The sequence below is a fragment of the Kitasatospora sp. NPDC051914 genome (genome assembly GCF_040680995.1).
Lineage (GTDB): Bacteria > Actinomycetota > Actinomycetes > Streptomycetales > Streptomycetaceae > Kitasatospora.
This window is the reverse complement of record NZ_JBFAXX010000059.1, coordinates 1-52661: the sequence shown is the minus strand read 5'-3', so window position 1 is coordinate 52661 and position 52661 is coordinate 1. Positions and strand designations below refer to the sequence as shown.

Here is a 52661-nt window from a genome sequence, read left to right as displayed (position 1 = left end):
GGGGCCGCACCCCCTGGTGCGGCCCCACCGGGCCGAGCCACCACCGCACGATCGGAAACCCCAACGCCATGGCCCACACCCCTCGTCCGAAGGCCCGGCTGCTCGGCGCGGCCGCCCTGGCCCTGTCCGGCGCCCTCGCGCTCACCGCCTGCTCCTCCTCCGCCGGCAACGGCACCGGCGCGGCGACGGTCCGCAAGGAGAGCAGCGGCTCCGCCTACCAGGGCAGTGTGCTGAGCAAGCACTTCGACAAGCCCGACCTGGTGCTGACCGACACCTCCGGCCGACCGTTCGACCTGCGCAAGCAGACCGCCGGCCGGTCCGTGGTGCTGTTCTTCGGCTACACCAGCTGCCCCGACGTCTGCCCCACCACGATGGGCGACATCGGAGTGGCGATGTCGAAGCTGTCCGCGGAGGAGCAGAAGAAGATCGACGTCGTGTTCGTGTCCACCGACCCCGAGCGGGACACGCCGAAGGTGCTGCGCACCTGGCTGGACTCGATGGGCAGCGGCTTCATCGGCCTCACCGGCGACCTCGCCAAGGTGAAGGCCGCCGCCCGGACGGTGGGCGTCGCGGTGCAGGACCCGGTGGTCAACGCGGACGGCACCGTCACCTCCGCGCACGGCGCCCAGGTGCTGGCCTTCATGCCCTCCGACGACAAGGCGCACGTGCTGTGGATGGGCAGCAGCACCGTCCAGACCTACACCCACGACCTGGCGCTGCTCGCCCAGGGGGTGCCGGCATGAGCCGCGCCTTCCGCCGCTCGGCGCTGATCGGCGCGGGTCTCGCCACCGTGCTGACCGCCGGGACGATACTCGTGGCGTGCGGGACGGGGACCGACGGCGGGCGCGCCGAGCTCAGCATCAGGGACGGCTACGTCCCGCTGCCCGCCCTGCCCGGCGGCATGGGCGCCGGTTACCTCACCGTGCACAACGACGGCGGGACGGCCGACCGGCTGGTCGCGGTGACCAGCCCGGACGCCGGGTCCGTCACCATGCACACCTCCGGCGAGTCGTCGATGACCGCGGTCGACGGCTTCCAGGTGCCGGCGCACGGCGAGCTGGAACTGGCCCGTGGCGGCCACCACCTCATGATCATGGGATGGCAGAAGCAGCCCGCCGTGGGCGACGAACTCGAACTGGACCTCACCTTCGCCAAGAGCGGCACCATCACCGTCACCGTGCCGGTGAAGCCGCTCACCTACCGGCCCGGGAGCTGACGCACATGCTGAGGAGAGTCGCGGCACTGCTGGCCGTGCTGGCGGCGGCCGCCGCGGTGCTGCTGGGCAGCGCCGGCACCGCCGCCGCGCACGCCACGCTGGTCTCCACCGACCCCGCGCAGGGCTCGGTCGCCGCCACCGCGCCCGCCGCCGTCACGCTCACCTTCAGCGAGGGGGTCTCGCTCACCGCCGACTCGGTGCGGGTCCTCGACCCGGCCGGGAAGCAGGTGGACAACGGCGACGCGAGCCACGTCGACGGCAAGGACGCCAGCGCCCGGGTGACGCTGCGCCCCGGCATCGGCAACGGCACCTACACCGTGGCCTGGCGGGCGGTCTCCGAGGACTCCCACCCGGTCGGCGGGGCGTTCACCTTCTCGATCGGCGCTCCGTCCGACACCAGCGTCTCCGCCTCCTCGGTACAGGGCGCCGAGCCGGACGCGGTGGTCGCCGCCGCGTACGGCACCGCCCGCACCGTCGCTTACGCGGCGTTCGCGCTGCTGGTGGGCTCCGTCGCGTTCGTGCTGATCTGCTGGCCGCGCGGTGCCGCCGCGCACCCCGTGCAGCGCCTGATGATGACCGGCTGGATCGCCCTGCTGGTGTCGACCGTCGCGGTGCTGCTGCTGCGCGGCCCGTACGAGCGCGGCACCGGGATCTCGCAGGCCTTCGACCTCTCACTGGTGCGGGCCACCCTGGACGAGCGGATCGGCACGGCGCTCGCCGCCCGGCTGCTGCTGCTCGCTGCCGGCGGCGTCTTCCTGTCGCTGCTGGTCGGCCAGCTCGGGCAGGAACGCGGCACGGAGCCTGCGGCCGACGCCGAGGACGACGCTCCGGAGGAGGGCGGCTCCGCGGTGGCCGGCACGCCGGACGGCGAGGAGGCCGAGCTGCGCGCCCTGGAACGGCGGGCGGCCGAGCGGCCGTTGCGCGACGCCCGGCTGGGCCTGGGGGTGGCCGGCGCGGTGCTCGCCGTCGCACTGAGCGCGACCTGGGTCGGGGCGGACCACTCCTCCGTCGGCATCCAGGTGCCGCTGGCGCTGCCCATGGCGGCCCTGCACCTGCTGGCGATGGCGCTCTGGCTGGGCGGCCTGGCCACCCTGCTGGTGGGGCTGCGGCACGGGGTGCCGACCGCGGCGGTCGAGCTGTTCTCCAAGCTGGCGCTGGCCGCCGTGACCGTGCTGACGGTGACCGGTGTCTACCAGTCCTGGCGCGGTCTCGGCAGCTGGAGCGCCCTGGTCGACACCGAGTACGGGCGGCTGCTGCTGATCAAGACCGGGTTGGTGGCGGCGATGGTCGGCCTGGCCTGGATCTCCCGCGCCTGGGTCGCCCGGCTGCGGACGGCCGGCGCCGAGGAGCCCGCGGCGGAGTCGGTGGCCGACGAGGCGGTGCAGGCCCCCGTGGGGACGAAGAAGAACGCGGCCGGGGGCGGTGCCGACCCGGCACGGCAGGCCCAGCTGGCCCGCCAGCAGGCCGCCCGCGACCGGGCGGCCGAGCGGCGCGTCCGCGACGGGGGCCCGGCCAGGTCCGGGCTGCGGCGGACGGTGCTGGTGGAGTCCGCGGTCGCGGTCGCCGTACTGGTGGTGACCACCATGCTGACCAACTCGCCGCCCGGCCGGGTGGCCGAGGCGGTCGCCGCGACCTCGCAGTCCCCGGCGGCGCCCGGGGCGTCCACCGTGCCCGGCCGGACGGTGGAACTGAAGCTGCCGTACGACACCGGCGGCCGCACGCCGGGCGCCAAGGGCACCGCGACGGTGACCGTCAACCCGGTCGCCACCGGCCCGAACGAGGTGCAGCTGAAGCTGGACGACTCCTCGGGCAAGCCGGTCGAGGTGCCGGAGGTGCAGCTCGCCTTCACCCTGCCCGACCGCGACCTCGGCCCGCTGCCGGTGACGCTGGCCGCACAGGGCACCGGGCGCTGGACGGGGACCGCGCAGCTGCCGCTGGCCGGGAACTGGGTGGTGTCCGTGACGGTGCGGTCCTCGGACATCGACCAGGTGACGGCGACCGAGCAGCTGAAGGTCGGCTGAGCGCGTCCCCGGGCCGTGGCGGACGGCCGGAAGTGCCGGAGGGCACTCGGTGACATGCCCGGCCGGGGCGGCGACCAGTGGGCGGAACGGTGTCCGGACGGGCGCCGCGAGTGACTATGGTGGCAGGCCGAGTCCTGCTCAGCACCACCCTTGCGTTACGGAGGCGGCATGTCGGCGACCCGCTACACCTATCTCGGGCCGGAGGGCACGTTCACCGAGGCCGCGCTGCGCACGCTGCCCGAGGCGGCGACCCGCGAGCTCGTGCCGCTCGCCTCCGTCCCGGCGGCGCTGGACGCGGTGCGGGCGGGCGAGGCCGCCGGCGCGTTCGTACCGGTGGAGAACTCGGTGGAGGGCGCCGTCACGGCGACCAGCGACGAGCTGGCCTCCGGCGCACCGCTGATGATCTACCGCGAGGTGCTGCTGCCGATCACCTTCGCGCTGCTGGTGCGGCCGGGCACCTCGCTCGCCGACATCAAGACCGTCACCAGCCACCCGGTGGCGCAGCCGCAGGTGCGGCGCTGGCTCGCGACGAACCTGCCGGACGCCCAGTGGGAGTCGGCGGCGTCCAACGCGGACGGCGCCCGGCTGGTCCAGGAGGGCCGCTTCGACGGCGCGTTCGCCGGGGAGTTCGCGGCCGCGCTGTACGGGCTGGAGCCGCTGGTGAGCGACATCCACGACGCGGCGAACGCGACCACCCGCTTCCTGCTGGTGGGGCGGCCGGGCCGGGTGTCCTCGCCGACCGGCCTGGACAAGACCTCGATGGTGGTGTGGCTGCCGGACGACCACCCGGGTGCGCTGCTGGAGCTGCTGCAGGAGTTCGCGGTGCGCGGCATCAACCTGATGCGGATCGAGTCCCGGCCCACCGGTGAGGGCATGGGCAATTACTGCTTCCTCATCGACTGCGAGGGGCACCTGAGCGAGCGGCGGGTGAGCGAGGCGCTGATGGGCCTCAAGCGGATCTGCCCGCAGGTGCGTTTCCTGGGCTCGTACCCGCGGGCCGACAAGGGTTCGCAGCGGCCGGTGCGGCCGGGCACCTCGGACGCGGACTTCTCGGAGGCGGCGGACTGGCTGTCCCGCTGCCTGGACGGCCGCGGGGAGCTCTGACCGTTTCCGGTCGGTCGGTCGGCCGGCCGACCGGGCGGCCGTTCATCCACAGGCGGGGCGCTTCGTCCACAGGCTGTGCGGGGCTGTGGTTATCCACAGGATCGGGGTCGAGTCGACAAAACGGTATAGCCATAGCCTGAACTGGTCAGATCATCACACTTGGCCTCAGAGACGACTCATCGGACCAGAGTCACCCTTCAGGCAGCAAATCACCCGTTCGAGCGAGCAAAATGCCTCACCCGAGAAGGCTCATCGAGGTTTCAAACCCCAATTCCTCTGCGAATCGAGGCGCGCGCCCCTGCTTTCGCTTCGTCCACAGGGCCGGGGCGGGGCCTGTGGACAAACTCACGCCGAGCGGGTTTCCCACAGGGGTTATCCACAGGATCGAGGGAGTTATCCCCAGGGCGTCCGCCGCTCTCCACAGCCTCCGGCGCGCCCCCGCAGCGGCAGAACCCTGCCGGGACCGCAGAATCCCGGACAGGAATGGACATAGTGGGCGGGATTGCGATCGGCTCCGAAAGCAGTGAATCACACGCGCGGGTTCCGGCGGGGCAACCGCCGCGGGCGCTGCGCCGACCCGCGCGAAACCCGCGGAAACCGGTTCCGGTCCGGGGCCCGCTCACCGGTAGGCTTGGCCCGTGATTGACCTTCGCCTGCTCCGTGAGGACCCCGACCGAGTGCGCGCCTCGCAGCGCGTCCGTGGTGAGGACGTCGACATCGTCGACGCCCTCCTCTCCGCCGACGAGCGGCGCCGGTCCTCGGGCAGCCGCTTCGACGAGCTCCGCAACGAGCAGAAGACCCTCGGCAAGCAGGTCGCCAAGGCCCAGGGCGAGGAGAAGGCCGCGCTGCTCCAGCGCACCAAGGACCTCGCCGCCGAGGTGAAGGCCGCCGACGCGGAGCAGAACGAGGCCAAGGAGGAGGCCGACCGCCTGCTCCGCTCGCTCGCCAACCTCATCGACCCGGCCGCGCCGGTCGGCGGCGAGGAGGACTTCGTCACGCTGGAGGAGGTCGGCACCCCGCGCGACTTCGCCGCCGAGGGCTTCGAGCCCCGCGACCACGTCGAGCTCGGCCAGATCCTGGGCGCGATCGACACCGAGCGCGGCGCCAAGGTCGCCGGCGCCCGCTCCTACTACCTGACCGGCGTCGGCGCGCTGCTGGAGCTCGCCCTGGTCAACATGGCGATGGCGCAGGCCACCGCGGCCGGCTTCACCGCCATGATCACCCCTGCCCTGGTCCGCCCGGCCGCCATGGACGGCACCGGCTTCCTCGGCCAGGCCGCCGAGAACGTGTACTACCTCCCCGAGGAGGAGCGCTACCTCGTCGGCACCAGCGAGGTCCCGCTCGCGGCGTACCACATGGACGAGATCCTGGACGCCGACCAGCTGCCGCTGCGCTACGCCGGTTTCTCCTCCTGCTTCCGCCGCGAGGCCGGCACCTACGGCAAGGACACCCGCGGCATCATCCGCGTGCACCAGTTCGAGAAGGTGGAGATGTTCGTCTTCACCACGCCGGAGGAGGCCGAGGCGGAGCACCGCCGCCTGCTCCAGTGGGAGAAGGACTTCCTCAACGCGCTGGAGCTGCCCTACCGGGTGATCGACGTCGCCTCCGGCGACCTCGGCGCCTCCGCCGCCCGCAAGTTCGACATCGAGGCGTGGATCCCCACCCAGGGCAAGTACCGCGAGGTCACCTCGACCTCCAACACCACCGAGTACCAGTCGCGCCGGCTCGCCATCCGGGTCCGCGAGGAGGGCAAGGTGCGCCCGCTGGCCACGCTGAACGGCACGCTCGTCGCCGTCCCGCGCACCATCGTGGCGATCCTGGAGAACCACCAGCAGGCCGACGGCTCGGTGGTCGTCCCCGAGGCGCTCCGCCCGTTCCTCGGCGGCCGTGCGGTGATCGAGCCCGTCGCCAAGTGAGTACCGCCCCCGGTGGCGGCCTGCCGTACCGGCTGGTCGCCACCGACCTCGACGGCACCCTGCTCACCTCCGCCGAGACGGTGACCGAGCGGACGCGCACCGCCCTCGCCGGGGCGGTCGCGGCCGGGGCGCAGCACATCATCGTGACCGGCCGCTCGGCGGCCTGGGCCCGCCCGGTGTTCGACCAGATCGGCTACGCCGGCATAGCGGTCTGCGGCCAGGGCGCCCAGGTGTACGACGCCGGTGCGCACCGCCTGCTGACCTCGCTCACCCTGGACCGGCGGGTGGCCGCGCTGGCGCTGGCCAAGATCGAGGCGGAGACCGGCACGCTCGCGGTGGCCGCCAACCAGGACGGGCTGGACGGCCAGGTGCTGGCCGGGCCCGGCTTCCGGCTGCAGATCGGCACCGAGCTGCCGGTCGTACGGGTGGCCGCGGACGAGCTGCTGACCGGCCCGCTCGCCAAGCTCTACATCCAGCACCCCACCCTCTCCGACGACGAGCTGGCCGACGCCGCCCTGCGGGTGGCCGGAGACCTGGTCGGCGTGGTGATGGCCGGGCCGGGTGTGGTCGAGCTGCTGCCGCCCGGGCTGTCCAAGGCGACCGGGCTCGCGGTGGCGGCGCTGCGCCTCGGGGTGAAGCGCACCGAGACGATCGCCTTCGGCGACATGCCGAACGACCTGCCGATGTTCGCCTGGGCCGCGTACGGCGTGGCGATGGCGGGCGCGCACGAGCAGCTGCGCGCGGTGGCCGACGAGGTGACGGCCGGCAACGACGAGGACGGCGTGGCCCTGGTGCTGGAGCGGGTCTTCCGCCTGGGCTGAGCGCCCCTTCGGCCGACGGCACCCGGCGGCCGACGCACCGGGCGGCGGTCGGGCCGGAACCGTCCGACCCGGCCGCCGCCGGCGGTCAGCCGTACGAGACGTTGGAGCAGGGGTCGTCGTCCGCGGAGCGGGCCTCGTTGGCGACGCTGGACGGCAGGGCGGTGGGCACCGCACCGGCCGAGCCGGCCGCGGCGCCGGAGGCGTAGTCCATGCCGAGGACCAGGCTGATGCCGGCCTTGGTGGAGGACTGCAGGGTGGCGCCGGGGAAGAGCTGGGCGACCAGCTGGGCGTTGGCCTTCTCGCCGGGGCCGTACTGGACGAGCGTGGTCTCGTGGTTCTGCGCCGCCGCATTGCCCCGGCTGGTGACGGTGAAGCCGGAGCCGGTGAGGGTGGCGGCCGCCTTGGTGGTGAGGCCGCTGGTCAGGGTGCCGTTGTAGACGCCGAGCCTGATGCCCGCGCCGTTGACCGCGACCGGGGTCGGGCTGGGGCTCGGGGCCGCGGAGGCACTCGCACCGGCGCCCGCGCTGGCGTCCTGGCCGTCCAGGGTGCGGTCGGCCTTGAGGGCCTGCCACAGGGTGTCGACGTCGGGGTGGACGAGGTCGATCCGCGAGCCGGAGAACTTCCAGGGCGTGGTCAGGAACTTGATGTTGTGGAGGTCGATGTCCTTCATCTGCGTGGCGAAGGAGATCAGCTTGGTCGGCGAGTTCAGCCCGGGGTCGACGATCATCGACTTGGTGGCGGCGTCGGCGAGCGGCAGCAGCGTGGTCGGGTCCATGCCCTTGCTCTTGACGCTCTTGATGAGCGAGGCCATGAAGGCCTGCTGACGCTTCATCCGGCCCACGTCGGAGCCGTCGCCGATGCCGTGCCGCAGCCGGACGTAGTCGAGCGCGGCCTTGCCCTGGACCTTCTGCTCGCCCTTGGGGTAGAGCTGCTTGCCCTTCTTGCCGAGGTTGGGGTTGAGGTCCCCCTCGTAGATGGCGTTCGGGAGGCAGACGTTGACGCCGCCGACCGCCGCGGTCATCGCGGAGAAGCCCTCGAAGTTGATCACCATGGTGTGGTCGACGCGTATGTTCGTGAGCGCCTCGACCGTGTTCTGGGTGCAGGCGGGGTTGCCCTCCTCGGTGTTGCCGGTCGAGAAGGCGCTGTTGAACATGACGTCGGACTTCTTCTTCGTCCAGCTGCCGTCCGGCAGCTTGCACGGAGGGATGTCGACCAGGGCGTCGCGGGGGAAGGAGACGCCGACGGCGTGCTTGTGGTCGGCGTAGACGTGCAGCAGGATCGTGGTGTCCGAGCGCGCGCCGCCGTCCTCGCCGCCGCCGAGGCTCTTGTTGTCGCCGCTGCGCGAGTCGGAGCCGATCAGCAGGACGTTGATCGGGGTGTGGCCGTTGGCGTCGGGGGTGGCGGCGTCCGGGCGGTTCTTGCTCAGGCCGTCGCCGTCGAACGCCTTGATGTTGCCGCTGAACTTCAGGTAGAGCGCGCCGCCCGCGGCGGTGACCAGGGCGAGCGTGGTCACCGCGACCCAGACCACGGCCTTCTTCCGCCCGCGGGGTTTCTTCCGGGCGCGTCTGGCCTCGGCCCGGCTGCCGGGCCCGCCGTCGTCACCGCCGCGGCCCTGCTGGGCGCGGCGGGCCTCGGCTCGCCCGCCCTGGCGGGGTACCGGGCGCTCCGACTCGTCGCCGCGGCGCGGGCGCGGGGGCTCGTCGCCGCGGCGCGGGCGCGGGGCGGCGGGGCGGCGCTGGGGCGCGGAGAAGTACGCGTCGTCGCGCTGCGGGGCGTCGCGGCGGTAGCCGTCCTGGTAGGAGGCATCGTCGTGCCACCAGCCGGCGTCATGTTCCGACGCCCCCGCCCTCTGGCCTGACATTCGTACACCTTCCACCGGCGCAGCCAAACACACGACCGCAGCAGGGCACCGTGGTGGGGTACTGCCGCGTGAGCTTCTGCGGAGCATATAAAGGCATCAATGAAGAGTCACGGCCCGGGCCGCCGATTGCACAATCGGACAAGCCCGGTGTGCGGCTCTCGAAGGAGATGCGACGAACTCGGGAGTAGCCGATTCTAGGTCGGTTGCCGGTGCAGTCCAGTTGTAGGATGACTGGGCAAGCCGACCTCTGCGCTCGGAAGGGAGCCGCCATGCCCGGTCGTACCGACGGTCTGCACGCCGCCGGCCGCCGTTCCCTGGTGGACGAGACCATCGAGCAGCTGCGCGAGCAGCTCGGCGCGGGTGCCTGGGCGGTCGGCGAGCGCATCCCCACCGAGCACGAGCTCGCCGAGCGGCTGCAGGTCGGCCGGAACACCGTGCGCGAGGCCATCCGGGTGCTGGTGCACGCCGGCATGCTGGTCTCCCGGCAGGGCGAGGGCACCTTCGTCCGCTCCACCAGCGACCCGGCCGCGGTGCTGCGCGGCGTGCAGCGCTCCGGCGTCCGCGACGTCCTGGAGGTGCGGGCCGCGCTGGAGGCCGAGGCGGCCCGGCTGGCCGCCGTCCGGCACACCCCGGAGGACATCGCCCGGATGCGGGCCGCGCTCGCCCGCGAGGCCGAGGTGATGGCCGCCCACCCGGAGCGGGCCGGCCGCGAGGCCACCGTCGAGCACGACCTCGAGTTCCACACCGCGGTGGTGGACGCCGCGCACAACCCGGCCCTGGCCGAGCTCTACCGCTACTTCGGCGCCTCGGTGCGCGAGGCGATGCGGACCGCGTTCGGTGACCACGAGATGCCCGAGATCTCCCTGGAGACCCACCGGGCGCTGGTCGACGCGGTGGAGAGCGGGGACCCGGACCGTGCCGAGGCGGCCTGTCGCGCACTGCTGGCGGGGCCGACGGCCGCCGTCGAGCAGCTGATCGCCGCCATCGCGGCCCGGAAGTGACGACGGGCCCGCCCCCGTCCCCCTTCCTGACGCCCCGACGCACCGAACCCGAGAGAGCCCACGCAACCATGGCGGTCACCCGTACTCCGCAGCCCGTCGCCACCCAGGTGGTCCGTACCCGCACCGCCCTCGCGCACCCCGCACTGATGCTCGTCGGCATCCTGCTCGTCGCGCTCAACATGCGGGCCTGCCTGGCGGCGATCTCCCCCATGGTCGGCGAGATCCAGCGGACGCTCGGGCTGTCGGCCACCGCGAGCGGCCTGATCACCACCGTGCCGGTGCTGTTCCAGGGCGTCGGGGCGCCGCTCACCCCGCGGCTGACCCGCCGCTTCGGCGCCGAGCGGGTGGTGCTCGGCGCGGTGCTCACCCTCGGCGCGGGCGTGCTGCTGAGGGTGCTACCCTCGGCGGCCGCGCTGTACGCCGGGTGCGTGGTGATCGGCGTGGCGATCGCCGTCCTGAACGTCTCCATGCCGGGCCTGGTCAAGCGGGAGTTCCCGCACCGGGCGGCCGCGATGACCGGCGTCTACTCCACCACCATGCTGGTCGGCGCCACCCTGGCGGCCGGGGTGTCCGTCCCGCTGGAGCACGCGCTGGGCGGCGGCTGGCGGGCCTCGCTGGGCGCCTGGTCGGTGCTGGCCGTGGTCGCGGCCGTCGCATGGCTGCCGCAGCTGCTGAACTCCCGCCGCCCGCAGGCCCCTGCCGTGCCGGCGCCGGCCGCCGCGGCCGCGAAGGGCGCGGGCCCCTGGCGCTCGGCGACGGCCTGGCAGATCAGCGCCTTCATGGGGATCTCGTCGCTGCTGGTGTACAGCCTGGTCGCCTGGATGCCCACCGTGCTCGCCGACCACGGCATGGACCGCGGCGAGGCCGGCCTGGTCTTCGCCTTCTCCAACCTGGTGCAGGTGGCCGGGGCGTTCCTGGTGCCGCTGATCGCCGGCCGGATGACCCGGCAGCGGGCCCTCGCCGTGACGATGGCCGGGCTGAACGCGGCCGGGATCGCGGTGCTGCTGCTCGCCCCGGTCTCCGGCGCCTGGGGGGCGGCGGCCGTCCTCGGGGTGGCCCAGGGCGGCTCGCTGGGGCTGGCGCTGGCCTTCATCGTCCTGCGCACCGACAGTGCGGCCGGCGCGGCCGGGCTGAGCGGGATGTCCCAGGCGGTCGGCTACCTGGTGGCCGCGGCCGGGCCGGTCGGCGCGGGTGCGCTGCGCCAGCTGACCGGCGGCTGGACGGTGCCGCTCGCCCTGCTGCTGGTGCTGGCCGCGGCAGCCGGTGCGGCGGGCTGGGGAGCGGGCCGGAACACCACCGTCCGCTGACGGGGCACCGAGGAGACGACGGCCGCGGGGCGGGAGGTACGGTGCCGTACCCCCCGCCCCGCGGCGGTCCCGAGCCCCCTCGGGCGGCTACTCCTCGCCGGCCAGGGTGAGGCCGCCGAGCCGGACGGCGGCCAGCACCGTCGCTGCGACGGCGACCAGTGCGAGCATCGGAGCGGCCACCTCCAGGGCGACGTCCGCGGCGATCGCGCCCTCGACGGCCAGCGGCTTGGCCACCGCCAGGCCCCACTGCTGGACGCTCAGCGTGCGGGCGCCGGGCACGAAGTTGCCGACCAGGCTCTCCCAGACCAGCGCGTAGCCGAGGCCGGCCACCACCGCATGCTTGGTGACCACGCCGAGCAGCAGGAAGAGCGCGCTGTACGCGGCGCCGGAGACCAGGGCGCCCACGGTGTACGCGACGGCCACGCCGTCCCGGGTGCCGCACAGCAGCAGGCCGGCGACCAGGATCGGCAGGGCCGAGAGCAGCCAGGTCGCGAAGACCGCGACCGCCAGCTTGGTGGTGACGATCGAGTGCCGCGGCAGCGGCTTGGACAGCAGGTAGACGATCGAGCCGTCCTCGATCTCGGTGGCGATCACGCCCGTGCCGACGACCAGCGAGAGGATCGGCAGCAGGGTGCCGAGGCCGAGCCGGCCGACGACGGTGGCGGCGAGGTCCTCCGGGGTGTCGGCGGTCAGCCGGGCGATCACGGCGACGAGCAGCAGCAGGGCGGGGACGACCAGCAGCAGGATGCCGCGGCGGCGCCCCAGCAGGCCGCGCGCGGTCAGCCTGGCGACGGTCACGTTCACGGTTCGGCCTTCCTTCGGGCGTGGTTCGGGGGTGGTCAGGAGTGGTCGGGAGTGGTCGGGAGTCGGCTCAGGAAGCGACGAGGTAGGAGAAGACGCTCTCCAGCGACTCGTCGGCCGGGGACACGGTGTACAGGCGGATGCCGGCGTCCCGGGCGACCCGGGGGAGCAGGGTGGTGAAGCCCTGGAAGTCGACCGCCTGGATGCGCAGGGCGCGCTCCTGCCCGTCGAACTCGATGCCGGTGGTGGAGCCGTCCGCGATCAGGGCGGCGGCCAGCCGGCGGTCGTCGCTGGAGCGGACGAGGTAGCGGTGCGGGCGGTTGGTCATCAGCCGCCGGATCTTGCGGAAGTCGCCGGAGGCGGCGTGCCGCCCGGCCACCACGACCTCGATGTGCCGGGCGAGCTGCTCGACCTCCTCCAGGATGTGCGAGGAGAACAGCACGGTGCGGCCCTCGGCGCCGAAGCGGCGCAGCAGCTCCATCAGCTGGAGCCGCTGGCGCGGGTCCATGCCGTTGAACGGCTCGTCGAGCAGCAGCACGGCCGGGTCGTGGACGAGCGCGGAGGCCATCTTGACCCGCTGCTTCATGCCCTTGGAGTAGGTGCCGGTCTTGCGGTCCTGGGCGTACTCCATCTCGACCAGGGCGAGGGCGCGGCGGGCGGCCGCGGCCGGGTCGGCGAGGCCGTGCAGCTCGGCGTTGGCGAGGACGAACTCCCAGCTGGTCAGGTAGTCGTACATCGACTCGCGCTCGGGGACGAGCCCGATCGCCCGGTACGCCTCCTGATTGCGCCAGATCGGCACGCCGTCCAGCGCGACCTCGCCGGCGGACGGCGGCAGGAAGCCGCTCATCATGTGGATGAGGGTGGACTTGCCGGCGCCGTTCGGGCCGAGCAGGCCGGTGACGCCGGGCCCGATCTGCATCGAGACGTCGTTGACGGCGACGACGTTGCCGAACCAGCGGGAGACCCGGTCGATGGTGATGACTGCCATGGCGAGCTCTCAGATCTTCCGGTAGCGGCGGTCGGTGAACCAGTAGCAGGCGACGGTGAGCAGCACGATCTCCGCGCCGAAGAGCACGGCGGCACCGGCGCCGGGGGCGTGCACCACGCGCGAGTTGGCGACCAGGCCGAAGACCTGGTTGGTGAAGCCCTGGACGAGCCAGCTCGGGGAGAGCATCGCGGCCCAGTTGGCCTTCTCCGGGACGTCGGCGTAGTCGCCGCCGCCCAGCGCGTAGACGATCAGGGCGATGCCGCTGCTGACCACCATCACGCCCATGATCGAGGCGACGCCGAAGCCGCGGCGCGGGGTGCAGGCGGCGATCAGCAGGCCGATCGAGGAACCCACCACCGCGTACAGCAGTGCGGCGGCCAGGCCGAAGAACAGGTGGCCGGTGTGGTGGCCGAAGTCCTGGCGGCCGAGCAGCGAGCCGAGGTACAGCACCAGCAGCGGCGCCGCCATGACGATCATCATCGCGCTGATCATCGCGGCGAACTTCGCCCGCACGTAGTCGGCGCGGGTGATCGGGCGGGAGAAGTACAGCGGGACGGTGTTGTGGCGGAGGTCCCTGGAGAGCAGCACCGGCGCCTGGGCGGCCAGGAAGATCCAGGTCAGCATGCCGGTGGCGTCGAGGAACTCGGTGTAGTCCAGGATCGGCTTCTCGATCTTCATGACGATCTGGACGGCCGCCACGACGACGGCGATCATCAGCGGAATCGCCAGGACGATCATGGGCAGCACCTTGGAGCGCCCGGAGCGGCCGAGCCCGAAGGCGGCGCGCAGGCTCTGCTCGAACAGCGAGCGGGTGGCGTAGCCGCGGCCGAGCCGGGGCCCCTCGTACCGGCGGTAGCCGATGTTGTGGATCACGCCGCCGTCGGCGGCGGTGCGGGCGTCAGGAGACGGCTGCATCTGCGGGACCTCCCGTCCGCTCGGTGCCGTGCGCGGGCCGGGTGAAGATCTCGGCGACCCGGTGCCGGCGCTGTTCCAGGCGCACCAGACCGAGCCCGAGACCGGCCACGGTGTCGCGGACGGTGTCGTAGGTGCTCTCGTCCTTGATCTCGACGAGCAGGATGCGGGAGCCGTCGGTGCCGACGGTCAGCCCGGCGGCGGCCAGCCGCTCGCGGACGGCGGCGTCCGGGTCGGCGATCTCGTCCTGCGGGTGGTCGGTGACCTCGACCGCGAGGAGCTGGGTGGCCTCGGTGAAGGAGGCGGTGGAGGAGGAGCGCAGCAGCCGGCCGCCGTCGATGACGACCAGGTGGTCGCAGGTGCGCTCCAGCTCGCCGAGCAGGTGGGTGGTGACCAGCACGGAGATGCCGAAGTCGGTGTACACCCGGCGGATCAGGCCCAGCATGTCGTCGCGGCCGACCGGGTCGAGGCCGTTGGTCGGCTCGTCGAGCAGCACCAGCTGCGGGTCGTGGACGAGTGCCTGGGCGAGCTTGACCCGCTGCTTCATGCCGGTCGAGTAGCCGCCCATCGGGCGGTACCGCTCCTCGTAGAGGCCGACGTGGCGCAGGATGTCGGCGGTGCGTTCGCGGGCCGCGGCGGCCGGCAGGCCGGACATCCGCGCCATGTGCACCACGAACTCCGTCGCGGAGACGTCGGGCGGCAGGCAGTCGTGCTCGGGCATGTAGCCGACGCGCTCGCGGATCGCGGCGCCCTCGGTGGCGATGTCCAGGCCGAGCACGCGGCCGGTGCCTGAGGTCGCCGGGGAGAGCCCGAGCAGGATCTTGATGAGGGTGGACTTGCCCGCACCGTTGGCGCCCACCAGGCCGACCACCCCGGGCTGCACCTCTACGGTCAGCTGGTCGAGGGCGGTGACCCGCGGGAACCTCTTGGTGAGGCCGTCCGTTGCGATGACAGTGGACACGTCCCTCAACGTAGTGGTGCCGCGCCCGCACGGGAATGAGCTGGGATGACGAGCCCGCCCTGATCCTTCGGGATGACGCGGAGGGGGCGTCCCCTAGGGGTCGCCCCCTCCGCACGACCGGGGCCCGGACGGCGCCGGGGCGGTTCGTCAGCGCAGCATCTGCGACTGCAGCAGCGCGACCTGACGGTAGGCCTGGACGGCGACCCCGTCCGGGTTGGTCATCACGATGCCGGCGACCACGTCGCCCTGCTGCAGGTACGCCGCCCGGGCGGTCGGCCCGTTCTTCGCCTTCTGGTCGCCCGCCTGCGTGGTGAGCATCGACGTGGGGAGCGACGGGTCGACCTCGACGTCGGCGCTGTGCAGCGCGGGGACGCCCTTCGGCTCGGACCAGCCGATCTCGCCGAACAGCCCGTGCGCCTCGTTCTGCGAGCCGAACCGGAACAGCCAGATGTCGGTGCGGGTGCCGTCGGCCGCCGTCCAGGTCCGGCGGGTGGCGGCACGGCAGGCGTACTCGGCCATTGCCGCGTCGAGCCTGGCCCGGGCGCCGTCGCCCGCGGCGTAGTCGGTGCACGCCAGCCACGGCACACCGGCCGCGGCTGCGCTCGCACCGCTCGGCGCGGCGCCGGCCGCGGCGGGGCTCGCGGCCTTGCCCGTCGCCGTCGGCTGTTCGAGCACGGCTCCCCGGGGCGGCGGCAGCAGCAGCCCGCGCAGGTCGGCGTAGTGCCGACCTGCGGCGGCCACCTGCCCCGGGTCGGGCTTGCCCGAGGGCAGCTGGGGGAGCGTCAGCGGCGGGAAGGCGTACCGGCCGTCCCCGGGGGTGGCCAGGCCGGGGATGTCGGTGCGGTCCGGCGCGGTGACGGCCAGCGCCGCGGCCGTACCGGACAGCAGCAGGACCAGTGCGACCGCGCCCCAACGCAGCAGGGCGGCGCGGGTGCGGCGGCGGTCGGAGGCGGCGGCCTCCAGCAGCTCCGGGGCAGGGCTCCAGGCGTCGCCGGCCACCGCGGGCGGCCCCGGCTGCTCGGGCCCGGGCTGCGGCGGCACGGCGGCGGCCGGGGGCGCTGCGAGGACCTCCGGCGCCGCGGTGGGAGCGGCCGGGGGTGCCGCCGGGGGCACGTGGCCGGTGGTGTCGGTCATGCGGACGCTCCGGGGATGGCCAGCCGGTCGAGCTGCTGGGCGAAGAGGGGGACGATCCGGTCCTTCGGCAGCGGGGCGATGCCCTCGACGTGGAGCACCACCCGCAGGTCGCCGAGCGCGGCCGAGCACTCCAGCTCGTCGATCTCCGCGCCCGGGGCGAGGTCCGGCAGGTAGCAATGCGCCTCGGGGTGGCCGGGGATCGGCGGTCCGACCCGGAACAGGCCGGAGTCCGACCCCAGCGCGGCGACCCAGGCGTCGTGCGCCTTGACCGCGGCCTGGTGGTACTGCAGCAGCCAGACGGTGGCCTGCATGCTGCCGTCCTCGGCCGCGAAGCTGCGGACACCGCCGCCCTTCAGCGGGATCTCCTGCCAGGCCTTGCGGACGGCGTCCTGCAGCTTGGCGGGCAGGCCGCGGACCTCGTCCTCCACCCATGCCTTGCGCTGGGCCTCGGTCAGCTCGGTGTCGTTGCCGAACGCGCCCGAGTCCGCACCGAGCCGGAAGCCGGCGGGCACCGGCAGCAGCAGGTCGCGCATCGAGCCGAAGTGGGTGCCGTTCTGCTGCGCGCCGAAGGCCGGGCCCGCCGAGGCGGTCGGCGCGCCGGACGGCTGCGCGGTCGCGGCCGCGGGCGCCGGGGAGTCGTCGAAGCCGACCTCCAGGATGCCGAGGCCGATGCCCACGCCGAGCAGCGCGGCGGCGGCCACGGAGGCGGCGGCACGGACGGCGAAGCCGGCCCGCCGTCCGGCCGGCCCCGGCTCGGCCGGGGCGTGCACGGCGGGCTCCGGCGCGGCCGGCCCGGGCTGCGCCGCGGGCTCGGGCTGCGCCGGAGGGCCGGCCAGGGTGGGCTCGGGCTGCGCCGCGGGCTCGGCGCCGGCCGGGTTCATGGTGGTGTCGCTCACTTCAGCCGCTCCCACTGACGCTTCGCCAGGTCCTTGATCTCGTTGGCATCGACCGGGTTCGGGGAGAAGACCGTGATCCGCATGACCACCGAGCCGCGGACGGCGGTCGCCAGGCCGTAGTAGTACTGCTCGGTGCTCTCGGCGTAGTGCGAGGCCTTCTTGGGGGCCTCGTACTGTCCGTTGACCGTGCCGTCGATCTTCCCGCCGTCCTCCGGGACGTTGATCGTGTAGGCCAGGGTCGCCGGGCCGACGTCGTCCGGCCCGAACTGGATGAGCTCGATCCGGTAGAGGACGTCGCCGCGGCGGTATGCGAGCAGCGCGTCCCGGCGGAAGTGGTACTGCATCAGGCGGCGGAACTCGCGCTCCGAATTGCCGACCAGCATCGCCTTGTCGCCGGCCCGCAGCCAGCCCGAGGCGTCGCCGAACCCGTTGTTGTCCCACTCCTGGGCACCGGCGGGCCGGTCGACGAGCAGCTTGCGCAGGTCGCCGTCGATCGCGAGCGGCTTGGGCTCGGCGGCCGCGGCGAGCGCCGGGTCGAGCGGCGCGGTCGGGTAGTGCAGGGTGTCGACGGCCAGCGGCGGCAGCGGCGTCTGCGGACGCGCGGCCTGAACGGCGTAGCCGACGCCGGCACCGAGCACCGGACCGAGCAGCACGGCGGCGAGCAGCAGCCGGGCCGTCCGCGGCGTCCGGGCGGCGGAGGAGCCGGACGGTGACGCCGCATCGGGTGCGTCGGCCGATTCGGGGATGTCGACGGGGTCGGCGTGGCCTGACGCACCGTCGGCCAAGACCGGTGCGGGCTGCGGCGGCGCGGGCTCGTCGGGCACCGGGGTCGACGGGGTCTCGGTGGTCACGGGGTGCTCCTGGTCGGAGGGGGAGGGTGCCGGGTCCGTCCCCGGCCTGGGCTCAGCCACCGGAGGCCAGCCGCTCGCGCTGGCGCTTCATGGCGTCGACCAGCAGTGCCTTGTCCGGGGTGCCCTTCACGTACACGGTGACCTCGTACTCGATGTCGCCGGAGAAGGAGACGCCGACCATCTCGCCGGTCCAGGCCTCCTGTTCGGGCTTGAGCATGATGCCCTGGGCGGCGCCGTCACCGGGGATGTCGAAGGTGTCCCCGTGCTTGAAGGTCAGCCCGGCGGCGAACTCCTTGGCCATCTGGCGGCTCTTGAAGCGCATCAGGCGGACGTACACCTCCTGCGTCCCGTCCGCGGTGCGGTAGCGGCGCTCGGCCGCGTCGTTCTTGTAGCCGTACGAGCGCAGGACCTCCGGCATCTCGGACGGGTTGCTGAACTCCTCGGAGACCTCGTCGGTGCTCAGCTTGGCGCCGTCCGGGGAGCCGTAGGACTCGGCGCCGGCCGGCAGCGGCAGCAGGAAGTAGCGGATGTCGCCGCCGTGCGTGGAACCGTCGACCGTGCCGTGCAGGGTGCTGGTCGGCACGGGTGCCGCGGAGGGCTTCGCCGTGGGCGGGGCCGCCGCGCTCGGGGACGCGGAGGCGGAGGCGCCGGAAGCCGACGCGGAGGCGGTGGCGGCGGGGGCCGCGGCCTGCGCCGTGTCGTCCGGACGGCCGACCGCCACCGTGGCGGTGGCACTGAGGGCGGTCACGGCGAACAGGCCGGCCGCCGCCAGCGCCACCGACCGCGGCGACCGGCGGACGGTGGCCGCCGCGGTGCCGCCCTCGGGGACGGTGCCGGGCTGCCCGGCGTCGGGCACCTGGTCGGCCGGGGCCTCGACGGCGGGTTCGGCAGTGGGCTCGGCGGGTGCGTGGGCGGCAGGTGCGTCGCCGGCCGCCGGCGGCACGGCAGGCTCGGGCGGCGCGTTGTCGGGCGCAGACAAGGGACTCCCCAGAAAGGCAAACGGATTGCCGCGCGCGGGCCGGACGGGTCACCCCCGGTTCGCCGACGTCCGAGCCTCTGACCACGCGTGTCCGGGAATTATGAGAGTCCGTTGCATGAGGCGACAACAGAGTTGTTCGAGACATTCCACTCGACGCCCGCACATGTCCGACACGTCGTGATCGAACCGCAACGGTACGGCAGTTCCGCCGGTGTCACTCCTCTCCGGTTCCGGGCTTCGCCGCTCCCGGTCCGGCTGCCGACGGACCGTCGGCCGGTGGGCCCGCCTGGGCGGGGACGTCGGCCTCGGGCCAGGGACGCAGACCCGCCGCGGCGGCGAGCGAGACGTCCAGGCTCTCCCGGCGGATGCGGCGGTCGATGTACAGCAGGCCGTTGGTCAGCGGGGTCAGCGGCATGGTCAGGGCGGTGGCCGCCACGAGGCCCACCGCCACGCAGAACAGCATGACCACCAGGGCGCCGAGGGACGGGGCCGTGGGCTCGCCGTACGGGTCGGCCGGGTCCTCCCCCATGGACGAGAACAGCGTCACCAGGCCGACCAGCATGAACGGGGCCAGTGCGATCTGGGCGGCGAACGAGCCGATCAGGCTGACGACGTACGGGATGCCGAAGCTGCGCCACCAGTTGCCCTCGTTCAGCCGCCAGGCGCGGCGGAGCGCCGCGAGCGCGGTGGTGTCCTCCATCACCAGCACCGGCACCTCCAGTACCAGGCGCACCTGGACGTAGACCGCACCGGCCCAGCCGGGCACGGCCAGGAGCAGCGCCACCGCCGCGGTCGGGTCGCCGTGGGTGGCGATGCCGATCAGCACCGCCGGCAGGTAGGACACCAGCACGATGCCGGTGGCGATGCCGCCGACGAGGAACTGCGAGACGACGACCCGCCACACGGCCGGCCGCGCCTCCGCCCAGATCTCCCGGCCGGACTTCCGGCGGCCGATCACCGCGTACCGGAGCACCACGGTGGCGGTGGCCGAGGACACCGCGTACAGGGCGGTCAGTGCGGCCGCCAGCACCAGGAAGGCGGCCGCCGCGACCGAGAGCAGCGCGACGAGGTCACCGGTGGCGGGCGTCTCCGTCGCGATGATCGCCCGGTACGGGCCGTCCAGCACCAGGAAGGCGACGACGGCCAGCACACCGAACACCACCAGCGAACCCAGTGCCGTCCACAGCAGCGGGACGAACAGCGCCGCCGGGTAGCGCTGCACGGTGGCGAACACGCCGGAGATGATGTCGCCGATCTTCAGCGGACGCAGCGGCACCACCCCCGGCTGCGGTGCCGGGGCCGCCTGGCCCCAGGGCACCTGCCCTCCGCCGCCGCCCGGGCCGAACTGCGGCCCCTGCCATTCACCGTGGCTGCTCATCGCCGGTCCTCTCCCCCTCGACCGCCGCAGTGCGCGGCGCGACACCGAAGCGTAGAAGGCAGGAGGGACGGTGGCCGGACGGGCCCCGGGTCAGCCCAGCTGGGCCAGGCCCTCGACGGCGATCTCCTCGAAGACGGCGAGGTCGTTCTCGAAGATCGAGTCGGGGACGGGCCAGTGCACCACCAGCTCGGTGATGCCGAGCTCCCGGTAGGTGCCGGCCCAGTCGACGAAGGCGTCCAGCGAGGCCAGCGGCTTCTCCGCGGTCGAGCCCTGCAGCAGCACCTTCTCCAGTCCGGCGACGTCGCGGCCCTGTGCCTCGCAGGCAGCGGCGAGCTTGGCCAGCTGCGCCTCGATCACCGCCGGGGCCTGGTCGACCGGCACGTCCGCCGGGCCGCGCGGGTCGCCGTAGGTGACCCAGCCCTGGCCGTGCTCGGCGGCCAGCCTCAGCCCGCGGGGGCCGGTCGCCGCCACGTAGAACGGCACGCGCGGCCGCTGCACGCAGCCGGGGATGTTCCGCGCCTCGACGGCCGAGTAGTAGCGGCCCTCGCTGGTGGTGGCGTCGCTGGTCAGCAGCTCGTCCAGCAGCGGCAGGAACTCGGCGAAGCGGTCCGCCCGCTCCTTCGGCGACCACGCCTCCTGCCCCATCGCCGTCGCGTCGTAGCCGACCCCGCCGGCCCCGATCCCGACCGTCAGCCGGCCGTCCGACACGTCGTCGACGGTCAGCAGGTCCTTGGCGAGGGTCACCGGGTGCCGGAAGTTCGGCGAGGTGACGAGCGTGCCGAGCCGCATCCGCTCGGTCGCCGCAGCGGCGGCCGTCAGGGTCGGCACCGCGCCGAACCACGGCGCGTCCCGGAAGGACCGCCACGACAGGTGGTCGTAGGTGTAGGCGGCGTGGAAGCCGAGTTCTTCGGCCCGCCGCCAGATCTTCTGCCCCTCGCCCCACCGGTGGATGGGGAGGATCACGGTACTAAGACGCATGGCCCCGACCCTACGCGTACGCCCTGCGGGCGGGCCCCGAGCCGCCACGGCGGCCGAATGCACCACGTCGTGCGCGTGCCCGTCAGTCCGCGGGTCCGGGCACCACGGGGGCGGCGAGCAGGTCCCGCATCGACTCCGCGGCGCGGACGGCCGCGTCGCCGCAGCAGTTGTTGAACAGGACGTGGACCTCGCGGGCCCGGTCGGCCATGGCGCGGATGCGGGGTGTCCAGGACGCCAGTTCTTCGGGCGTGTAGGCGTGGCGGAACCTGTCCTCCTTCGAGCCGGTCCCCCAGGCGGGGCTGCGTCCGTGGAAGCGCACGACCGCGAGCCGGCCGGAGGTCACCGGGGTGACCGGGGGTACGGACGCGGGGAGCGTCTGCACCACGTCCACGGCCACGGCGGCCATCCCCAGCTCCGCCAGCAGGTCGGCGGTGTGGGCGAAGTGCGTCTCCCGCCACCAGTCGGGATGCCGGAACTCGACGGCCACGGGCCATCCCGCGGTGCGCTCCCGGCAGCGGCGCAGGAACGCCTCCGCCGGCACGCCCGGGGCCAGCCGCGGGGGGAACTGGAAGAGGACGGTCCCCAGGCGTTCCGCCCGGCGCAGGGGCTGGAGGGCCTCGCTGAAGCGGCCCCACACCTCGTCGAGCAGTCCGGGGTCCGGCTCCGTCCGGCCGCGCTGCCGGGCGAGGGCCGGCCGCAGATCGGCGGGCAGCGATGCCGACCGGGTCGGGTGCCCGGTGAGCAACGAGAACGCCTTCACGTCGAAACGGAAACCGGCCGGCGAACGCTCCGCCCACAGGACGCCGTTGCGGGTGCTGGGCAGCCCGTAGTAGGTGGCGTCGACCTCCACCACCGGGAACTGCGCGGTGTAGTACCGCAGCCTGGCCTCCGCGCCGCGATGGCCCTCCGGGTACCAGCCACTGGCCACGAGCTCCCGGTCCGTCCATGAACACGTACCGACACGGATCTCTCCCATGCCCCGCGTCTGCCCGGTACCGCGGAACCGACGCCAGGGGTCCGGGGCCGGCTGCGGGTCCGACCCCGACCGCGGGGTCTCAGGCGGTGTAGCCCTGGAGGTCGACGACGACGTCGGTGGTACCCGCGTGGTTGTAGACCTCGATCCAGCCGTCCGCGGAGACCGGGACGAGGGCGAGGTTGGGCTTGATGTCGCCGGCACCGAAGTTGACCACGGAGGTGGCGGGTCGGGCCGCGCCGGCGGCGTAGGCGGTGAGGTAACCGGTGGCGGTGGTGCGGGCGGCGGTGAGGTTGACCAGGACGGCCCTGGCGCCCAGGGGGACTCCCGCCGTGTCGGCCACCTTGATCCGGACGGTGCCGCCCGGACCGAGGGTGCGGTTGCCGGACCGGGTGTCGAGCAACCGGGTCGGCGGCGTGGCGACGAACGGCGTCGGCCCCTGAAGCTTCGTGCCCCACCCCACGAGCACGGGGCCGCCGGCGTAGAAGCCCTGGATGTCGGCGATCAGGTGGACGCTGCCGCTGAAGTTGTACAGCGTCACCGTGCCGTCCACCGCGACCGGCACAGTCACCTGGTTGGCGACGGTCCGGCCGGCGGGAAAGTTGAGGCTGGAGGTGGTGGGCGGCAGCGAGGCCGGGGCCGCGCTCACGTAGCCGGCGACGGTCGGCTCGGTGGCCGTGAGGTTCAGGGTGACCGCCCCGGCCGTCTCCGGTACGCCGGCACGGCCGCGGACCTGGAAGCGGACGGTGCCGCCCGGCCCGACCTTGCCCGCGGGGGCGCCGGTGCCGTTGCGGGTGTCGAGGAGGCGGGTGGGCGCGACGGGCGCGACGTAGCTGCCGAAGGACTCGGTGGAGTAGTAGCCGGCGATGTCGGCGATCAACTGCACGCCCATGGAGTGGTTGTAGAACGCGATGGTGCCGTCCGGGGCGACGGGCACGACCACCGCGTTGGCGACGGTGCCGCTCGCCGGGAAGTTGAGGCTGGAGGCCTGCGGCCTGGACGTGACGCCGTCCCAGGCGGTGATGTAGCCGCCGTCGAAGGCGTTGGTGGCGGTCAGGTTGAGCAGCACGGCGGTCACCTTGCCGCCGCCCGGGACCTTGGCGGTGTTGGCGACCTGGAGCCGTCGGGTCTCGTCGGTGCGGAGGAAGCCGTCACCGCGGCGGGTGTCGAGGACGCGGAAGGGCTCCAGGGCGACGAACGCGCTGCCGACCGTCACCACGGACGAGGCCTTCGCGGTCCGGCCGGCGGTGTCGGTCAGCGTCAGGGTCACCGTGTAGGTGCCGGGCTTGGCGTAGCCGTGCGACCCCCTGTCGTCCGAGGTGCCGTCGCCGTAGTCGAAGACCCAGGACTTCAGCGGCCACGGACTGACGCTGCCCGTGGTGTCCGCCCTGATCGCGAGGGTCTTCGGGGAGTCGCCCATGGCGTAGGCATCGTCCTGCCGGGTGACCGCCAGTCCGGCCACCAGCGGACCGGCCTCGGCGACCCTGACCGTGGTGTTGCGGCTGACGGTCGTCCCGGACTCGTCGGTGGCGGTGGCGGTGACGTTGTACGTGCCCGGCTTGGTGTACCGGTGGCGGGTCACCGGGGACTCGACGGGCACCGGCGAGGTGCCGTCGCCGAAGTCCACCTTCGCCGTGGCGGTGTACCAGGGGGAGTCGACCGCCACCGTGGCGGCGATCTGCATCGGGTCGCCGCTGTCGACCTCCTGGGCGGCGCCGAGCGTCAGCGAGAGCGGGTCCTGGAGTTCGTAGGCGCCGCGGTCGTGGTGGCCTCCGCCCCGGCCGGTGTCGGCGACCAGCGGGTTGTCGACCTTCGGCTTGCCCGTCAGGTCGGTATCGAGCTGGCCGCGGGCGCCGGCGTCCGCGGAGTCGACGAGCGGGGAGGAGGCCGGGGCCCCCTGCCAGGCCGGGCCGCTCCAGGCGAGGTCGTGCTCGCCCTGCTGCGTGGCGGTGTGGAGGGCGGCCGCGTCGGCGTAGGGCTGATCGGCCCAGACGTAGCGGCGGCTGCTCTTCTCCGTGACGGTGTTGTAGTCGGCGACCGTGCCGTCCGCGGAGTCGGTGGACACCGCCAGCCCGACCTCGTTGACGGCCGGGCAGGTCGGCGGGCCCGACTGGTACGGCACCAGCACGTTGTTCTCGACGGACGACCCGGGCGACCCCGAGGACAGTTCCACCGCCACGCCGCACCGCGCGCCGACCGAGTTACTCGTGACGGCCGTCCGGGGGGAGGCGGTGACGGCTATGCCGCGGTTCTGCACGGCCTGCACGGCGTTGGTGGTGATGACGGCGTCGGGGGTGCCGTCGACCGTGATGCCGTCCCGGTCGGACTGGACGATCGTGCGGCTCAGGGTGACGCCGCTGCCGCCGGTGATCCGGACCGCCGCACCCTGGCCCCGGTAGGGAGCCTGCACCCGGAGGCCGTCGAGGGTGGTGCGAACCGCCCCGGTGGCCCGGACCCCTTCGCTGTCGGCCTGGATGCCGAACTGCTCCACCCTGACGTCGTGCACGTCGGTCAGGACCAGCCCCTGGACGGACGCGGGGGCGCGGCCGCGCCCGGTGATGGTGATCGGCCGGTCCGCGGTGCCCGAGCGGGTGAGGCGGACCTCCTCAAAGTAGATGCCCTGGACGGCGACGGTCTGCCCGGGCTGGACGACGGCAGTGGCCGCGGCGACGGTGCAGAACGGCACTGCCTCACTGCCCGCGCCCTCAGCAGTGTCGGAACACCCCTTGGCGCTCCGGTTCACGTAGAGGTGGGTGGTGTCTGCCCGGGCGGCGGAGGCCAGCGGCAGACCGGCGCCGACGGACAGGACGAAGGCGGCAAAGCCGGCCACTCGGGCAGCACGCAAGACGGTTCCCTTTCAGGGCGGTGAAGTCGGTGCTCAGCGTTGCGAGTTCGCCCCGCGCCCAGTGGGTCCACGGCACCAGCCGCCCGATCATGGCAGATGCGCGGTAGGCGATCCAATCGTTTCACCCGCCTTCCCGGCCGGAATGTGACCTACCGACAGCACGGCGCCGAGCGGTTCCGGGCATCATTCATATCTGATGATGATTTAGTTGTTCTCCGTGACCAGTCCATTCATACGAAAGACAGCTGCCGTCTGCGGGCTCGCCTCCGCGCTGCTCCTGGCCGGCTGCAGCAGTTCGGACGGGGGTGGCACGGCCGCCCCGGTGCCGTCCGCCCCGGTGCCGTCCGCCCCGTCCGCCGCCGGCTCCTCGGCGTCGGGTGCACCGCTGGTGGCGGAGGCGCCGGACGCTTCGGCGCTGGCCGCCTCGGTGGCGCTGAAGCCGCAGGAGTGGGCGGCGGGCTTCGTCGGCGGCGAGCCGTACGAGTCGGCGCGGCTCGTGGAGCGGATGGTCGACACCTCCTGCGAGTACGTGCCGAACTCCCAGGGGACGGGCCGGATCGGCACCATGGCCCGCACCGTGCGCCTGCCCGCGCAGGCGGGCGGCAGGAGCGTCGCGGTGTACGCCCGCTCCACGGCGGACGTCTACGTCCGGGCCGAGGACGCGCACGAGGCGGTGTCCGCGCTGCGGACCGACGCCCGGCGATGTACCGAGGTCGTCGACCAGGAGTACGGCCGGAAGTACCGGGGCACCCGCGAGGTCGCGCCGCCGCGGACGGCCGCCGCGGACGAGGTGTACGCCGAGGAGGGGCAGGCGGCCCTGATCGGAGGTGCGGGCGATTTCCCGTTCGTCCACCTGGCGGCCCGCAAGGGCACGGTGGTCGTCGACGTGTTCGTGGACGTGGAGCAGGGGCAGGGGGTGGCCGCCGCCCGCGACCAGTCCCGCAAGGCGCTGGCCGCCCTGCTGGCGAAGCTGCCCGACCGGTAGGGCGGGGCTTCCACCCGGGCGCGGGCGACCGCATCCCCCGCCGTCCCGGGAGTGGGCGCCCCCGTCCCTCCGGGCGGAACGCCCCCTCCCGGGGCGCCGCCGCCGTACGCGAAGATGGACCGGTGACCGCCACCCCGCCCCGCGCCCGCCTGATCGCCACCGACCTGGACGGCACCCTGCTGTGCCGCGGCGGGACCGTCTCGGACCGGACGGCGTCCGCACTCGCCGCCGCCGAGCGGGCCGGCCTGCAGGTGGTCTTCGTGACCGGCCGGCCGCCGCGCTGGATGGCGCAGCTCAGCGGGCACATCGGCGGGCACGGCGTGGCCATCTGCTCCAACGGCGGCGCCGTCGTCGACGTGCACCGCGGCGAACTTCTGGAGTCCTTCCCGCTCGGCCCCGAGGAGACGCTGGCGGTGGTCCGCGCCCTGCGCGAGGAGCTGCCCGGCACCGCGTTCGCCTTCGAGTTCCCCGGCGGCTTCGCCCGCGAGCCCGAGTACACCCTGGTCATGTGGGAGTCCGACAAGGAGCACCCGGTCGCCCGCGCCGAGGAGCTGATCGCCGGCGGACAGGTCGACGGCCTGTTCAAGGTGCTCGCCAAGCACTCCGAACTGGACCCGGACACCTTCCTCGTCCGGGCCCGCGAGGCCGCCGGGCACCTGGCCGAGATCACCCGCTCCAGCCCGATCAGCCTGCTGGAGATCAGCGCCGCCGGGGTCACCAAGGCCAGCACCCTGGCCCGCTGGTGCAAGGAGCAGGGCATCGACCGCAGCGAGGTCGTCGCCTTCGGCGACATGCCGAACGACCTGGAGATGCTCGCCTGGGCAGGCACCTCCTACGCCGTCGCCAACGCCCACCCGGACGTGCTCGCCGCCGTCGCCCAGCACACCGTCAGCAACGAGGACGACGGCGTCGCCGCCGTGGTCGAGACGCTCTTCTGACCCCGGGACGCCCTTCCGACCCGCGGGCGGGAGCTCACAGCCGGGCCGTCCAGCGGACCCGGGTGCCGCGGCCGCGCGGGCCCGCCTCGTGCCAGGCGTCCCCGCCGAGCGCCTCGGCCCGCCGGGTCAGGTTGCGCAGCCCGCTGCGGCGACCGCCCTCCGGGATGCCCACGCCGTCGTCCGTGACGGTCAGCAGGACACCCGGCCGGCTGCTCTCCAGCGCCGGCGGGTCCGCGTCGAGCGGCCGGCCCTCCGCGTCCAGGTGGACGGTGGCGTCCACCTCCACCGCCACCCGCGACGCCCGGGCGTGCCGCGCCGTGTTGGAGAGCATCTCCCGCAGTGCGGCCAGCAACTGGCGGCCCGTCCCCTCCCCGACCAGGCTCTCCACCGGGCCGGTGAAGCACACCGACGGCTTGAAGCCGAGCGCCGCCCCGGCCTGGCTCGCCTCCCGCAGCACCCGGGTGCGCAGGGTGTCCGGCTCGTCCCCGGTGTCGTGCTGCAGGGCGTAGATCGTGGTGCGGACCTCCTGGATCGTCGCGTCCAGCTCGTCCACGGCCTTGCCGATGCCCGTCCGCACCTCCGGGACGACCGCCCGCCGGGCCGCGCCCTCCAGCATCATCCCGGTCGCGAACAGCCGCTGGATCACCAGGTCGTGCAGGTCCCGGGCGATCCGGTCGCGGTCCTGGAAGACCGCCAGGCGCTGCTGGTCCCGCTGGCCCTCCGCGAGCCGCAGCGCCAGCGCCGACTGCGAGGCGAAGGTCTGCGCGAGCTGCTTCTCGCCCTCGGTGAACGGCGCCGCCCCCCGGTTGCGCCACACCACCAGACCGCCCAGCACCCGGCCCGCCGACACCATCGGCACCGCCATCGACGGGCCGAACCGGCGGGCCAGCCGGATCACCACGTCCGGATCGGTGGACATGTCGTCGAAGTAGACGCTCTCCCCCGCCAGCAGCCTCCCCGCGAACCCGCCCTCCGGCATCAGCTCCCCGCGGACGAACTCGGCGGCCTCGCCCGAGGCGTGCGCCACCCGCAGCCGACCGTCGCCCGTCGGCAGCAGGATCATCCCCAGCGCACCGGCCGCCAGGTCCCGGACCTGCTCGGCGGCCACCGTCAGGGCGACCTCGGCCTCGTCCGTGGAGAGCAGCGCGGTCGTGACCGCCGCCGCACCCGCGATCCACCGCTCCCGCCGCCGGCCCGCCTCGTACAGCCGGGCGTTCTCGATCGCCACCCCGGCGGCCGTGGCCAGCGCCTGCACCACCTGCTCGTCCTCCGGGGTGAAGCCGCCGCCGCCCTGCTTCTCGGTCAGGTACAGGTTGCCGAACACCTCGCCGCGGACCCGGATCGGCACCCCCAGGAAGGACGTCATCCGCGGATGGTGCAGCGGGAAGCCCACGGAACGCGGGTCCTGGCTCAGATCGGCCAGCCGCAGCGCCTCCGGGCGGTCGATCAGGGCACCGAGGATGCCCCGGCCGGACGGGAGGGCGCCGATCCTCTCGGCCGTGCGGTCGTCGATGCCGACATGGATGAAGTCGGAGAGGCCCGTGCCCTGCGGGGAGATCACGCCGAGGGCGGCGTACTCGGCATCGACCAGCTCCGCGGCCCCGGCGGTGATCCGCTGCAGGGTCGCGTGGAGGTCCAGGCCCACGCCGACGGAGACCACCGCCTCCAGCAGCCGCTGCATCCGGTCGGTGACCGCAGCGGCCGACTGCAGCCGCTCGGACACCTCGCTGACCAGGGTCTCCAGGCCGAGGGAGGCGATCTCGGGAACGCGATGCGGCTCCATGTCCCGAGCGTAGCTCCGCAGGGGAGCGCCCTCAGGGCTCACCACCAGGGGCGCGGCGACCTGCGCAGCCCGGGAACGGATACCCGTACGGACACGGGCCGGCCTCGGATCCGTGCAGTGACCCTCATCCGAATTGCGCAGTTCCGCGCCCCTGTGGGTGAGCCCCTCCCCCTGGCCGGCTCGCTGCCCGTCAGGGCTGGAGGGCGAGTTCTCGGTGGAGGAGGGCGGCGAGGCGGGTGTCGGGGCGGGTGGTGAGGTCGGACCAGCGGCCGCGTTCGGCGATGCGGCCGCGGTCGAGGACGAGGACCTCGTCGACGGTGGTGTCGTCGAGGCCGGCGAGGCGGTGGGTGATGAGGAGGGTGGTGCGGCCCGCGGTGGCGGCGAGGAGGTCGGCGGTGAGGGCGTCGGCGGTGGGCAGGTCGAGGTGTTCGGCGGGCTCGTCGAGGATCAGGACGGGGAAGTCGGCGAGCAGGGCGCGGGCGAGGGCGAGCCGCTGCCGCTGGCCGCCGGAGAGGCGGGCGCCGTGTTCGCCGACCATGGTGTCGAGCCCCTCGGGGAGGGTGTCGACCCAGGGGAGCAGGCGGGCGGCGGCCAGTGCGTCCCGGAGGGCGGCCTCGTCGGCGTCGGGCCGGGCGAGCCGGAGGTTCTCCCGCAGGGAGCTGTCGAAGACGTGGGCGTCCTGGGCGCAGAGCCCGACGACCCGGCGGACGTCCTCGCCGGTGAGGGTGCGGGTGTCGACGGCGTCGGGGCCGAGGGTGATGCTGCCGGCGCTCTGGTCGAGGAACCGCAGCAGGGCGTGGGCGAGGGTGGTCTTGCCGGAGCCGGAGGGGCCGACGACGGCGATCCGGCGGCCGGGGGTGAGGTCGAGGTCGATGCCGTGCAGGGCGTCGGTCCGCTGTCCGGGCCAGCGGGCGGTGAGGCCGCGGACGGTGACCGGCAGCGGGTCGGCGGGCAGCGGTCGGGGATCGGCGGGTTCGGTGACGGGTTCGGGGGCGGCGAGTACCTCGTCGAGGCGGGCCCGGGCGGTGCGGCTGCGCTCGCGGAAGCGGACGGCGGTGGGCATCCCGGCGACGGCCTCGAAGGCGGCGAGCGGGGTGAGGACGACGACGGCGAGGCAGACGCCGGGGAGGGCGCCGGTGGCGACGCCGTGCACGCCGGCGGCGGCGGAGAGGACGACGGTGAGGCCGGTGACGAGGGCGGTCAGCCCGGCGCCGAGGGCGGCGCCGGCAGCGGAGCGGGCGGCGAGGCCGGTGAGGTCGGCGTCGGCGCGGCGGACGGCGGCGAGCCGGCCGGGGAGGGCGCCGGCGACGGTGAGTTCGGCGGTGCCGGTGAGGGTGTCGACCACGGAGGCGGTGAGCGCGCCGCGGGCTGCGGCCTGCCGGCGTTCGGCGCGGCCGGAGATCAGGGCGGCGAGGGCGGGGACGGCGGCGCCGGCCAGCAGCAGTCCGGCGGCGAGGACGGCGCCGGCGGCGGGGAGCAGCAGGCCGAGGGCGGCGGCGGAGCCCGCCGAGACGAGGACGGCGACCGCGGCGGGCAGCCGCCAGCGCAGGTGGTGGTCCTGAACGGCGTCGACGTCGGCGACGAGCCGGGCGAGCAGGTCGCCGCGGCGGTAGGCGGGGAGGCCGGCGGGGGCGAGCCGTTCGAGGCGGCGGTAGACGGCGACGCGCACCCCGGCGAGGGCCTTGAGGACGGCGTCGTGGGAGACCAGGCGTTCGGCGTAGCGGAAGACGGAGCGGCCGATGCCGAAGGCGCGGACGGCTGTCACGGCGACCATCAGGTGGAGCACCGGCGGCATCTGGGAGGCGCGGGAGATCAGCCAGCCGGAGGTGCCGAGCAGGGCGACGGCGCAGCCGAGGGCGAGGGTGCCGAGCAGGACGGCGGTGGCCAGCCGGGGCCGGGTCGGCGGCCGGTGCTCGGCCTCGTCGTCGTCGGCGGCGGGCCGGACGCGGGTGCCGGGCCGGGCGGGGGCCTCGGGCAGGGGTGCGGCGGGGGTGTCGGCGGCGGGGCCGGGCAGGTGGTGGATGCGGTCGGCGGTGTCGAGGAGGGCCGGCCGGTGGGCGACCAGCAGGACCGTCCGGGTGCCGTGCAGGGCGCGGACGGCGTCGACGACGGCGGCCTCGCTGGCGGGGTCGAGGTTGGCGGTGGGCTCGTCGAGCAGCAGCAGGGGCCGGTCGGTGAGCAGGGCGCGGGCGAGGGCGAGGCGCTGGCGCTGTCCGGCGGACAGGCCGCTGCCGCCCTCGCCGAGGAGTGCGTCCGGGTCGGCGAAGTCGAGGGCGTGGGCGGCGGCGAGGGCGGCGCGGACCTCGTCGTCGGTGGCCGCTGGCCGGGCGAGCCGGACGTTGTCGGCGACGGTGCCGGCGAACAGGTGGGGGTGCTGGGGCACCCAGGCGATCTGCTGCCGCCAGGCCGCCGGGTCGAGGTCGGCGAGGTCGTGGCCGCCGATCCGGACGGTGCCGGCGTCGGGGCCGACCAGGCCGAGCAGGACGGCGAGCAGGGTGGACTTGCCGGCGCCGCTGGGGCCGGTGAGGGCGGTGGTGGTGCCGGGCTGCAGGGTGAGGGTGGCGCCGTCGAGGGCGGGGGCGCTGCGGCCGGGGCGGGTGACGGTGACGCCGTCGAGCTCGATCTGCGCGTCGGCGAGCGGCGGGACGGGCCGGGTGCCGGCGGCGGGCAGCGGGGTCTCCAGGACGTCGAAGACCTGTCCGGCGGCGGTGAGCCCCTCGGCACTGGAGTGGTAGAGCGCGCCGACCTGGCGGATCGGCAGGTGGACCTCGGGGGCGAGGACGAGGACGAGGAGCCCGGTCTCCAGGTCGAGGCTGCCGTCGACGAGCCGGAAGCCGATGGAGACGGCGACCAGGGCGACCGAGAGGGTGGAGAGGAGTTCCAGGGCGAAGGAGGAGACGAAGGCGATCCGCAGGGTGCGCAGGGTGGCGCGGCGGTGGTCGTCGGTGATCCTGGCGATGGTGCGTGCCTGGGCCTTGGCCCGGCCGAAGACCTTGAGGGTGGGCAGGCCCGCGACCACGTCCAGGAAGTGGTGGGAGAGCCGGGCGAGGTGCTGCCACTGCCGGTCCATCCGGGCCTGGGTGGCGAGGCCGATGAGCACCATGAACAGCGGGATCAGCGGCAGGGTGACGGCGATGATCGCGGCGGAGACCCAGTCGGCGCCGAGGATGCGGGCCAGCACGACGGCGGGGACGACGACGGCGAGGGCGAGCTGCGGGAGGTAGCGGGCGAAGTAGTCGTCGAGGGCGTCGATGCCGCGGGTCGCGAGGGCTGCGAGTTCGCCGGTGCGGCGGCCTGCGAGGTACTCGGGGCCGAGGGCGGTGGCGTGGTCGAGCAGCCGTCCGCGGAGGGTGGACTTGACCCGGGCGACCGAGCGGTGGGCGGTGAGTTCGGTGAGCCAGGCGACCGCCGCCCGCCCGGCCGCGGTGGCGGCCAGGGCGAGCAGCGGTCCGGTGAGGTCGTACCGGTGCTGCTGGAAGGCGCGGACGACGATCTCGGCGATCAGTCCGGCCTGGACGACGACCAGGACCGCGCCCGCCCCGCCGAGCAGGACGGAGCAGACGAGGAAGGCGCGGGTGGCGGCGGCGTACCGCAGCAGGCGGGGGTCGACGGGCTTCATCAGTGCTGCACTGCCGCGGGGATGTGCTGGACGCCGATCCGGCGGCGGAACACCCAGTACGTCCAGCCCTGGTAGAGCAGCACGAGCGGGGTGAAGACCACGGCGACGACCGTCATCACCTTGAGGGTGTACGGCGAGGAGGCGGCGTTGTCGACGGTGAGGCTGAACGCCGGGTTCAGGGTGGAGGGCATGACGTCGGGGAAGAGGGCGAGGAAGAGCATGGCGGTGGCGGCGGCCACGGCGGTGCCGGAGAGGGCGAACGCCCATCCCTCCCGTCCGAGCTGATTGGCGGCCAGGGCGCCGGCCAGGGCGAGGACGGCGACCACCAGGGCGGCGAGGCTCCGGGCGTCGCCGGAGTCGGCCTGGGTCCAGATCAGGAACGCGGCGGCGAGGACGGCGGTGGCGATGCCGAACTGCAGGGCCTGGGCGCGGGCGCGTTCGCGGATCTCGCCGACGGTCTTGAGGGCGGCGAACACGGCGCCGTGGAAGGTGAAGAGCACCAGGGTGGTGAGCCCGCCGAGGATCGCGTACGGGTTCAGCAGGTCCCAGAAGGTGCCGGCGTAGTTCTTCTGCGCGTCGATGTCGACGCCGTGCACGATGTTGGCGAAGGCGACGCCCCACAGGAAGGCGGGGATCAGGGAGGTCCAGAAGATGGCCTGCTCCCAGTTGCGCTGCCAGCGCTCCTCGGTGCGCTTGGCCCGGTACTCGAAGGCCACGCCGCGGACGATCAGGCAGACCAGGATGACCAGCAGCGGGATGTAGAAGCCGCTGAAGAGGGTGGCGTACCAATCGGGGAAGGCGGCGAAGGTGGCGCCGCCCGCGGTGAGCAGCCAGACCTCGTTGCCGTCCCAGACCGGGCCGATGGTGTTGATGAGGACGCGCCGCTCGGTGGTGTTGCGGGCGAGGGTGCGGGTGAGGATGCCGACGCCGAAGTCGAAGCCCTCGAGGAAGAAGTAGCCCGTCCACAGGACGGCGATGAGGATGAACCAGAGGTCGTGGAGGTGCATGGTTTCCGTCCCTCAGTAGGCGAAGGCGAGGGGCTTGTCGGCGTCGTCGCCGTCGGACGGTCCGCGCAGGACCGGGTCCTTCGCGGGTGGCTGCTCGGAGGTGTCCGGGCCCGGCTTGGCGTACTTGACGAGCAGTCCGACCTCGACGACGGCGAGGATCGCGTAGAGCGCCGTCAGGGTGATCAGCGAGGCGGTCTGCAGGCCGACGCCGACGCTGGGGGAGGAGGCGTTGGCCGTCTTCATCAGGCCGAAGACCACCCAGGGCTGGCGGCCCATCTCGGTGAAGATCCAGCCGAAGCTGTTGGCGATCAGCGGGAAGCCCATGGTGAGGATGCCGATCCGCCAGCTCCACCGGGTGAAGAAGGTGTTCATCTCGCGGTGCTTGGTCAGCATCAGGCGGGGCGGTTCGTCGTCGCCGGTGCGGTACTCCTCGGCGATCCAGAACTTCCGCCGGGTCGTCCAGAGGCCGATCAGCGCGGCGACGAAGGAGGTCATGCCGAAGCCGATCATGAGGCGGAAGCCCCAGTAGGTGACGAAGATGCTGGGGATGTAGTCCTCGGGCTGCCCGCCGTACTTGGCGGCCTCGGCCTCCGCGGTGTCGTTGATGCCGGGGACGGCGGTGGAGAAGTCGCTGTGGGCGAGGAAGGACAGCAGTCCGGGGACCTCCAGCTCGACCGAGTTGCGGCCCTGGGAGACGTCGCCGACCGCGAAGATCGAGAAGGGGGCGGGCGCCTGGGTGTCCCAGAGCGCCTCTGCGGCGGCCATCTTCATCGGCTGCTGCTCGAACATGACCTTGGCCAGGGTGTCGCCGCTGACGGCGGTGCCGAGGCCCGCGACCACGGCCATCACCAGGCCGACCCGCAGCGAGGTGCGCATCGCGGCGGTCTTCCTCCGGTCCTCCACCTTGCCCCGCTTGGCCTTCCACAGGTGGTACGAGGCGATGCCGACCACGAAGGCGGCGCCGGTGAGGAAGGCGGCGGTCAGGGTGTGGAAGACCTGGACGAGGGTGGTGTTCTGGAACAGGACCCGGGCGATGTCGGTGAGCTGGGCCTTGCCGGTGGCCGGGTCGATCCGGTAGCCGACCGGGTGCTGCATCCAGGAGTTGGCGGCGAGGATGAAGTACGCCGAGAGCGCGGTGCCGATCGCCACCATCCAGATGCAGGCGCAGTGGATCTTCTTCGGCAGCCGGTCCCAGCCGAAGATCCACAGGCCGATGAAGGTGGACTCGAAGAAGAAGGCGATCAGCGCCTCCATGGCGAGCGGTGCGCCGAAGACGTCGCCGACGAAGCGCGAGTAGTCGGACCAGTTCATGCCGAACTGGAACTCCTGGACGATGCCGGTGACCACGCCCATCGCGATGTTGATCAGGAAGAGCTTGCCCCAGAACTTGGTGGCGTGGAAGTACTTCTCCTTGCCGGTGCGGACCCAGGCGGTCTCCAGGCCGGCGACGGTGGCGGCCAGGCTGATCGTCAGCGGGACGAAGAGGAAGTGGTAGACGGTGGTGATGCCGAACTGCCATCTCGCCACGGTCTCGTGGGCGACTGCTAGGTCCACAGCGCTCTCCTGACAATATGCCCTTACCGGACAATCGGGTGTCTAGCACGCATCCGCGTCGAAGCATGCCAAGCTTGTCCGCTTGTGAACGTGAACACGTTCACAAGCGAAGTATGCACCACCCCTACATCGGGAGATGCGGCGGGGTGTGGTTTTGCGTCCATCGGATGATCCGACGGAATCCGGAGGCCTCACAACCGGCAGCCGGGAGGACCGGTTCGACGTCCCGGCACTTGACAGGGTCGGGCAGCGGGCCGGCGGGTCAGAGCTGGCGGGGCAGCAGCACCCTGAACGCGGCGCCCGCGCCGGGCGCGGTGTCCAGCGTCAGCGTGCCGCCGTGCGCGCCCACCAGCGCGGAGGCGATGGCCAGGCCGAGGCCCGCTCCCCCGCCCTCCCGGCGGCTGCGCGAGGCGTCCACCCGGTAGAACCGCTCGAAGACGAGGGAGGCCTGATCGCCCGTCATCCCCGGGCCCCGGTCGGCCACCTCCAGCAGGCAGCGGCCGTCCACCGATCCGACGCCGATCCGCACCGCGGTGCCCGGCGGGGTGTGCTTGACCGCATTGCCGACCAGGTTGGTGACGACCTGGCGCAGCCGCGACTCGTCGCCGAGGACGGGCGCGGCCTGCGGGGCGCCGGAGCCGTCCGGTCCGGTGAGCGAGACGGGGCGTCCCGGATCGAGGGCGGTCAGGTCGTGCAGTGCGTCCGCGGCGAGGGTGCGCAGGTCCATCGGGGCGAGGTCGAGCGGGCGCTCCTCGTCCAGCCGGGCCAGCATCAGCAGGTCCTCGACCAGGCCCCCCATCCGGACGGCCTCCGCCTCGATCCGGTCCATCGCCCGGTCGGTGTCCGGCAGCGCCCCCATCCGGTGCAGTTCGGCGAAGCCGCGGATGCCGGCCAGCGGGGTGCGCAGCTCGTGCGAGGCGTCGGCGACGAAGCGGCGCATCCGGGCCTCGGACTCGGCGCGGGCCGCGAAGGCCGCCTCGATCTGCGCGAGCATCCCGTTGAGCGCCGCGGACAGCCGGCCGACCTCGGTGCCGGGGGCGAGTTCGGGCATCCGGTGGGAGAGCTCGCCGGAGGCGATCCGGGCGGCGCCCTCCTCGATCCGGCGCAGCGGGCTCAGCCCGGCCCGGACGGCGAACAGTCCGAGCACGGCGATCAGCAGCAGGACGGCGCCGCCGATCGCCAGGAACGCGGTGCGCAGCCGCTGGACGGTGCCCCGGACGTCGTCCAGCGAGACCGCCACCAGCACGTAGGCGGGCAGCGGTTGGGCCTGGGAGGGCTGGGCGGCCGTGCCCGGGGCGGCACTCGGGCCGGCGCCCGGCATACCGACGGCGGCGGACGGGTCGACCGGCAGCACCAGCACCCGCCATTCGCCGCCGCCGTGCTCGGCCGGGACGTCGAAGGCGGTGAGCCGGCTCTCCGCCAGTCTTCGGCCGGTGAGGCCGGTGAGGGAGGGGGCGCCGTCGGAGTCGCTGACCGGCTGGCGCAGCACCGTCTCCACCGCGCCGTCCGCACCGAGGTACTGGACGACGTACTGGCTGGGCAGGAACTGGTTGATCCGGCGGCCCGCACCGGCCCCGGCGCCCTGGCCCGCGCTGTCGCCCTGCTGACCCGCGCCGGCCCGCTGGCCGGTGCCCTGGCCCGGGGTCTGCTGCACCCGGCCGGGGACGCGGCGGGCGAGCGGCTCGCCGAAGCGCCGCAGCTGCTGGTCGGTGCGCTCGACCAGCTGGTTCTGGACGGTGCCGATCACCAGGGTGTCGCTCACCACCAGGCCGGTCGCGACCAGCAGCAGGGCCAGCACGAGCAGCCGGACGCGCAGGGAGAGCCGGGCCAGCACGGGTCAGACCTGCTGGGGCCGGCGCAGCGCGTAGCCGATGCCGCGGACGGTGTGGATCAGCTTGGGGCCGTGCACGGCGCCGCCGGAGTCGAGCTTGCGGCGCAGGTAGGAGATGTAGGACTCGACGATGGAGAGGTCGCCGCCGAAGTCGTACGCCCACACGTGGTCGAGGATCTGCGCCTTGGAGACCACCCGGCCGACGTTGGCCATCAGGTAGTGCAGCAGCTTGAACTCGGTGGGGGAGAGCGAGACCGTCCGGCCGCCGCGGGTGACCTCGTGGGCGACCGGGTCGAGGGTGAGGTCGGCGACGATCAGCCGGCCGTCCTCGGCGGGGCCGCCGGCCCGGCGGAGGATGGCCCGGATGCGGGCGATGAGCTCCTCCAGGCTGAACGGCTTGGTGACGTAGTCGTCGGCGCCGAGGGCGAGGCCCTGCACCTTGTCGCCGGTGCCGTCGCGGGCGGTGAGCAGCAGGACGGGGACGTGCTCGCCCGCCGTCGGCCACTGGGTCTGGTCGCGCAGCCGCTCGACCACGGTGAAGCCGTCGAGGTCGGGCAGCATCACGTCGAGGACGACGAGGTCGGGCCGCTCGGCGGCGACGGCGGCGAGGGCCTCCTCGCCGGTCGCCGCCGACGCGACCCGGAACCCGGAGAAGCGCAGGCTGGCGGAGAGCAGTTCGCGGATGTTCGGCTCGTCGTCGACGACGAGGAGGAACGCCTCACCGGGAGCGGCCGCCCCGCCTACGGTCTGTGCTGTCCCTGACACGTGCCCTGCGCCTCCCGGTCCTCACGAAATCTTCTCATCGGACGATAGCCCGGGAAGGCTATGCGGGGTTGATGAAAGTTGGATGATTGTCGGCCCCGTCATCGTAGGCGGCGTCCCAGGCTACCCGGCGGCCGCCGTCGTCGCCGCGGCTCCGCGGGCCCGGGCCGCTTGGCGTAGAGCACCGTCCACACCGCCAGAACGGCGGTAGACCACCACGTCGGCGATCGGCCACAGGCCGGAGAGCAGCAGGGCCGTCACCTCGCTGTGGCCGTGCTCGACGAGCTGGTCGTAGGTGAGGATCGGCGCCACGACGTTCAGGCCGATCGTCAGTATCCGGCCCAGCGCGGTCGATCCGCTGCGGGCAGGCTTGTTCCCCGACACGGCTTCCCCCCGAATTCTCCGTGCATGTCGAACCTCGGCAGCCCAGGTGATGCCGCGTCGGACCTGCCGGGAAGGAGAAGGTCAAGGAGACGGGCGGGGTCGGACCACCGGTCCGGCCCCGCCCGGGTTCGGGGGGTCAGCGGCTCCCGGTGCCGCCGGCCGCAGCGGCGCCGGTGCCGCGGGCACCGCCGAAGGCGCCCGCGGCGGCGCCCTCGGTGAGCTGGGTGGCCGTGTAGGAGCCGTCCGACCCCTTCCGGCCGAGCACGGTGACGGTCTGTCCGGGCTGCAGGTCGCCGACCTTGCCGTCCTTGTTGAGGGTGACCTTGGTGGAGTCCCCGGTGGTGACCTTGACGGTGTTGCCGGAGGCGTCGGTCAGGTAGACGGTCGTCCCGTCCACCGAGGCGACGGTGCCGCGGGTGAAGCCGGCGTTCTGCCCGCCGCCGGGCAGGGCGCCGCCCGCCGCCGCGTTCCCGTTCCCGGCCCGGCCGCCGTAGCCGCCGGCCCCGCCGAAGCCGCCGTAGCCCCCGAAGCCGCCCGGACCGCCGGCGCCCTGGCGGCCGGAGGCGACCTGGCCGCCACCGGCCCCGTCGCCCTTCTGGAACCACACCCCGCCCGCGAAGGACAGGGTGGCGATCACCGCACCGGCCAGCACCAGGGTGGGCCAGGGCAGGCGGGGCCGGGGCGGGGCGGCGAGCTCCGCGGCGATGTCGCGGGCGTCGGGCGCGGTGGAGAGCAGCTCGGTCGCCTCGACCGGGCCGAGGGGGCGGCCGGGCTCGTTCTCGCTGGTCATGTCGGATGCTCCTGGGTCACTCGTGGCGGAGGGCTTCGATCGGGCGCAGCGAGGCGGCCCGGCTGGCGGGGTAGCTGCCGAAGAACAGTCCGATGGCGACGGCGATGCCGAAGGCGCCGAGGACGGACTCCGGGATGACCACCGGCTCGATGCCGACGATCGTGAAGTGCGAGCCGATCAGGCCGGCGGCGACGCCGAGGCCGGCGCCGGTCACCGAGAGCAGGGTGGACTCGGTGAGGAACTGGCCGAGGATGACCCCGCGCGGGGCGCCGAGCGCCTTGCGGATGCCGATCTCCCTCGTCCGCTCGGTGACGGTGACCAGCATGATGTTGGTGATGCCGATGCCGCCGACCAGCAGCGAGATCGCCGCCACCGCGCCGAGCAGCACGGTGAACGTCTTGGTGGTGGACTCCCGGGCGGTGAGCAGCGAGGTCTGGCTGCTGATCCGGAAGTCCGCCTTGGTCGCGTCGGTGATGGCGTGGGTGCCCATCAGGATCCGGGTGATGTCGCTCTGCGCCTCGGTGGTGGCCTCGGCGGAGGCGGCCTGGACCATGATCTGGTTGACCGAGCCGAAGCCGGTGAAGGCGTTCTGCACGGTGGGCAGCGGGGCGATCACCACGTCGTCCGGGTCGTTGAAGCCGGTGGATCCCTTGGCGGTGAGCACGCCGACCACGGTGAACGGGGTGCCGCCGATGGTGATCCGCTTGCCGACCGGCTCCTCGGTGTCGAAGAGCTGCTTGGCGGTGGTGGAGCCGATCACCGCCACCTTGCGGGAGTTGAGGACGTCGTCGTTGGAGAAGTAGTCGCCGTCCCTGACCTTCTGGTTGGCGGTCTCGAAGTACGCCGGGTAGGTGCCGACGATCGAACCCGGCTGGTACGAGATGTTCCCGTACAGCGCGGTGCCGGTGGTGGTGACGACCGGTGCCACCCACTTGATCGACTTGGCGTCGGCGTCGGTGGCGAGCGCCTTGGCGTCGGCCACGGTGAGCGCCTTGGCGGCCGTGGCGGACCCGCGGCCGGCGTTGGAGGAGACGGTCAGCGCGTTGGTGCCGAGCGAGGTGATGGACGCCTTCACCGCCTCCGACGAGCCGTTGCCGACGGCGAGCAGCAGGATCACCGAGGCGACGCCGATGAGCACGCCGAGCATGGTGAGCGCGGAGCGGACCTTGTTGGCGACCAGGCCGCCGACCGCGAAGCGGATCATCTGCCAGAGGATCATACGGGCACCTCCGCGGCGAGGGCGGGCGGCGGGCCGTCCACCGGCGCGCGGCGGACGTCGTCCACGATCGCGCCGTCGACCAGCCTGAGCACCCGCTTGGCGTGCAGGGCGACCTCGTCCTCGTGGGTGATCACCACGACGGTGCGGCCGGAGGCGTTGAGCCGGTCGATGATCGCCAGCACCTCGGCGGTGGAACGGGAGTCGAGGTTGCCGGTCGGCTCGTCGGCCAGCAGCATGGCGGGCGCGGTGACCAGGGCGCGGGCGACCGCGACGCGCTGCTGCTGGCCGCCGGAGAGCTCGTTGGGCTTGTGCCCGGCGCGGTCGGCGAGGCCGACCAGCTCCAGCGCGGCCAGGGCCCGGCGGCGCCGTTCGGCGGACCGCACCCCGGCGTAGGCGAGCGGCAGCTCGACCTGGGCCAGGGCGGTGGTGCGGGGCACCAGGTTGAACGACTGGAAGACGAAGCCGATCTTGCGGTTGCGCACCAGCGAGAGCCGGCCCTCGTCGAGGTGGCCGACGTCGGTGCCGTCGAGCAGGTAGCGGCCGGAGGTCGGGACGTCCAGGCAGCCGAGGATGTTCATCAGGGTGGACTTGCCGGAGCCCGAGCTGCCCATCACCGCGACGTAGTCGCCCTCCTCGATGTCGAGGCTGACGCCCAGCGGCTCGCCGGTGCCCGGTGCCGACGGGCCGCGCAGCGCGTGCACGGCGGAGTCGCCCTGGCCGTAGGACTTGGTGACCCGGCTGATCCGGATCACCGGGGGCTTGGTGGCGGCCATCAGCGGGTGCCGCCGCCGGTACGGGTGCCGCCGGTGGTGCGGGCACCTCCGCCGCCGAGGCCGCCTGCTCCGCCCGCGGCACCGAGGCCGCCGGCCGCCCCGCCCGTGCCCGGGAAGGCGCCGTTCGGGAAGCCGTTGCCGGTGGCGGCGGTGGTGGAGGTCAGCTCGACCTTGTCACCCTCGGTGAGGCCCTCGACCACCTGGACGGTGGTGTCGCCCTCGATGCCGACGGTGACCGACACCCGCTCGGTGGAGCCGTCCTCGTGGACGAGGGTGGCGGTGCGGGAGCTACCGGTGCCGGCCAGTGCGGCGGTGGGCACCGAGAGCGCGTCGTCGGCCTCGCCGACGACCACCGAGATGGTCGCGCTCAGGCCGGTGCGCAGCTTGCTGGTGTCGCTGGTGATCTGCAGCACCGCGCCGTACTGGACGGCGCTGCTGCCGTTGCCGCCGGAGGAGCTGGGCAGCGAGCTGACGGACAGCACCGTGGCGTTCAGCTTGGTGTCGGACTGCGCGTTCAGGGTGACGGTGGCGGACTCGCCCTTCTTGAGCTTGAGCGAGTCGAGCTCGGAGAAGTCGGCGGTCACCTGCATGCCGCTCGGGTTGGTCAGCACCACGAAGCCGCTGGGGATGGTGGAGGAGGACGTGCTGCTGCCCGTGCCCGTGCCGCTGGTGCTCTTGCTGCCGGTGCCCGAGGCGCCGCTGCCGGAGGAGCTGCCCGTGCCGCTCACGGTGTCGCCGACCCTGCCGGCCACCGAGGCGACGGTGCCGTCCGCGGTGGCCTTGAGGGTGGTGCCGTCGAGGGCCGCCTCGGCGTTGGTGAGGGCCGTCTCGGCGGAGTCCACCTGCTGCTGGGCCTGGGCGACCTGGGCGGCGTCCACCTTGGTGGTGGTCGTGGTGGTCGGCGTCTGCTGGGCGCTGCTGCCACTGCGGCCGCCGGTGGTGCCGGCGGTCGATCCGCCGGAGCCGCCGGACGTGGCGGTGACGGTCTCACCGGCCTTGGCCTTGGTGAGATTGGCCTTGGCGGTGGACAGCGCGGACTCGGCGGCGTCCACGTCCTGCTGGGCGGCGGTGGTGTCGACCGTGGCCAGCACCTGGCCCTTGGTCACGGTGTCGCCGACGGCGACCTTGACCGAGGTGAGCTTGCCGCCGGTGACGAAGTCCTGCCCGGTGTCGGAGGGCGAGGAGAGCGTGCCGGAGCCGGACACGGTGGCCAGGACCGTGCCCTTGGCCACGGTGGCGGTGCGGACGCGGGTACCGCTCGCTGCGGAGCCGGTCCCGGAGTCCACGGTGGTGTACGCGAGCGCGGCCCCGCCCACCAGGGCCACACCGAGCGCGGAGTTGACGAGGACGGCACCACGCCGTCGCGGGAGCACCTTCATGGCGGACAGCTTCGCGCCGCGCTCTTTCCGCTTCCTGGCGTCGTCCTGGGAGCCTGCTGAGCCCTCCGATCCGGACAATCGCGGCAAAGCATGCCTGTCGGGCGGATCCCTCTACCTGCCGGGGATGAAGCGTTGATCCGCCTCCCAGCGAGTTCCCGGCGTTTGTCCGCCGCTTTCTGAACCGGCACGGGCAGGGGCCCGCCGCCGTGACCGGCGACGGGCCCCTGCGGGCGGACGGCTCAGAGCTCCTTGCGGAAGGCCTCGGCGGTCGCCAGGAAGATGTCGTTGCCGGCGGTCTCGCCGATCGACACGCGGACGCCCTCGCCCGGGAACGGCCGCACCACGACCCCGGCGGCGGCGCAGGCCGCGGCGAAGTCCACCGTGCGCTCGCCGAGCCGCAGCCAGACGAAGTTGGCCTGCGACTCGACGACGGCCGTCCAGCCCTGGGCACGCAGCGCGGCCAGCACCCGGGTGCGCTCGGCCACCAGCGACTCGACCCGCTCCAGCAGCGCCTCCTCGGCGCGCAGCGAGGCGACGGCCGCGTCCTGGGCGAGCTGGCTGACGCCGAACGGCACGGCGGTCTTGCGCAGCGCGGTGGCGACCGGCTCGTGGGCGATCGCGAAGCCGACCCGCAGGCCCGCCAGGCCGTACGCCTTGGAGAAGGTGCGCAGCACGCAGACGTTCGGCCGGTCGCGGTAGAGGTCGATGCCGTTGGGCACCTCGGCGTCCCGGATGAACTCGATGTACGCCTCGTCGACGACGACCAGGACGTGGCCCGGGACGGCGTCGAGGAAACGCTCCAGCTCGGCGCGGTGGATCACGGCGCCGGTGGGGTTGTTCGGGTTGCAGACGAAGATCAGCCGGGTGCGGTCGGTGACCGCGGCCAGCATGGCGTCGAGGTCGTGCTCCTCGTCCGCGGTGAGCGGGACGGGCACGGGGGTGGCGCCGGCCACCTGGGTGATGATCGGGTAGGCCTCGAAGGAGCGCCAGGCGAAGATCACCTCGTCGCCGGGGCCGGCCGTGGCGAGCACCAGGGACTGGGCGACGCTGACCGAGCCGGTGCCGGTCGCGACGTGCTCGGCGGGGACGCCGAACCGCGCGGCGAGCTCCTCGGTGAGGCCGGTGACGGCCATGTCCGGGTAGCGGTTGAACGAGCCCGCGGCGGCGGTGACCGCCTCCAGCACGCCGGGCAGCGGCGGGTACGGGTTCTCGTTGGAGGACAGCTTGTACGCGTCGGCACCGGCCGGCTTGCCCGGCTTGTAGATGGGGATGCCGTCCAGGGTCGGCCTCAGCCGGGGCCCCTGCGCTGCGGTACCGCTCACGGTCGTTCTCCTTCTGTGCTCTCTCGGGCGCACACGTGCCGGCCGCGCACGCCGGGTTCGCCGATCCCGCGCCGCCCCTCGCCACACACCCGCGCCACCCCGGTCGGGTGCCCCGCACGATACCGGCCGGGCTCACCCGTGCGGGTGAGATGCCCGATCGGGTTACGGGTGCAGATCAGCCATTCTGCCGCGTTCCGACGGCACATGTCAGAGGTAAGAGGCCCGGATCGGCGCAAGTATCGAAGGGTGCTATCCGTCCCGACTCTTGGAGAAACGTATCTTCAGACCGGTGGCCGGCCCCGGTCACAGCCCGCTGTCATGCGCCATACGATCGGTTCGCCATGACAGCAGCAGCCAACCAGAGCGGTCGGCGGTCCACCTCGCGGCGCCTGGAGCGGGCCGGCATCCGGGACGTGGCGGCGGCCGCCGGAGTGTCGATCACCACGGTCTCGGACGCCCTCAACGGGAAGGGCCGCCTGCCCGACGAGACCAGAAGCAGGGTGCGCGAGGTCGCCGAGCGCCTGGGCTACCGGCCCTCCGCGGCCGCCCGCACCTTGCGCACCGGCCGCTCCGGCCTGATCGGCCTCACGGTCACCACCTACGGCGAGGAGCCGTTCACCTTCACCGAGTTCGCCTACTTCGCCGAGATGGCGCGGGCGGCCACCAGCGCGGCACTCGGCCGCGGGTTCGCGCTGGTCGTCCTCCCGGCCTCCTCCCGGCACGACGTCTGGAGCAACATCGCCCTGGACGGCACGGTGGTCATCGACCCGCCCGACCAGGACCCGCTGGTCACCGAGCTCTACCGCTCCGGCGTGCCGGTGGTCAGCGACGGCAAGCCGGGCAACTGCCCGGTCACCGCCTGGGTCGACAACGACCACGAGGCCGCCGTCCTCGACATCCTGGAGCACCTCTCCGAGGCCGGCGCCCGCCGGATCGGCCTGCTCACCGGCACCAGCACCGACACCTACACCCGGCTCTCCACCGAGGCCTACCTCGGCTGGTGCCACCGGGTCGGCCAGGAGCCGGTCTACGAGGCCTATCCCGCGCACGACCCGGCCGCCGGCGCCGTCGCCGCCGACCGGCTGCTCGCCCGCCCGGACCGCCCGGACGCGGTGTACGGGCTGTTCGACCCGAACGGCACCGACCTGCTCGCCGCCGCCCGCCGCTACGGCCTGCGGGTCCCCGACGACCTGCTGCTGGTGTGCTGCAGCGAGAGCGACGTGTACGCCGGCACCGAGCCGCCGATCACCACCCTCTCGCTCAAACCGCGCAAGATCGGCACCACCGTGGTCAACCTGCTGATCGACGCCATCGAGGGAGTCGACTCCGGCACCGGCGCGGCCGCCGGCGGGCGCGGCGAGGGCGCGCGGCTCTTCCCGCCGCGCTTCCGCACCGCGGGGACGGGCCCGCCGCCCGGCACCCTGATGCCCACCGAGCTGATCGTCCGGGCCTCCTCCCAGCGGCGCAGCCCCCGCAGGACGGTCAGCCCGCCCCGCACCCCGGGCAAGGTGTAGGGGTGCCGCCCAAGGCACTTGGGCGGCACCCCGGGGCGCGGCCCACGACCGGAGTACGGGGACGCCCCGGAGGTCCGGACAGCGCCCGCGCCCGTGACGCACCGAATGATTGGATGCCCACCAGGTGAGGACGGCGGGAGAGTGGTCTTCCTATGATGGTCGAATGACACCCGAGGACCGCTTCCCCGGGCCTGAGCAGCCCCACTCAGGCCCCCGCCACCACCAGGACCTCGACGTGCTCCCGTACGGCACCTACTACGAGCCCGCCGAGCCGCCGGCGGGCTACGGATACGACGAGACGTACAGCGGCTACGGCGGCGCCCACTACCTCGAGCAGCACTGGCACGCCCCGGGGCACCCGGCGGATCCGCACGCCCCGGCCGGCCACGACGCCACCGTGCAGCTCGGCACCCTGCACGCCGCCGGGCACGACCCCGCGGCCGCCCAGGAGCAGGCGCAGGCGCCCGCCGTGCCCCGCGAGGACCCGCCGACGATCGAGCTCGGGCCTCCGCTGACCGAGCAGCCGGTCAACTTCCCGTACCCGCAGCCCGAGCCCGGCGAGGCCCCCGGCCCGCTGTACGTGATCGGCGACGTGCACGGCTACCTCGACGAGCTGCTCGCCGCGCTGCGGCAGGCCTCCCTGATCGACTCCGAGGGCCACTGGGCCGCAGGCCGTTCCCGGGTCTGGTTCCTCGGCGACTTCACCGACCGCGGCCCGGACGGCATCGGCGTGATCGAGCTGGTCATGCAGCTCGCCGCGGAGGCCGCCGCGGCCGGCGGCTACTGCCGCGCCCTGATGGGCAATCACGAACTGCTCTTCCTCGGCGCCGCCCGCTACGGCGACGAGCCCGTGCAGTCCACCGCCGGCACCGCCTCCTTCCTCGCCGCCTGGCGCCTCAACGGCGGCCAGCAGCACGACCTGGAGCGGCTGGAGTCGCACCACATCAGCTGGCTCTCCCGGCTGCCCGCCATGGCGCTGGAGGACGGCCACCTGCTGCTGCACTCCGACACCACCGCGTACCTGGAGTACGGCGACTCGATCGCCGAGGTCAACGACGCCGTCCACGACCTGCTGGCCGACGAGGGCGTCGACGAGTGGTGGGACTGCTTCCGCCGCTTCACCAAGCGCTTCGCCTTCCGCGGCGAGAACGGCCCGACCGCCGTCCACGAGCTGCTCGCCGCCTACGGCGGCTACCGCGTGGTGCACGGCCACAGCCCGATCCCGTACCTCACCGGCGCGGTGCACGCCGACGACAGCGCCCCGCCGCACGTCCCCGGCCCGTACATCTACGCCGACGAGCTGGCCATCGCGATGGACGGCGGCGTCACCATGGACGGCCGGCTGCTGATCGCCCGACTGCCGGTGAACTGAACTCCGCAGGACCTGTCCTGACTCTGCGTCAGGACAGGTCCACGGAACGTCGGAACACGGGCTGAACGGCCGCCGCCCGAGCACCTGACTGCCGTCGGAAGCACTGAAAATCCGGAAAGCGACTGTCTGAGTCTCAGTGGTCACCCCTACCATCGAGGCACCGCGCAGCCGCCCGCCCGCCACCGGGCCGCCGCGCCGCACCAGTCCACCTCCGTGAATCAGCGGAACGGGGTCCCCATGACCGACGCCCCGCACCTGCTCGCCGAGGACCGCCCGGACTACGAGCGCATCCTCGACGAAGCACTGCGCGACGGAACCATCCTCGAAGCACTGAGCGCGCCCGAACCCCACCTCAACACCGAGCAGCTGCGCACCAAGGCCATGCTCAACGCCGGTGCGGTGGCCTCGGCCGCCGCACCGGAGTACCGCCACTACATCGGCCTGCGCGACGACCTCAGACACGCCCCCGCCGCCGAGGGCACCGGCCTCGGCGGCGAGCTCTCCGGACGGCTGCGCTCCGACGAAGGGGCCGGACTCTTCCCGGTGCTCACCGTGCTCGCCCCCGTCCTCTCCTGGGCCGCGGCCGCCCTGCTGCTGGCCATCGGCTACCTGCTGCGCGCCGTCCGGCCCGCCCTGCCGCTCGGCCGCAGCGTGGTCACCGCAGGCTGGGCGGCCATCGCGGTGGGCACCGCCGCGATGGCCGTCGGCATCGTCGGCCTGCTGCTCACCGCCCTGCGGGACGGCTCCGCCGGGCCCGCCGGACAGGACCCGAACCTCGCCGCCGACGTCGCCGAGGCCCGCCGGGCCTGGCACACCGCCCTGCTCGAACGGGCCCTGCTCCCCTACCTGCACGACAACCTGGGCTCCGACCCGGCGCTCTCGCCGCAACCCGCCGGGCGGCCGGTGCCCCCGGACCTGCTCAGCCCCGGATACAGCCGGCCCGGGTACAGCAGCGCGGGGTTCAGCAGCCCCGGGGTGGAAGGGCTCACCGACCCCGAGGGGCGGGAGCCCCGGACGGCCGAGTTCACCGGGCCCGGTTACACCCCGCCCGGCTTCACCGGGCCCGACGAGGTCGCCCCCTGAGGCGCCGCCGCACCCCCCGTCGCTCCGTCAACCGGCGCCCCGGCGGCTCACCCGGACGGGGTGTCATCCTGCTCCGAGCGGCGCACATCACTCGTGGTCCGCAGAACCGAACGGGCCCACCGGCCCATCATCCCCGGCATGAAGACCTCTCCGCGGACCGTGCGGGCCGTGACGGTGGTCGCCGCCACCCTGGTGATCACCGCCTTCGTGCTGCCCGACAGCCTCCACACGGGCAGTGTGCGGGGCGCCGGCCGCCCGGCGGCACCGCCCGCGGCCTTCCCGCCGCCCGCCCTGGACGCGACCGCCGCCGGTGTGCTCGCCGCCGCCGTGCCGCCGGTCGGCCTCCGCTGCCCGTCGCTCGCCGTGGTCGGCCACCGGGGCGCTCCGCGCGCCGCCGCCGAGAACACCATGGCCGCTTTCCGGGCCGCCCTCGACGGCGGCGCGGACTGGCTGGAGACCGACGTGCAGACCACCCGGGACGGCGTCCCCGTGCTGATGCACGACGCGACCGTCGACCGGGTCACCAACGGGCACGGCAAGGTCTCCGACCTGACGGCGGCCCAGATCGCCGCCCTCCGGGTCACCGTCGGCCCCGGCCCGGCGCAGCCCGTCCCCACCCTGCAGGAGCTGCTCGACGAACTCGCCGGCACCTCCACCCGGCTGCTCATGGAGATCAAGGAGCAGCGCAGCCCCCAGGACGCGGCCCGGATCGCCCGGACCGCCGCCGCGAGCGGGGCCGACGTGGTGCTGTACTCGTTCTTCCCCGCGCTCCTGCAGGCCGCCCACGAAGCCGCCCCGGAGCTGCCCGTCGTCCTGCTCCAGGGCGCTTTCCTGTCCAACGACCCCGGCCGGCTGCGGCTGGACGCCATCGCCCTCGACGAACAGCTCGCCACCCCCGAGCGGATCGCCCGCGAGCACGCCGCGGGCCGGCAGGTCTACGTGTGGACGCTCGACCGGGAGGCCGCCTGGAGGACCATGGCCGACCGGCACGCCGACGGCCTGATCACCGACGTCCCGGCGGCCGCCCGCACCTGGACCGACGCCAACTGCCCGCCGGTGCTCTGACGGGGCGTCGGGCGTGCCTCGCCGCCGGGCCCTGCGGCGGGGGCCGGCGGCCGAGTGCCCGGCCGGTGGTCAGCGGTCAGCGGTCAGCGGTCAGCGGTCAGCGGTCAGCGCAGGATGCCCGCCCGGCGGGCGGCGGCCAGCCAGGACGGGAACTCCGTCAGCAGCCGGTCGTAGAGCTCGGGGTCGGAGATCGAGTCGATGTCGTCGACGGCGAAGAAGCCCACGTTGTCGACCCGCCGGCCGGACAGCGTGTCGAACCGCTCCAGCACGCCGTAGTCCGCCTGCCCGAGCCCCACGAACTGCCAGAAGACCGGCTCCTCGACGGCCTCCCGCAGCTCCTGCTCGATCGCCGCGTTGCGGTAGACCCCGCCGTCGGAGAAGAACAGCACCAGGGTCGGCTCGGCCGTCGGATCGGCCCGCACGTGGTCGCGGACCTCGGCGATGACCTTCTGCTCCTCGTTCTGGATGCCCACCATGCGCATGTCGACCTGGCCCGGCAGCAGGCCGCGCCGCGGCTTCTTCGGCCGCCCGAAGAGGGTCAGCTCGCCGACCCGCACATGGCGGGGAATCCACTCCGCCAGCTCGGCGAGGTGCAGGTCCGGCAACCGGGCGGGGTGGGTGGCGAAGGTCCACGCGGACATCCGGCCGTCCTCCGCGAGCTGGGCGGCCACCGCGGCCATCCGCTCCACCACCCCGGCCACCGTGCCGCGGCGGTAGAGCCCGGCCATGGACCCGGAGGCGTCCAGCACCAGCACCACCCGGGCCCTGACGCCCGCCGCGCCGTGCTTCTCCAGGCTGACCGCGACCTGCTGCTTGCGCAGCGAGAGCCGTTTGCGCAGGTCGATCGGCAGCGCGTCCTCCGGCGCGGCCCGGCCGGGCTCGGGTGGGGGCGGGACCGGCGCGGCGGCCGGTGCGGGCGGGAGCGGCGCGAGTGGGGGCGGGACCGGGGTCGGTACGGGCTCCGGCGCGTCCGTGGCGGCGGGTGCCGGCTCGACGGCGCCGTAGTCGGCGGTCAGGCCGGCCCACCCGTCGGCGTATCCCTGGCCCACCGCACGGAACTTCCACTGGCCGGCCCGGCGGTACAGCTCGCCGCCGACGATCGCGGTCTCCCGGGTGGCCGCCATCGGGAAGCGGGCCACCTCCTCGCCGGTCCCGGCATCCGTCAGCACCAGCTCCAGCGTGCCGAGTCGGCCGAGGGCGCCGCCGTCGGCGGTGGCGCAGAGCAGAATCCGCTCGATCTGCGCCGGGAGCGGGGCGAGGTCGGCCTCGACGGCGCCGCTCCCGGCCGACCGCACCCGCCCTGACGGGTCCGCCGGCCGGCCGCCGCCCACCACGCCGTCGTCGGCCACCCGGCCGTCCGCCCCGAGGAGCAGCGCCCAGACCCGGACGTCCGGCCCGCCGGGCGACCGTGCCCAGGAGAAGGCCGCCCGCACCGACGGCGCCGCGACGACCAGGTTGGCGCCCTTGCCCAGCGAACTCGAGGTCATCCCGCCAGTCTGCCAACAGGCCCGGCGGATCGGCAGCCCCGCCGCTCCGATTGCCGTGGACATTTCAGGAGCGATTCCCGGTGAATACCACGCCGAATTACCGCTGTCCATCACGTAGTGGAACGGCTTGACTACCGATCGCGCCGGACGGTTGGATAACGCCAGTTGCCACCGGCGGGAATTCGCCGGTATTCGGCCTCCGCCGAGGGAGAGTTGTGCCTGAATTCGCCGGGACCGGTCGAATATTTCGCCCCGCCGCCAGCGCCCGGTCGTTCCTGACCGTTTCCGACCGCATTCCCGGTCGCATTCCGTGCTGCGGAGCGCGGGCGTGACAGCATTCCGTCCGGGCGCCGGCCCGCCACTGCCCGCCGTGGTGCGGACGGACGCGGCCGGCCGCCTTGCGACGGTGCTCTCCGCCACCCCGGGCGGGCGGCCGTCCGGCACGCTGACGGTGCTGGGGGACCCGGGCGGAGTGTTCCACCTCGCCTCCGGCATCATCACCGCGGTCGACTCCCCGGGCGCTCCGGACGTCGCCACGCTGCTGCTCCGCTCGGGGCGGATCGGCGCCGCCGACTGGGAGGCCGCCTGCCACGCCGGCGCGGCCGACGGCCGGACGGGCGCCGAACTGGTCGCCCGCCAGCTGCTCGGCGCCACCGAACTCCAGCTGATGTGCATGATGGCCGCCCTGGACGGTGCCTTCGCGGTCGCCGCCGGACGGGTCGACGGATGCACCCTGGCCGGCGGCCCGCCCACCCACCGGCTGCCCGCACCCCAGGGCGTGGAGCCCGAGTGGCTGCTGCAGGAGACCGACCGCCGGCTCCGCGCGCTGGCCGCCCTCCGCCCGCCGCTCTCCCCGCTGCACGACCGGATCGGCCCCGCCCCGGGGGCCGACCGCCGCACTGCCGGCGACGGCCGGGGCAGCCGGCTCACCGGCGAGCGGCGGGAGATCCTGCAGTGCGCCAACGGGCGGCGCAGCGCCCGGGACATCGCCTTCCGGCTCGGCCGCAGCCTCTACGCGGTCACCGTGGAGCTCTCGCGGCTGCTCGCCGACGGACTGGTCGAGATCGTCCCGCCCGGTCCCGCGGTCCCGGTGGCCGGCGGCCGCCCCGGGGTGACGGCGGCCCGCCGCCCGCCGGACCCGCCTCCGGTCCACCAGCCGGCGGGCCGACTGCCGCTGCCCAGGCGCCGCCGGGGGGCCAGCGGCATCAACGACGTCCTGTCGTGGCGGCCCGCGGCCGGCCGCCACCACCGCGCACCCGGTTCCTGAGCGGGCCCGACCGCCCGGCCTTCCGCCGGCGTTTCTGCACCCGGTGCGGCGGGCGGTTCCGGCATGCCGTGGAACGCGGCGCGCGGCCCCGAACAAGGAATTCCAGAACAGGAGAGATGTGAGCAGTGGAAACGGCGAATTGCTCGCCGAAATGCGCACCCTGCGGGACCGGGTGGCGGGTGTCACCGATCTCGCGCTGGCCGCCGTGGACGGTCTGCTGATCACGGCCGACGCCGAGGAGGGGCTCGACACCGAGAGCCTGGCCGCGCTGGCCGCCGCCGCCCTCGGCCTCGCCCGCCGGGCCGGCCAGGCCACCGGCAAGGGCCTGCTGCACCGCACGGTGGCTCAGTTCAGCCACGGCTACGTGGTCGTCCAACCGGTCGGCCGGATGGGCCTGATGACCGTCCTCGGCGACTCGGGCCTGGACGTCGCCCGCCTGCACACCGAGTCGCAGGCCGCGGCCGAGCGGATCGACCGCCTGCTCACCGCCGTACCCCAGGCCTGACACCCCGCCGGCCCGTCCTGCCGGCATTCCGACGTGTTGTCAGCCGTGTTGTCAGCCCCACCGCAGAGAAGGAGCACCATGAACTCACCGCAGGGATTCGGGAGCATGTCCGACCGGGTGCAGAACCTGGTCAAGGGCCTGCGCTCCGAGGTGCCCGAGTGCCTCGCCGCCGGCGTCATCGACATGTCCACCGGCATGCTGCTGTCCGTCGAGACCGTCGACTCCCATCCGCCGGAGGTCCTCGACATGCTGGCCGCCGCCACCCTCGACCTGTTCCAGGGCCGCAACGTGGTGATGATCGAGGGCATCTTCAAGGAACGGCGCGGTGTGGTCAGCGACCGCCACTACTTCCAGGAGATCCTGGTCAACAGCGACAACCTGGCGCACCTCTTCCTCCGCGTCGACAGCGGGGACGAGATCGTCGCCGTCGTCGTCTGCCGCAACACCGTGAACGTCGGCATGCTGTTCGCCCAGTCCCGCCGGGTCCTGAAGGAGACCGGTCGGCTCTGACCGCGGTGACGTGGACGCCCTTCACGGTGCAGTAGCCGCTCGCATTCCCCTGCGGTCACGGGTCGATGCCGAAGCCGGGGGCGGAGCCGCCGGGGTTCGGCAGGAAGTTCAGTCCGAAGAAGGAGAACCCCAGCCGACGCACGGCTGGGGTTCCCTCGGGGCGCTGGGTGTCGGTCAGCGGGTGGAGCCGGCCGTGCCGCAGACTTCCCGTCTACGTGTCGGCAGGCGGCACCCGGTGGCGATCACCGTGGGTGGGGCGGGTCAGCGCTGCAGGGTGAGGACGCCGGGCCGGTACGGCAGCTGGTCGTAGGGGCCGCCCGCGGTGGGGGACTTGCCCTGGTAGAGGAACTGCAGGTTGCAGGGGTCGATGGTCATGGTCTGGTCGGGGTTGCTGCGGACCAGGTCGCCGTGGCTGATGTCGTTGGTCCAGGTGGCACCGCTGTTGGCCTTGCCCGCGAAGGGGTTGCTCTCGCTGGCGGCCTGCGGGGTCCAGGAGCCGTTCAGGCTGGAGGCCGTGAACGAGCGGAAGTAGCGCCCGTTCGCCCCCTGCGCCTCGACGATCATGAGGT

At 73.8% G+C, this 52661-nt stretch carries 45 protein-coding genes; 18 read left to right on the top strand and 27 right to left on the bottom strand.

The window, feature by feature from the left end; genetic code table 11:
* Positions 1-68 precede the first annotated feature (68 nt).
* From AB0M03_RS31020 to AB0M03_RS30995, 6 genes are all read left to right on the top strand, one after another.
* Positions 69-743: an SCO family protein gene (locus AB0M03_RS31020; RefSeq protein ID WP_363497437.1), complete on the top strand. Its 675-nt coding sequence runs from the start codon at positions 69-71 to the stop codon at positions 741-743.
* A complete protein-coding gene (locus tag AB0M03_RS31015) occupies positions 740-1216 on the top strand; it encodes a copper chaperone PCu(A)C (RefSeq protein WP_363497429.1) in 477 nt (158 codons plus the stop codon). Before AB0M03_RS31020 ends, AB0M03_RS31015 begins: the two co-directional genes overlap by 4 nt.
* Before the next feature lie 5 nt (positions 1217-1221).
* The gene (locus AB0M03_RS31010; RefSeq protein WP_363497426.1) at positions 1222-3237 is read left to right on the top strand and encodes a FixH family protein; all 2016 of its coding nucleotides are present in this window, start codon (positions 1222-1224) and stop codon (positions 3235-3237) included.
* A 168-nt stretch (positions 3238-3405) separates the two neighbouring features.
* Positions 3406-4341, top strand: a complete 936-nt coding sequence (gene pheA, locus AB0M03_RS31005) for a prephenate dehydratase (RefSeq protein ID WP_363497423.1) — start codon at positions 3406-3408, stop codon at positions 4339-4341.
* Positions 4342-4979: 638 nt separating this feature from the next.
* Positions 4980-6257, top strand: a complete 1278-nt coding sequence (gene serS, locus AB0M03_RS31000; protein ID WP_363497420.1) for a serine--tRNA ligase — start codon at positions 4980-4982, stop codon at positions 6255-6257.
* Entirely contained in the window at positions 6254-7078 is an 825-nt protein-coding gene (locus AB0M03_RS30995) for an HAD family hydrolase (protein WP_363497417.1), read from the top strand. The genes serS and AB0M03_RS30995 overlap by 4 nt, the downstream gene beginning before the upstream one ends.
* Before the next feature lie 85 nt (positions 7079-7163).
* Here AB0M03_RS30995 and AB0M03_RS30990 read toward each other — a convergent pair whose 3' ends face one another.
* Positions 7164-8939, bottom strand: a complete 1776-nt coding sequence (locus AB0M03_RS30990; RefSeq protein WP_363497414.1) for an LCP family protein — start codon at positions 8937-8939, stop codon at positions 7164-7166.
* Positions 8940-9208: 269 nt separating this feature from the next.
* Here AB0M03_RS30990 and AB0M03_RS30985 point away from each other — a divergent pair, with 269 nt between their 5' ends.
* Both AB0M03_RS30985 and AB0M03_RS30980 read left to right on the top strand, forming a co-directional pair.
* On the top strand, positions 9209-9940 hold the full coding sequence (locus tag AB0M03_RS30985) for a FadR/GntR family transcriptional regulator (protein WP_363497411.1): 732 nt from the start codon (positions 9209-9211) through the stop codon (positions 9938-9940).
* Positions 9941-10008: 68 nt separating this feature from the next.
* Positions 10009-11247 carry an MFS transporter gene (locus tag AB0M03_RS30980; protein ID WP_363497408.1) on the top strand — a complete coding sequence of 413 codons (1239 nt, stop codon included), beginning with the start codon at positions 10009-10011 and terminating at the stop codon, positions 11245-11247.
* 87 nt (positions 11248-11334) lie between these two features.
* Here AB0M03_RS30980 and AB0M03_RS30975 read toward each other — a convergent pair whose 3' ends face one another.
* From AB0M03_RS30975 to AB0M03_RS30920, 12 genes are all read right to left on the bottom strand, one after another.
* The gene (locus AB0M03_RS30975) at positions 11335-12051 is read right to left on the bottom strand and encodes an ABC transporter permease (protein WP_363497405.1); all 717 of its coding nucleotides are present in this window, start codon (positions 12049-12051) and stop codon (positions 11335-11337) included.
* Between the two features lie 67 nt (positions 12052-12118).
* The gene (locus AB0M03_RS30970; RefSeq protein WP_363497402.1) at positions 12119-13036 is read right to left on the bottom strand and encodes an ABC transporter ATP-binding protein; all 918 of its coding nucleotides are present in this window, start codon (positions 13034-13036) and stop codon (positions 12119-12121) included.
* Between the two features lie 9 nt (positions 13037-13045).
* Complete coding sequence (locus tag AB0M03_RS30965; protein WP_363497398.1) at positions 13046-13951, bottom strand: ABC transporter permease; 906 nt, start codon at positions 13949-13951, stop codon at positions 13046-13048.
* The gene (locus AB0M03_RS30960) at positions 13935-14909 is read right to left on the bottom strand and encodes an ABC transporter ATP-binding protein (RefSeq protein WP_363497395.1); all 975 of its coding nucleotides are present in this window, start codon (positions 14907-14909) and stop codon (positions 13935-13937) included. The genes AB0M03_RS30965 and AB0M03_RS30960 overlap by 17 nt, the downstream gene beginning before the upstream one ends.
* 147 nt (positions 14910-15056) lie before the next feature.
* Positions 15057-16043: a hypothetical protein gene (locus AB0M03_RS30955; protein ID WP_363497392.1), complete on the bottom strand. Its 987-nt coding sequence runs from the start codon at positions 16041-16043 to the stop codon at positions 15057-15059.
* Positions 16040-16939: a hypothetical protein gene (locus tag AB0M03_RS30950; RefSeq protein WP_363497389.1), complete on the bottom strand. Its 900-nt coding sequence runs from the start codon at positions 16937-16939 to the stop codon at positions 16040-16042. The genes AB0M03_RS30955 and AB0M03_RS30950 overlap by 4 nt, the downstream gene beginning before the upstream one ends.
* Positions 16936-17790 (bottom strand): hypothetical protein, encoded by an 855-nt coding sequence (locus AB0M03_RS30945; protein ID WP_363497386.1) that lies wholly within the window; start codon positions 17788-17790, stop codon positions 16936-16938. The genes AB0M03_RS30950 and AB0M03_RS30945 overlap by 4 nt, the downstream gene beginning before the upstream one ends.
* A gap of 52 nt (positions 17791-17842) precedes the next feature.
* Positions 17843-18769: a hypothetical protein gene (locus AB0M03_RS30940; protein ID WP_363497384.1), complete on the bottom strand. Its 927-nt coding sequence runs from the start codon at positions 18767-18769 to the stop codon at positions 17843-17845.
* Positions 18770-18983: 214 nt separating this feature from the next.
* Positions 18984-20147 carry a hypothetical protein gene (locus AB0M03_RS30935; protein WP_363497381.1) on the bottom strand — a complete coding sequence of 388 codons (1164 nt, stop codon included), beginning with the start codon at positions 20145-20147 and terminating at the stop codon, positions 18984-18986.
* Positions 20148-20237: 90 nt separating this feature from the next.
* Positions 20238-21125, bottom strand: coding sequence for an LLM class flavin-dependent oxidoreductase (locus AB0M03_RS30930; RefSeq protein WP_363497379.1), 888 nt, complete (start codon positions 21123-21125; stop codon positions 20238-20240).
* 82 nt (positions 21126-21207) lie between these two features.
* Positions 21208-22101, bottom strand: a complete 894-nt coding sequence (locus tag AB0M03_RS30925; protein ID WP_363497376.1) for a DUF72 domain-containing protein — start codon at positions 22099-22101, stop codon at positions 21208-21210.
* 79 nt (positions 22102-22180) lie between these two features.
* Positions 22181-24943, bottom strand: a complete 2763-nt coding sequence (locus tag AB0M03_RS30920; protein WP_363497373.1) for a PKD domain-containing protein — start codon at positions 24941-24943, stop codon at positions 22181-22183.
* A 217-nt stretch (positions 24944-25160) separates the two neighbouring features.
* Here AB0M03_RS30920 and AB0M03_RS30915 point away from each other — a divergent pair, with 217 nt between their 5' ends.
* Positions 25161-25928: a hypothetical protein gene (locus AB0M03_RS30915; protein WP_363497370.1), complete on the top strand. Its 768-nt coding sequence runs from the start codon at positions 25161-25163 to the stop codon at positions 25926-25928.
* Positions 25929-26050: 122 nt separating this feature from the next.
* Positions 26051-26866 carry an HAD family hydrolase gene (locus tag AB0M03_RS30910; protein WP_363497367.1) on the top strand — a complete coding sequence of 272 codons (816 nt, stop codon included), beginning with the start codon at positions 26051-26053 and terminating at the stop codon, positions 26864-26866.
* Positions 26867-26900: 34 nt separating this feature from the next.
* Here the strand turns inward: AB0M03_RS30910 and AB0M03_RS30905 are convergent, their stop codons facing one another.
* From AB0M03_RS30905 to AB0M03_RS30855, 11 genes are all read right to left on the bottom strand, one after another.
* Positions 26901-28547 carry a GAF domain-containing protein gene (locus AB0M03_RS30905; protein ID WP_363497434.1) on the bottom strand — a complete coding sequence of 549 codons (1647 nt, stop codon included), beginning with the start codon at positions 28545-28547 and terminating at the stop codon, positions 26901-26903.
* 292 nt (positions 28548-28839) lie between these two features.
* The gene (gene cydD, locus AB0M03_RS30900) at positions 28840-32268 is read right to left on the bottom strand and encodes a thiol reductant ABC exporter subunit CydD (protein WP_363497364.1); all 3429 of its coding nucleotides are present in this window, start codon (positions 32266-32268) and stop codon (positions 28840-28842) included.
* Positions 32268-33275 (bottom strand): cytochrome d ubiquinol oxidase subunit II, encoded by a 1008-nt coding sequence (cydB, locus tag AB0M03_RS30895; protein ID WP_363497361.1) that lies wholly within the window; start codon positions 33273-33275, stop codon positions 32268-32270. The genes cydD and cydB overlap by 1 nt, the downstream gene beginning before the upstream one ends.
* A 12-nt stretch (positions 33276-33287) precedes the next feature.
* On the bottom strand, positions 33288-34829 hold the full coding sequence (locus AB0M03_RS30890; RefSeq protein ID WP_363497358.1) for a cytochrome ubiquinol oxidase subunit I: 1542 nt from the start codon (positions 34827-34829) through the stop codon (positions 33288-33290).
* A 262-nt stretch (positions 34830-35091) separates the two neighbouring features.
* A complete protein-coding gene (locus AB0M03_RS30885; protein WP_363497355.1) occupies positions 35092-36663 on the bottom strand; it encodes a HAMP domain-containing sensor histidine kinase in 1572 nt (523 codons plus the stop codon).
* Between the two features lie 3 nt (positions 36664-36666).
* Positions 36667-37425: a response regulator transcription factor gene (locus AB0M03_RS30880; RefSeq protein ID WP_363497352.1), complete on the bottom strand. Its 759-nt coding sequence runs from the start codon at positions 37423-37425 to the stop codon at positions 36667-36669.
* A gap of 120 nt (positions 37426-37545) precedes the next feature.
* Positions 37546-37806 carry a hypothetical protein gene (locus tag AB0M03_RS30875; protein WP_363497349.1) on the bottom strand — a complete coding sequence of 87 codons (261 nt, stop codon included), beginning with the start codon at positions 37804-37806 and terminating at the stop codon, positions 37546-37548.
* 136 nt (positions 37807-37942) lie between these two features.
* The gene (locus AB0M03_RS30870; protein WP_363497346.1) at positions 37943-38596 is read right to left on the bottom strand and encodes a DUF5666 domain-containing protein; all 654 of its coding nucleotides are present in this window, start codon (positions 38594-38596) and stop codon (positions 37943-37945) included.
* 16 nt (positions 38597-38612) lie between these two features.
* Positions 38613-39815 carry an ABC transporter permease gene (locus tag AB0M03_RS30865; RefSeq protein WP_363497343.1) on the bottom strand — a complete coding sequence of 401 codons (1203 nt, stop codon included), beginning with the start codon at positions 39813-39815 and terminating at the stop codon, positions 38613-38615.
* Positions 39812-40588 (bottom strand): ABC transporter ATP-binding protein, encoded by a 777-nt coding sequence (locus tag AB0M03_RS30860; protein WP_363497340.1) that lies wholly within the window; start codon positions 40586-40588, stop codon positions 39812-39814. The genes AB0M03_RS30865 and AB0M03_RS30860 overlap by 4 nt, the downstream gene beginning before the upstream one ends.
* Positions 40588-41967, bottom strand: coding sequence for a biotin/lipoyl-binding protein (locus AB0M03_RS30855; RefSeq protein WP_363497337.1), 1380 nt, complete (start codon positions 41965-41967; stop codon positions 40588-40590). Before AB0M03_RS30855 ends, AB0M03_RS30860 begins: the two co-directional genes overlap by 1 nt.
* On the opposite strand from AB0M03_RS30855, the gene AB0M03_RS30850 reads away from it, so the two are divergent.
* Positions 41966-42103: a hypothetical protein gene (locus AB0M03_RS30850; protein ID WP_363497334.1), complete on the top strand. Its 138-nt coding sequence runs from the start codon at positions 41966-41968 to the stop codon at positions 42101-42103. The genes AB0M03_RS30855 and AB0M03_RS30850 overlap by 2 nt on opposite strands.
* A gap of 103 nt (positions 42104-42206) precedes the next feature.
* Here the strand turns inward: AB0M03_RS30850 and hisC are convergent, their stop codons facing one another.
* Positions 42207-43289: a histidinol-phosphate transaminase gene (hisC, locus tag AB0M03_RS30845; protein ID WP_363497331.1), complete on the bottom strand. Its 1083-nt coding sequence runs from the start codon at positions 43287-43289 to the stop codon at positions 42207-42209.
* A gap of 341 nt (positions 43290-43630) precedes the next feature.
* Between hisC and AB0M03_RS30840 the strand changes: the two genes are divergently transcribed.
* The 4 genes from AB0M03_RS30840 (at position 43631) to AB0M03_RS30825 (ending at position 48323) form a co-directional block, all read left to right on the top strand.
* On the top strand, positions 43631-44803 hold the full coding sequence (locus tag AB0M03_RS30840; protein WP_363497329.1) for a LacI family DNA-binding transcriptional regulator: 1173 nt from the start codon (positions 43631-43633) through the stop codon (positions 44801-44803).
* Positions 44804-44966: 163 nt separating this feature from the next.
* Positions 44967-46175 (top strand): metallophosphoesterase, encoded by a 1209-nt coding sequence (locus AB0M03_RS30835; RefSeq protein ID WP_363497326.1) that lies wholly within the window; start codon positions 44967-44969, stop codon positions 46173-46175.
* Positions 46176-46412: 237 nt separating this feature from the next.
* Positions 46413-47258, top strand: coding sequence for a hypothetical protein (locus AB0M03_RS30830; RefSeq protein WP_363497323.1), 846 nt, complete (start codon positions 46413-46415; stop codon positions 47256-47258).
* A 138-nt stretch (positions 47259-47396) separates the two neighbouring features.
* On the top strand, positions 47397-48323 hold the full coding sequence (locus AB0M03_RS30825) for a glycerophosphodiester phosphodiesterase (protein ID WP_363497320.1): 927 nt from the start codon (positions 47397-47399) through the stop codon (positions 48321-48323).
* Positions 48324-48427: 104 nt separating this feature from the next.
* Here the strand turns inward: AB0M03_RS30825 and AB0M03_RS30820 are convergent, their stop codons facing one another.
* A complete protein-coding gene (locus AB0M03_RS30820; protein ID WP_363497317.1) occupies positions 48428-49810 on the bottom strand; it encodes a VWA domain-containing protein in 1383 nt (460 codons plus the stop codon).
* A 328-nt stretch (positions 49811-50138) separates the two neighbouring features.
* On the opposite strand from AB0M03_RS30820, the gene AB0M03_RS30815 reads away from it, so the two are divergent.
* The 3 genes from AB0M03_RS30815 (at position 50139) to AB0M03_RS30805 (ending at position 52092) form a co-directional block, all read left to right on the top strand.
* Positions 50139-51077, top strand: coding sequence for a MarR family transcriptional regulator (locus AB0M03_RS30815; RefSeq protein ID WP_363497314.1), 939 nt, complete (start codon positions 50139-50141; stop codon positions 51075-51077).
* 118 nt (positions 51078-51195) lie between these two features.
* Positions 51196-51582: a roadblock/LC7 domain-containing protein gene (locus AB0M03_RS30810; RefSeq protein WP_363497311.1), complete on the top strand. Its 387-nt coding sequence runs from the start codon at positions 51196-51198 to the stop codon at positions 51580-51582.
* 105 nt (positions 51583-51687) lie between these two features.
* Positions 51688-52092 (top strand): hypothetical protein, encoded by a 405-nt coding sequence (locus tag AB0M03_RS30805; RefSeq protein WP_363497431.1) that lies wholly within the window; start codon positions 51688-51690, stop codon positions 52090-52092.
* A 261-nt stretch (positions 52093-52353) separates the two neighbouring features.
* Here the strand turns inward: AB0M03_RS30805 and AB0M03_RS30800 are convergent.
* On the bottom strand, positions 52354-52661 hold a 308-nt coding region (locus AB0M03_RS30800; RefSeq protein ID WP_363497308.1), incomplete at its 5' end, for a non-reducing end alpha-L-arabinofuranosidase family hydrolase.

What these genes read in the sequence shown, in the direction of transcription:
- cydD (WP_363497364.1), bottom strand. Translation starts at nt 32,268, where the DNA reads ATGAAGCCCGTCGACCCCCGCCTGCTGCGGTACGCCGCCGCCACCCGC.
- AB0M03_RS30930 (WP_363497379.1), bottom strand. Translation starts at nt 21,125, where the DNA reads ATGCGTCTTAGTACCGTGATCCTCCCCATCCACCGGTGGGGCGAGGGG.
- AB0M03_RS30935 (WP_363497381.1), bottom strand. Translation starts at nt 20,147, where the DNA reads ATGAGCAGCCACGGTGAATGGCAGGGGCCGCAGTTCGGCCCGGGCGGC.
- AB0M03_RS30965 (WP_363497398.1), bottom strand. Translation starts at nt 13,951, where the DNA reads ATGCAGCCGTCTCCTGACGCCCGCACCGCCGCCGACGGCGGCGTGATC.
- AB0M03_RS31010 (WP_363497426.1), top strand. Translation starts at nt 1,222, where the DNA reads ATGCTGAGGAGAGTCGCGGCACTGCTGGCCGTGCTGGCGGCGGCCGCC.
- AB0M03_RS30830 (WP_363497323.1), top strand. Translation starts at nt 46,413, where the DNA reads ATGACCGACGCCCCGCACCTGCTCGCCGAGGACCGCCCGGACTACGAG.
- AB0M03_RS30865 (WP_363497343.1), bottom strand. Translation starts at nt 39,815, where the DNA reads ATGATCCTCTGGCAGATGATCCGCTTCGCGGTCGGCGGCCTGGTCGCC.
- pheA (WP_363497423.1), top strand. Translation starts at nt 3,406, where the DNA reads ATGTCGGCGACCCGCTACACCTATCTCGGGCCGGAGGGCACGTTCACC.
- AB0M03_RS30905 (WP_363497434.1), bottom strand. Translation starts at nt 28,547, where the DNA reads ATGCAGCGGCTGCTGGAGGCGGTGGTCTCCGTCGGCGTGGGCCTGGAC.
- AB0M03_RS30990 (WP_363497414.1), bottom strand. Translation starts at nt 8,939, where the DNA reads ATGTCAGGCCAGAGGGCGGGGGCGTCGGAACATGACGCCGGCTGGTGG.
- AB0M03_RS30825 (WP_363497320.1), top strand. Translation starts at nt 47,397, where the DNA reads ATGAAGACCTCTCCGCGGACCGTGCGGGCCGTGACGGTGGTCGCCGCC.
- cydB (WP_363497361.1), bottom strand. Translation starts at nt 33,275, where the DNA reads ATGCACCTCCACGACCTCTGGTTCATCCTCATCGCCGTCCTGTGGACG.
- AB0M03_RS30870 (WP_363497346.1), bottom strand. Translation starts at nt 38,596, where the DNA reads ATGACCAGCGAGAACGAGCCCGGCCGCCCCCTCGGCCCGGTCGAGGCG.
- AB0M03_RS31015 (WP_363497429.1), top strand. Translation starts at nt 740, where the DNA reads ATGAGCCGCGCCTTCCGCCGCTCGGCGCTGATCGGCGCGGGTCTCGCC.
- AB0M03_RS30925 (WP_363497376.1), bottom strand. Translation starts at nt 22,101, where the DNA reads ATGGGAGAGATCCGTGTCGGTACGTGTTCATGGACGGACCGGGAGCTC.
- AB0M03_RS30980 (WP_363497408.1), top strand. Translation starts at nt 10,009, where the DNA reads ATGGCGGTCACCCGTACTCCGCAGCCCGTCGCCACCCAGGTGGTCCGT.
- AB0M03_RS30805 (WP_363497431.1), top strand. Translation starts at nt 51,688, where the DNA reads ATGTCCGACCGGGTGCAGAACCTGGTCAAGGGCCTGCGCTCCGAGGTG.
- AB0M03_RS30970 (WP_363497402.1), bottom strand. Translation starts at nt 13,036, where the DNA reads ATGGCAGTCATCACCATCGACCGGGTCTCCCGCTGGTTCGGCAACGTC.
- AB0M03_RS30820 (WP_363497317.1), bottom strand. Translation starts at nt 49,810, where the DNA reads ATGACCTCGAGTTCGCTGGGCAAGGGCGCCAACCTGGTCGTCGCGGCG.
- AB0M03_RS30855 (WP_363497337.1), bottom strand. Translation starts at nt 41,967, where the DNA reads ATGAAGGTGCTCCCGCGACGGCGTGGTGCCGTCCTCGTCAACTCCGCG.
- AB0M03_RS30955 (WP_363497392.1), bottom strand. Translation starts at nt 16,043, where the DNA reads ATGACCGACACCACCGGCCACGTGCCCCCGGCGGCACCCCCGGCCGCT.
- AB0M03_RS31020 (WP_363497437.1), top strand. Translation starts at nt 69, where the DNA reads ATGGCCCACACCCCTCGTCCGAAGGCCCGGCTGCTCGGCGCGGCCGCC.
- AB0M03_RS30985 (WP_363497411.1), top strand. Translation starts at nt 9,209, where the DNA reads ATGCCCGGTCGTACCGACGGTCTGCACGCCGCCGGCCGCCGTTCCCTG.
- AB0M03_RS30850 (WP_363497334.1), top strand. Translation starts at nt 41,966, where the DNA reads ATGGCGGACAGCTTCGCGCCGCGCTCTTTCCGCTTCCTGGCGTCGTCC.
- AB0M03_RS30840 (WP_363497329.1), top strand. Translation starts at nt 43,631, where the DNA reads ATGACAGCAGCAGCCAACCAGAGCGGTCGGCGGTCCACCTCGCGGCGC.
- AB0M03_RS30835 (WP_363497326.1), top strand. Translation starts at nt 44,967, where the DNA reads ATGACACCCGAGGACCGCTTCCCCGGGCCTGAGCAGCCCCACTCAGGC.
- AB0M03_RS30860 (WP_363497340.1), bottom strand. Translation starts at nt 40,588, where the DNA reads ATGGCCGCCACCAAGCCCCCGGTGATCCGGATCAGCCGGGTCACCAAG.